The sequence below is a fragment of the Hymenobacter arcticus genome (assembly GCF_054779975.1).
Genome location: NZ_BAAGXF010000017.1, coordinates 1 through 53,443, shown reverse-complemented (window position 1 = coordinate 53,443; position 53,443 = coordinate 1). Strand labels below are relative to the sequence as shown.

62 protein-coding genes and 2 tRNA genes (1 of these 64 cut by a window edge) are annotated in these 53,443 nt (G+C 61.0%); 34 read left to right on the top strand and 30 right to left on the bottom strand.

Annotated elements, in window-relative coordinates; translation table 11 throughout:
- A protein-coding gene (locus tag ACYVGC_RS21530; protein ID WP_460585927.1) for a M48 family metalloprotease crosses the window boundary here: on the bottom strand, window positions 1–716 show its 5' portion. Its footprint begins 100 nt before the window's first position; only the first 716 of its 816 coding nucleotides appear in the window; the start codon lies at window positions 714–716; its stop codon lies beyond the left edge, outside the window.
- A gap of 214 nt (window positions 717–930) precedes the next feature.
- On the opposite strand from ACYVGC_RS21530, the gene ACYVGC_RS21525 reads away from it, so the two are divergent.
- The gene (locus tag ACYVGC_RS21525) at window positions 931–1,356 is read left to right on the top strand and encodes a hypothetical protein (protein ID WP_460585926.1); all 426 of its coding nucleotides are present in this window, start codon (window positions 931–933) and stop codon (window positions 1,354–1,356) included.
- Between the two features lie 69 nt (window positions 1,357–1,425).
- Here the strand turns inward: ACYVGC_RS21525 and ACYVGC_RS21520 are convergent, their stop codons facing one another.
- Entirely contained in the window at window positions 1,426–1,782 is a 357-nt protein-coding gene (locus ACYVGC_RS21520) for a hypothetical protein (RefSeq protein ID WP_460585925.1), read from the bottom strand.
- 145 nt (window positions 1,783–1,927) lie between these two features.
- On the opposite strand from ACYVGC_RS21520, the gene ACYVGC_RS21515 reads away from it, so the two are divergent.
- Entirely contained in the window at window positions 1,928–2,641 is a 714-nt protein-coding gene (locus ACYVGC_RS21515) for an RsmE family RNA methyltransferase (RefSeq protein WP_460585924.1), read from the top strand.
- A gap of 118 nt (window positions 2,642–2,759) precedes the next feature.
- Here ACYVGC_RS21515 and ACYVGC_RS21510 read toward each other — a convergent pair whose 3' ends face one another.
- The 4 genes from ACYVGC_RS21510 to ACYVGC_RS21495 form a co-directional block, all read right to left on the bottom strand.
- Window positions 2,760–3,722, bottom strand: a complete 963-nt coding sequence (locus tag ACYVGC_RS21510; RefSeq protein WP_460585923.1) for a DUF6843 domain-containing protein — start codon at window positions 3,720–3,722, stop codon at window positions 2,760–2,762.
- An 87-nt stretch (window positions 3,723–3,809) separates the two neighbouring features.
- Window positions 3,810–5,186 (bottom strand): RtcB family protein, encoded by a 1,377-nt coding sequence (locus tag ACYVGC_RS21505; protein WP_460585922.1) that lies wholly within the window; start codon window positions 5,184–5,186, stop codon window positions 3,810–3,812.
- 8 nt (window positions 5,187–5,194) lie between these two features.
- Window positions 5,195–5,905 carry a hypothetical protein gene (locus tag ACYVGC_RS21500; RefSeq protein WP_460585921.1) on the bottom strand — a complete coding sequence of 237 codons (711 nt, stop codon included), beginning with the start codon at window positions 5,903–5,905 and terminating at the stop codon, window positions 5,195–5,197.
- A 32-nt stretch (window positions 5,906–5,937) separates the two neighbouring features.
- Complete coding sequence (locus ACYVGC_RS21495) at window positions 5,938–6,489, bottom strand: hypothetical protein (protein ID WP_460585920.1); 552 nt, start codon at window positions 6,487–6,489, stop codon at window positions 5,938–5,940.
- Between the two features lie 245 nt (window positions 6,490–6,734).
- Here ACYVGC_RS21495 and ACYVGC_RS21490 point away from each other — a divergent pair, with 245 nt between their 5' ends.
- Window positions 6,735–7,403, top strand: coding sequence for a DUF4159 domain-containing protein (locus tag ACYVGC_RS21490; protein WP_460585919.1), 669 nt, complete (start codon window positions 6,735–6,737; stop codon window positions 7,401–7,403).
- A gap of 173 nt (window positions 7,404–7,576) precedes the next feature.
- Here the strand turns inward: ACYVGC_RS21490 and ACYVGC_RS21485 are convergent, their stop codons facing one another.
- The 4 genes from ACYVGC_RS21485 to ACYVGC_RS21470 all read right to left on the bottom strand — a co-directional run bounded on the left by ACYVGC_RS21485 (window position 7,577) and on the right by ACYVGC_RS21470 (window position 10,956).
- The gene (locus ACYVGC_RS21485; RefSeq protein ID WP_460585918.1) at window positions 7,577–8,149 is read right to left on the bottom strand and encodes a lysophospholipid acyltransferase family protein; all 573 of its coding nucleotides are present in this window, start codon (window positions 8,147–8,149) and stop codon (window positions 7,577–7,579) included.
- A 31-nt stretch (window positions 8,150–8,180) separates the two neighbouring features.
- Window positions 8,181–8,990, bottom strand: coding sequence for a patatin-like phospholipase family protein (locus ACYVGC_RS21480; protein WP_460585917.1), 810 nt, complete (start codon window positions 8,988–8,990; stop codon window positions 8,181–8,183).
- Between the two features lie 38 nt (window positions 8,991–9,028).
- Window positions 9,029–9,877, bottom strand: a complete 849-nt coding sequence (locus ACYVGC_RS21475; protein ID WP_460585916.1) for an MBL fold metallo-hydrolase — start codon at window positions 9,875–9,877, stop codon at window positions 9,029–9,031.
- 131 nt (window positions 9,878–10,008) lie between these two features.
- On the bottom strand, window positions 10,009–10,956 hold the full coding sequence (locus ACYVGC_RS21470) for an acetyl-CoA carboxylase carboxyltransferase subunit alpha (protein WP_460585915.1): 948 nt from the start codon (window positions 10,954–10,956) through the stop codon (window positions 10,009–10,011).
- Between the two features lie 274 nt (window positions 10,957–11,230).
- On the opposite strand from ACYVGC_RS21470, the gene ACYVGC_RS21465 reads away from it, so the two are divergent.
- The 10 genes from ACYVGC_RS21465 to ACYVGC_RS21420 all read left to right on the top strand — a co-directional run bounded on the left by ACYVGC_RS21465 (window position 11,231) and on the right by ACYVGC_RS21420 (window position 17,884).
- A tRNA-Asp gene (locus tag ACYVGC_RS21465) sits at window positions 11,231–11,304 on the top strand.
- 182 nt (window positions 11,305–11,486) lie between these two features.
- Window positions 11,487–11,560 (top strand) — tRNA-Asp (locus ACYVGC_RS21460).
- A gap of 385 nt (window positions 11,561–11,945) precedes the next feature.
- Window positions 11,946–13,013 (top strand): L-tyrosine/L-tryptophan isonitrile synthase family protein, encoded by a 1,068-nt coding sequence (locus tag ACYVGC_RS21455; protein ID WP_460585914.1) that lies wholly within the window; start codon window positions 11,946–11,948, stop codon window positions 13,011–13,013.
- A gap of 54 nt (window positions 13,014–13,067) precedes the next feature.
- On the top strand, window positions 13,068–13,232 hold the full coding sequence (locus ACYVGC_RS21450) for a hypothetical protein (protein ID WP_460585913.1): 165 nt from the start codon (window positions 13,068–13,070) through the stop codon (window positions 13,230–13,232).
- Between the two features lie 15 nt (window positions 13,233–13,247).
- The gene (locus ACYVGC_RS21445) at window positions 13,248–13,556 is read left to right on the top strand and encodes an L-tyrosine/L-tryptophan isonitrile synthase family protein (protein ID WP_460585912.1); all 309 of its coding nucleotides are present in this window, start codon (window positions 13,248–13,250) and stop codon (window positions 13,554–13,556) included.
- Between the two features lie 354 nt (window positions 13,557–13,910).
- Window positions 13,911–14,075, top strand: coding sequence for a hypothetical protein (locus tag ACYVGC_RS21440; RefSeq protein WP_460585911.1), 165 nt, complete (start codon window positions 13,911–13,913; stop codon window positions 14,073–14,075).
- Window positions 14,076–14,144: 69 nt separating this feature from the next.
- Complete coding sequence (locus tag ACYVGC_RS21435; protein ID WP_460585910.1) at window positions 14,145–15,674, top strand: TauD/TfdA family dioxygenase; 1,530 nt, start codon at window positions 14,145–14,147, stop codon at window positions 15,672–15,674.
- Between the two features lie 136 nt (window positions 15,675–15,810).
- Entirely contained in the window at window positions 15,811–16,956 is a 1,146-nt protein-coding gene (locus ACYVGC_RS21430; RefSeq protein WP_460585909.1) for an NAD(P)/FAD-dependent oxidoreductase, read from the top strand.
- A 259-nt stretch (window positions 16,957–17,215) separates the two neighbouring features.
- Window positions 17,216–17,455, top strand: coding sequence for a hypothetical protein (locus ACYVGC_RS21425; protein ID WP_460585908.1), 240 nt, complete (start codon window positions 17,216–17,218; stop codon window positions 17,453–17,455).
- A gap of 162 nt (window positions 17,456–17,617) precedes the next feature.
- Window positions 17,618–17,884, top strand: a complete 267-nt coding sequence (locus ACYVGC_RS21420) for a YidH family protein (protein WP_460585907.1) — start codon at window positions 17,618–17,620, stop codon at window positions 17,882–17,884.
- Between the two features lie 90 nt (window positions 17,885–17,974).
- Here ACYVGC_RS21420 and ACYVGC_RS21415 read toward each other — a convergent pair whose 3' ends face one another.
- Window positions 17,975–18,493: a DUF4112 domain-containing protein gene (locus ACYVGC_RS21415; RefSeq protein ID WP_460585906.1), complete on the bottom strand. Its 519-nt coding sequence runs from the start codon at window positions 18,491–18,493 to the stop codon at window positions 17,975–17,977.
- Window positions 18,494–18,638: 145 nt separating this feature from the next.
- Between ACYVGC_RS21415 and ACYVGC_RS21410 the strand changes: the two genes are divergently transcribed.
- The gene (locus ACYVGC_RS21410) at window positions 18,639–19,379 is read left to right on the top strand and encodes an HAD family hydrolase (protein ID WP_460585905.1); all 741 of its coding nucleotides are present in this window, start codon (window positions 18,639–18,641) and stop codon (window positions 19,377–19,379) included.
- A gap of 184 nt (window positions 19,380–19,563) precedes the next feature.
- On the opposite strand, the gene ACYVGC_RS21405 is transcribed toward ACYVGC_RS21410, so the two are convergent.
- Window positions 19,564–19,929: a hypothetical protein gene (locus tag ACYVGC_RS21405; protein ID WP_460585904.1), complete on the bottom strand. Its 366-nt coding sequence runs from the start codon at window positions 19,927–19,929 to the stop codon at window positions 19,564–19,566.
- A 32-nt stretch (window positions 19,930–19,961) separates the two neighbouring features.
- Window positions 19,962–21,239, bottom strand: a complete 1,278-nt coding sequence (locus tag ACYVGC_RS21400; protein WP_460585903.1) for a hypothetical protein — start codon at window positions 21,237–21,239, stop codon at window positions 19,962–19,964.
- A gap of 210 nt (window positions 21,240–21,449) precedes the next feature.
- Between ACYVGC_RS21400 and ACYVGC_RS21395 the strand changes: the two genes are divergently transcribed.
- From ACYVGC_RS21395 to ACYVGC_RS21380, 4 genes are all read left to right on the top strand, one after another.
- Window positions 21,450–21,686 (top strand): hypothetical protein, encoded by a 237-nt coding sequence (locus ACYVGC_RS21395; RefSeq protein WP_460585902.1) that lies wholly within the window; start codon window positions 21,450–21,452, stop codon window positions 21,684–21,686.
- Between the two features lie 273 nt (window positions 21,687–21,959).
- Entirely contained in the window at window positions 21,960–22,124 is a 165-nt protein-coding gene (locus tag ACYVGC_RS21390) for a DUF3606 domain-containing protein (protein ID WP_460585901.1), read from the top strand.
- Between the two features lie 166 nt (window positions 22,125–22,290).
- A complete protein-coding gene (locus ACYVGC_RS21385) occupies window positions 22,291–23,685 on the top strand; it encodes a mercuric reductase (protein ID WP_460585900.1) in 1,395 nt (464 codons plus the stop codon).
- A gap of 227 nt (window positions 23,686–23,912) precedes the next feature.
- Entirely contained in the window at window positions 23,913–26,126 is a 2,214-nt protein-coding gene (locus ACYVGC_RS21380) for a choice-of-anchor I family protein (RefSeq protein WP_460585899.1), read from the top strand.
- Between the two features lie 91 nt (window positions 26,127–26,217).
- Here the strand turns inward: ACYVGC_RS21380 and ACYVGC_RS21375 are convergent, their stop codons facing one another.
- Window positions 26,218–26,490 carry a ubiquitin carboxyl-terminal hydrolase family protein gene (locus ACYVGC_RS21375; RefSeq protein ID WP_460585898.1) on the bottom strand — a complete coding sequence of 91 codons (273 nt, stop codon included), beginning with the start codon at window positions 26,488–26,490 and terminating at the stop codon, window positions 26,218–26,220.
- Between the two features lie 346 nt (window positions 26,491–26,836).
- On the opposite strand from ACYVGC_RS21375, the gene ACYVGC_RS21370 reads away from it, so the two are divergent.
- Complete coding sequence (locus ACYVGC_RS21370; protein ID WP_460585897.1) at window positions 26,837–27,145, top strand: hypothetical protein; 309 nt, start codon at window positions 26,837–26,839, stop codon at window positions 27,143–27,145.
- Between the two features lie 12 nt (window positions 27,146–27,157).
- Here the strand turns inward: ACYVGC_RS21370 and ACYVGC_RS21365 are convergent, their stop codons facing one another.
- Window positions 27,158–27,796 carry a hypothetical protein gene (locus ACYVGC_RS21365; protein ID WP_460585896.1) on the bottom strand — a complete coding sequence of 213 codons (639 nt, stop codon included), beginning with the start codon at window positions 27,794–27,796 and terminating at the stop codon, window positions 27,158–27,160.
- Window positions 27,797–27,990: 194 nt separating this feature from the next.
- Between ACYVGC_RS21365 and ACYVGC_RS21360 the strand changes: the two genes are divergently transcribed.
- The 5 genes from ACYVGC_RS21360 to ACYVGC_RS21340 all read left to right on the top strand — a co-directional run bounded on the left by ACYVGC_RS21360 (window position 27,991) and on the right by ACYVGC_RS21340 (window position 33,875).
- On the top strand, window positions 27,991–28,800 hold the full coding sequence (locus ACYVGC_RS21360; RefSeq protein ID WP_460585895.1) for a DUF4468 domain-containing protein: 810 nt from the start codon (window positions 27,991–27,993) through the stop codon (window positions 28,798–28,800).
- A 332-nt stretch (window positions 28,801–29,132) separates the two neighbouring features.
- Window positions 29,133–30,647 carry a DUF4394 domain-containing protein gene (locus ACYVGC_RS21355; protein WP_460585894.1) on the top strand — a complete coding sequence of 505 codons (1,515 nt, stop codon included), beginning with the start codon at window positions 29,133–29,135 and terminating at the stop codon, window positions 30,645–30,647.
- 488 nt (window positions 30,648–31,135) lie between these two features.
- Window positions 31,136–31,468 carry a hypothetical protein gene (locus ACYVGC_RS21350; RefSeq protein WP_460585893.1) on the top strand — a complete coding sequence of 111 codons (333 nt, stop codon included), beginning with the start codon at window positions 31,136–31,138 and terminating at the stop codon, window positions 31,466–31,468.
- Between the two features lie 51 nt (window positions 31,469–31,519).
- Entirely contained in the window at window positions 31,520–32,500 is a 981-nt protein-coding gene (locus tag ACYVGC_RS21345) for an aspartate/ornithine carbamoyltransferase family protein (protein WP_460585892.1), read from the top strand.
- Between the two features lie 97 nt (window positions 32,501–32,597).
- Window positions 32,598–33,875: a dihydroorotase gene (locus ACYVGC_RS21340; protein ID WP_460585891.1), complete on the top strand. Its 1,278-nt coding sequence runs from the start codon at window positions 32,598–32,600 to the stop codon at window positions 33,873–33,875.
- Window positions 33,876–34,053: 178 nt separating this feature from the next.
- Here the strand turns inward: ACYVGC_RS21340 and ACYVGC_RS21335 are convergent, their stop codons facing one another.
- The 8 genes from ACYVGC_RS21335 to ACYVGC_RS21300 all read right to left on the bottom strand — a co-directional run bounded on the left by ACYVGC_RS21335 (window position 34,054) and on the right by ACYVGC_RS21300 (window position 43,443).
- Entirely contained in the window at window positions 34,054–35,103 is a 1,050-nt protein-coding gene (locus ACYVGC_RS21335; RefSeq protein WP_460585890.1) for an OmpA family protein, read from the bottom strand.
- Between the two features lie 188 nt (window positions 35,104–35,291).
- A complete protein-coding gene (locus tag ACYVGC_RS21330; protein WP_460585889.1) occupies window positions 35,292–36,017 on the bottom strand; it encodes a hypothetical protein in 726 nt (241 codons plus the stop codon).
- 69 nt (window positions 36,018–36,086) lie between these two features.
- Window positions 36,087–37,115: a hypothetical protein gene (locus ACYVGC_RS21325; RefSeq protein ID WP_460585888.1), complete on the bottom strand. Its 1,029-nt coding sequence runs from the start codon at window positions 37,113–37,115 to the stop codon at window positions 36,087–36,089.
- An 18-nt stretch (window positions 37,116–37,133) separates the two neighbouring features.
- Complete coding sequence (locus tag ACYVGC_RS21320) at window positions 37,134–37,958, bottom strand: fatty acid desaturase family protein (protein WP_460585887.1); 825 nt, start codon at window positions 37,956–37,958, stop codon at window positions 37,134–37,136.
- 83 nt (window positions 37,959–38,041) lie between these two features.
- Window positions 38,042–38,215 (bottom strand): hypothetical protein, encoded by a 174-nt coding sequence (locus tag ACYVGC_RS21315; RefSeq protein WP_460585886.1) that lies wholly within the window; start codon window positions 38,213–38,215, stop codon window positions 38,042–38,044.
- 86 nt (window positions 38,216–38,301) lie between these two features.
- Window positions 38,302–39,633: an alkaline phosphatase family protein gene (locus ACYVGC_RS21310; RefSeq protein WP_460585885.1), complete on the bottom strand. Its 1,332-nt coding sequence runs from the start codon at window positions 39,631–39,633 to the stop codon at window positions 38,302–38,304.
- 79 nt (window positions 39,634–39,712) lie between these two features.
- Window positions 39,713–42,874 (bottom strand): TonB-dependent receptor, encoded by a 3,162-nt coding sequence (locus ACYVGC_RS21305; RefSeq protein WP_460585884.1) that lies wholly within the window; start codon window positions 42,872–42,874, stop codon window positions 39,713–39,715.
- Between the two features lie 338 nt (window positions 42,875–43,212).
- Complete coding sequence (locus ACYVGC_RS21300) at window positions 43,213–43,443, bottom strand: transposase (protein ID WP_460585961.1); 231 nt, start codon at window positions 43,441–43,443, stop codon at window positions 43,213–43,215.
- Between the two features lie 195 nt (window positions 43,444–43,638).
- On the opposite strand from ACYVGC_RS21300, the gene ACYVGC_RS21295 reads away from it, so the two are divergent.
- Window positions 43,639–44,337, top strand: coding sequence for a hypothetical protein (locus ACYVGC_RS21295; RefSeq protein ID WP_460585883.1), 699 nt, complete (start codon window positions 43,639–43,641; stop codon window positions 44,335–44,337).
- On the opposite strand, the gene ACYVGC_RS21290 is transcribed toward ACYVGC_RS21295, so the two are convergent.
- Window positions 44,294–45,310, bottom strand: coding sequence for an AraC family transcriptional regulator (locus ACYVGC_RS21290; protein WP_460585882.1), 1,017 nt, complete (start codon window positions 45,308–45,310; stop codon window positions 44,294–44,296). The two genes, ACYVGC_RS21295 and ACYVGC_RS21290, sit on opposite strands and share 44 nt — an antisense overlap.
- Before the next feature lie 250 nt (window positions 45,311–45,560).
- On the opposite strand from ACYVGC_RS21290, the gene ACYVGC_RS21285 reads away from it, so the two are divergent.
- From ACYVGC_RS21285 to ACYVGC_RS21265, 5 genes are all read left to right on the top strand, one after another.
- A complete protein-coding gene (locus ACYVGC_RS21285) occupies window positions 45,561–46,142 on the top strand; it encodes a Crp/Fnr family transcriptional regulator (protein WP_460585881.1) in 582 nt (193 codons plus the stop codon).
- 86 nt (window positions 46,143–46,228) lie between these two features.
- Entirely contained in the window at window positions 46,229–47,023 is a 795-nt protein-coding gene (locus tag ACYVGC_RS21280) for an SDR family NAD(P)-dependent oxidoreductase (protein WP_460585880.1), read from the top strand.
- Window positions 47,024–47,078: 55 nt separating this feature from the next.
- Window positions 47,079–47,450, top strand: coding sequence for an EthD domain-containing protein (locus ACYVGC_RS21275; protein ID WP_460585879.1), 372 nt, complete (start codon window positions 47,079–47,081; stop codon window positions 47,448–47,450).
- 156 nt (window positions 47,451–47,606) lie between these two features.
- Window positions 47,607–47,891 (top strand): hypothetical protein, encoded by a 285-nt coding sequence (locus tag ACYVGC_RS21270; protein ID WP_460585878.1) that lies wholly within the window; start codon window positions 47,607–47,609, stop codon window positions 47,889–47,891.
- Between the two features lie 19 nt (window positions 47,892–47,910).
- Window positions 47,911–48,204, top strand: a complete 294-nt coding sequence (locus ACYVGC_RS21265) for a hypothetical protein (RefSeq protein ID WP_460585877.1) — start codon at window positions 47,911–47,913, stop codon at window positions 48,202–48,204.
- 17 nt (window positions 48,205–48,221) lie between these two features.
- On the opposite strand, the gene ACYVGC_RS21260 is transcribed toward ACYVGC_RS21265, so the two are convergent.
- Genes ACYVGC_RS21260 through ACYVGC_RS21245 form a run of 4 tightly spaced genes read right to left on the bottom strand, consistent with a single transcriptional unit; the run spans window position 48,222 to window position 49,425 of the window.
- The gene (locus tag ACYVGC_RS21260) at window positions 48,222–48,347 is read right to left on the bottom strand and encodes a hypothetical protein (RefSeq protein ID WP_460585876.1); all 126 of its coding nucleotides are present in this window, start codon (window positions 48,345–48,347) and stop codon (window positions 48,222–48,224) included.
- 31 nt (window positions 48,348–48,378) lie between these two features.
- A complete protein-coding gene (locus tag ACYVGC_RS21255; RefSeq protein WP_460585875.1) occupies window positions 48,379–48,759 on the bottom strand; it encodes a hypothetical protein in 381 nt (126 codons plus the stop codon).
- Entirely contained in the window at window positions 48,705–49,028 is a 324-nt protein-coding gene (locus ACYVGC_RS21250) for a hypothetical protein (RefSeq protein WP_460585874.1), read from the bottom strand. The genes ACYVGC_RS21255 and ACYVGC_RS21250 overlap by 55 nt, the downstream gene beginning before the upstream one ends.
- A gap of 4 nt (window positions 49,029–49,032) precedes the next feature.
- Window positions 49,033–49,425 carry a hypothetical protein gene (locus ACYVGC_RS21245; protein WP_460585873.1) on the bottom strand — a complete coding sequence of 131 codons (393 nt, stop codon included), beginning with the start codon at window positions 49,423–49,425 and terminating at the stop codon, window positions 49,033–49,035.
- Between the two features lie 157 nt (window positions 49,426–49,582).
- On the opposite strand from ACYVGC_RS21245, the gene ACYVGC_RS21240 reads away from it, so the two are divergent.
- Genes ACYVGC_RS21240 through ACYVGC_RS21225 form a run of 4 tightly spaced genes read left to right on the top strand, consistent with a single transcriptional unit; the run spans window position 49,583 to window position 51,576 of the window.
- Window positions 49,583–50,053 (top strand): hypothetical protein, encoded by a 471-nt coding sequence (locus ACYVGC_RS21240; RefSeq protein WP_460585872.1) that lies wholly within the window; start codon window positions 49,583–49,585, stop codon window positions 50,051–50,053.
- Window positions 50,054–50,091: 38 nt separating this feature from the next.
- Entirely contained in the window at window positions 50,092–50,538 is a 447-nt protein-coding gene (locus tag ACYVGC_RS21235) for a hypothetical protein (protein WP_460585871.1), read from the top strand.
- Entirely contained in the window at window positions 50,519–50,983 is a 465-nt protein-coding gene (locus tag ACYVGC_RS21230; RefSeq protein WP_460585870.1) for a helix-turn-helix domain-containing protein, read from the top strand. Before ACYVGC_RS21235 ends, ACYVGC_RS21230 begins: the two co-directional genes overlap by 20 nt.
- Before the next feature lie 2 nt (window positions 50,984–50,985).
- Window positions 50,986–51,576 (top strand): hypothetical protein, encoded by a 591-nt coding sequence (locus tag ACYVGC_RS21225; RefSeq protein WP_460585869.1) that lies wholly within the window; start codon window positions 50,986–50,988, stop codon window positions 51,574–51,576.
- A 67-nt stretch (window positions 51,577–51,643) separates the two neighbouring features.
- Here the strand turns inward: ACYVGC_RS21225 and ACYVGC_RS21220 are convergent, their stop codons facing one another.
- Both ACYVGC_RS21220 and ACYVGC_RS21215 read right to left on the bottom strand, forming a co-directional pair.
- A complete protein-coding gene (locus tag ACYVGC_RS21220) occupies window positions 51,644–52,975 on the bottom strand; it encodes a hypothetical protein (protein WP_460585868.1) in 1,332 nt (443 codons plus the stop codon).
- Between the two features lie 35 nt (window positions 52,976–53,010).
- A complete protein-coding gene (locus tag ACYVGC_RS21215; protein ID WP_460585867.1) occupies window positions 53,011–53,385 on the bottom strand; it encodes a DUF3732 domain-containing protein in 375 nt (124 codons plus the stop codon).
- Window positions 53,386–53,443 lie beyond the last annotated feature (58 nt).

Sequence of the window (53,443 nt, the reverse complement as noted above, 5' to 3'; positions counted from 1 at the left end):
AACTCGGGCTGCCGGCTGCCACCGCCCTGCTTGTCGAGCATGGCCATCACGTTCATCATCGACCGGGGGTCGTAACCCGCTACGGGTGTGAGCTTTACGGCAAAGTCATCGGCCTCCAGCTCGTCGTTGCGGCTGAAGCGCAGGGTTACCAGCTTGGCTATCATGGCGGCGGCGGCGGCGCGGGCCACGCTGCTGCCGGGGCTGTTGGGGTCGTAGGAGGCAATGGCGGCGGCCCCGGTGAGGCCCTGCGTCAGCTGGCTCTTGGCTACCTGCTCGGCCGAGTGGCGGCCCACCACGTGGCCTATCTCGTGGGCCAGCACGCCGGCCAGCTGGCCTTCGGTAGTCAGGTTTTTGAGCAAGCCCTGCGTAATGAATACCTGGCCGCCCGGCAGCGCAAACGCGTTGATGGTCTGGTCATCGGCCAGCAGGTGAAAGCGGTACTGGTACTTTGTCTTCTGGTCGAGGCCGTTGGCCTGCACAATGCGCTGCCCTACTTGCTGCACCGCCGCGGTGGCACGGGCATCAGAGCTTTCGCCGCCGTACTGCTGCGCCATTTCGGGCACGGCCTGCACACCCAGGGCTATTTCCTGGTCGGCCGTCATATTTACGTGCTGTTTCTCACCCGTAACAGGGTTGGTCGAGGTGTTAAAAAAATAGCCAAACAACGTAACCGCTGCGATGATGAGGCCAATGATGAGGCGAAAATTTAAGCGCATGGCGTGAAAAAAGGGATAAGGGGGGAGAAAAGAGTAGGTAGTCTTGCGCGGTTGGTTGGGGTCTTGGCCGCCCAACCCAACCGAATGGGGCTTGTAACGGGCCACGCCGGGCTAGGTTATGCTCGTGGTAGCCGCTAGCTGGGCCACAAGGCGCTTTCGGCCCTAGCTTCGTTGCCTCGCCCGGGCCGACCAACGGCCGGCGGCTCCGTTGCTCATGGCTTTTACTTTGTTTGCTGCTGCCCCTCCTGCTGCCAGCTGGCGGTGGCTCGCGCTGCTGGCTCTCCCCACTTTGCTGGCCGGCTGTGGCCACGCCCTGCCCGATATCCCGGGCTTTGCGGCCCCCGCCTGGCGGGCCGACCGCTACGCCTGCGCCAACCGCCGGGCGGCCCTGCTGCCGCCGCTGCTGGCCGCCCGCCCCCGCCTCTACGAAGCCCGCGCCAACGACGTGACGGCCGTGCTCGGGGCTCCCGACGAGGAAGAGCTGCTCGCTAACACCGAAAAAGTATACCATTACTACTTGGTGCCAGGCCCGCAGTGCGGCCCCCGCCGCCCCCACGCCACCGGCCCCCGCCTCAGCATCCACTTTGGGCCGCTGGGCACGGTGACCGAGGTGCAGGCCGACCCGCTGCCCCCGCGCTAAGTTCTGGATAGCCACAAAAAAGCCCGGCGGAATCTCCGTCGGGCTGCTTCTTTTAGCGGCGGGCTACGCTTAGCCGTTACCGCCCGAAGTCGTATTCTGGTTTTCGCTTTGCTGGAGCTGGCTGAGCTGCGAAGGCGACATAATGCGGCCGCACTCCTGCTCATATTGCGCTTGCAGCTCGCTAAGCTGGCTGTTGCGCACGGCCGGGTCTTTTTGGTTGCTGGTGCGCTGCTCAATTTCGCGCTGCCGGGTCTGGCGGGTGCGGTTGAGGGTCAGCAGCCGCACGTATTGCCCTTCATTGAGTTGCAGGCGCGCACTCATTTCGCGGGTCATATCGGTCGGGTTCTGGGTCTGGGTAGTCTGGGCTTTGCCCACTACGGCCAGTAGCAGGCAAAGCGGCAGTATCCGAAAGGAAGTTGTCGTCATAGTGGGTAGTGAAAGAATGTGCAGCTTGGTCTTGGAATTCTACTAGATTTTCGGCCTAACCCCGCCCTGCGAGTGGTTAGTTCCCCACCTACCCGCTTTTACTCCTTTCGGCGTAGCGGTATCTTCGCCGCCTACCCTCTGCCCCATGCTCACCTGCTTTGCCCCCGACCTGCGCCCCAGCCAGGCCACCTACACCCTCACCGAAGACGAAAGCAAGCACGCCGTGCGCGTGCTGCGCCTCGGCCCCGGCGCGCCCGTGCTGCTCATAGACGGGCGCGGCACGCTGGCCACCGCCGCCATTCAGGAGGCCAACCCCAAGCGCTGCGCCCTGGCCATTACCAGCCACGAGCTGGTGCCACCCCGCGCCACTTACACCCACGTGGCTGTGGCTCCCACCAAAAACCTCGACCGCATGGAGTGGCTCGTCGAAAAAGCCGTCGAAGTGGGCATCGAGCGCCTCAGCTTCCTGCGCTGCGCCCGCTCCGAGCGCCGCGACCTCAAGCTGGAGCGGCTGGAGAAAATCGCCGTCAGCGCCCTCAAGCAAAGCGGCCAGGCCTGGCTACCGCAGCTGGACGAACTACTTGATTTTGACACTTTTATAAAGAGCATCGACCCCGCCGCCACCTTCATTGCCCACCTCGAAGCCGGCGAGCGTACGGCCCTGGCCCAGGTCATTGCTGCTGCACCGCGCTGCTGCGTGCTCATCGGCCCCGAGGGCGACTTCTCGCCCGCCGAAATCGCGCTGGCGCTGGGCCGGGGCGTGCGCCCCGTTACGCTCGGCACCTCGCGCCTGCGCACCGAAACGGCGGCGCTGGCGGCCGTATTCACGGCGCAGATTGCGCGGGAAATTTTCGGCTAGCCGCTAAGTGGCCCCGCGGCGCCCGCGCATCCCACCAGCCTTCCGCCAAGCCGGGGGCGAAGGCAGCCAGGCTAAACTCGCCGTCCAGTACCAGTCTAGAGTATCTTTCAGCCATACCTTACTGTGGCCGTAAGAGTCGGCTGCGCTCAATGTGCCCCATCATAAGCGAGTCCTGCCGCTCTTGCTGGCGCAATAGCATGTCCTTTGATTCAACAGGCGCACCCGGGTCGTAGACGGTGTACGTAACGTAGGTTATTGCCAATGGCGAGTCAGTAGAAGCAGACCCGTCCGGCATGTATCCTGCTATGCCTTTTATGCTTTCGGTACGCACGTGGGGTCGCACTTTGCTGGGTTCACCCACCTGGGTATCATCAAAAAGCCGTTCTTCGCGGCCGGCCTCATCCACCAGGTAAAATTTAGTATCCTGCGCCCCAGACCTGAATTCGGGCTGAATGAGGAGAATACCGTCGGCTGGAATCTTGAGCACCAGCCGGCCATTTTCCAGGGGCGGGTTTACGCCGCCCTTCTCCTTGTATACTATCCGCATGGTACCCCGAAAATTGGCGGGAATCAAGTACGTTTCCGGCATCGGCTGATTGAAGTAGCTGCGCAGCCATGAGCCGCCCCCCAGCACCAGCAGCACCCCCGGCACCAGCAGCAAATTTGTCAGCAAGTAGCGCCAGCTCACTACTTTTTCAGGGTCGTGCAGGAGGAAGCGGTTCTGAAAAAAGAGCTGGGCGGCTACGCCAATCAACCACGGATACACCAACGGAAAGCTAAACGCGCCCCCCCACGGCCCCAACGCCCACAATACTACCCGCAGCCACCCGAAAGCGCCGAGCAGCACGGCCCCCAGCAGGAGCAACCAGCGCCCGCTGGCCGGCACCCGCTCTAGCAGGCGCAGCACCACCGGCCCGGCCGCCGCCACCCCCATCGCCAGGGGCAACGTCCAGAAGAAAAACGACCCGATGTCGCCACTACCAAACCCCCGTTGCCAGGCCAGTAGCAACCAGGCTACGACCAGGCTAGCGGCTGCATTAACCAGCGCACTGACTAAAGCAAGAAATATAAAACGCTTCAAAACAGCTAATTAAGTTAACCGACAACTGAGCTAAGCCACCAGCCAGGCGTGCGCCGGTGGCCACTTCCCGGGCTGGTAAGCAGCAACTTACTTCGCCTGCCGCTTCTTGACGCGCCACGGCGCGTCCTGCTCCCAGTCGCCGGCCATGATGCAGCCGTAGGGCCGCACCTCATCGAGCACGGTGGCTAGCCCGAATTGCGCAATCTGCTGCTGCACCTCGGCGGCGTCTTTGTAGGCGCTGGGCAGCTCCGAAATATCAATCTGGTTGAAGAAAAACCGGGCGTCGATGCCCTGCGTTTCTTCCGCAAACCACGCTTCCTTAGTCTTGTCAGTCCGGCTGGCTTTGTGGCGGGTGCGGCTGAGGTTGCGGCCCGCGCCGTGCGGCGCAAAGCCCAGGTTGTTGACAGTAGTAGCGCCCTCCACAATGAGAATGGGCTGCGCCATATTGAGCGGAATAATGCGCGGGCCGGTGATATCAGGCAGAAAGCGCGGGTCGAGCGGCGTGGCGCCCTTGGCGTGGTAATAGAGGTCGCCGGTTTTAAACACGAAGTTGTGCTCGTTCCAGTAACGCTGCTGCACAGGCGCAGCCAGGCGCTGGGCAATATCGTCGTGCAAGCACAAATGATTGAGCTTGGTCCACTTGCGTACGGTTTGCAAGGCCTGCCAGTAGGCCTCGCCCTCGGGCGAATCGGCGGGCAGCCAGGCATTGGCGGGCGCAGTTTCGGGCGACAGCTGCTGGCGAAAGCGCTCGGCCACCTTCATGCCCGCCGTGTAGAGCCGCGCGCCCACCCCGCGCGAGCCGTGGTGCGTCACGAGTATCGTGTCGCCGGTGTTGCGCGAAATGCCCACGTACAGAAAGTGGTTGCCGTCGCCCTGCGTACCCAGCTGCTCGTGGGCCAGGGCGAGGGTTTTATCGGTATCCAGAAAGGGGTTGGCCTGCATCTCGGCCCGGAGGTCGGCCGGCAGCTCGTAGCGCCGTTCCGGCGGCCGGCCGCCGGGGCCGAAGTGCGTCACCTGCTGCGCCGCGTCCAACACTTGTTTGGGGTCGGTTTTGCCTAAGTTACTCAGCATCACCGAGCAGCAAATGTCGGCCGAATGCATACCGGGGTGAATGGCGTTGCGCGTCACCACCACCCCACCCACCGGAATGGTGCCGGGCGGCCCCGCCGGGCAGGCATCGGGCATAATGGCGCCCGTAACCACGGTGGGCGTGCGCATGAGCAGGCGCATCGACGCCCGCACGTAGTCGATATTCTGCTGCTCCACCACCGAGCTGGCGCTGATGTTTTCGTAAAAAGGCAGCGGCTCGGGCAGCAGCGGAATGGCATCGGGCGGCTTCACGGTGGCGAGGTAGGCCAGCAACGGCTCACCACTCAGGCCGTGGGCGTTGATGTGCTCCAGGGCTTCTTTAAACCATTTGCCCGATTTGAAGCCGAGGTCGAGGAGGTCTTTGCCGTTGGTCATATTAAAACTTATTTTTGTTTGGATATCAAATGGCTTTTTGCATAAGTTGAATCAACAAACGCCGGTAATTTTTTCAGTTTGTAAACCTGTTTTTTCCTATCAATCTCTCTACTATCTTTAAAATCAAAGCTTCGCACTTTCATAGTGGCATCATACTCGCCAATTATATTATCCATTGTAATCAATCCGTATTTTATAACATCTTCTCTATTTTTATTTTTAATACTATCGGCATAAATAACCAAGTCAAGAGAATCATTTTCAATAAATGTTCGAAAACCCATTTCTGCAGAAGAAAATTGTAGGCTCCCATACTTTAAAGTGAAGTCTTCACTGGCCCTTTGTCGCAACGCTGTCACAGTCCAGCCCGATATTTTAGGTGCCCCTCTGACTATTGCTTCCACAATTGGAAATTTGTTCTTATCGCCATCGGCCGAGATGACAATGTCCCGAACACCATGAAATTCTTTAGAAACCTCAACTGCTAAATTTTCACTTACAGGAGATAAATGCTCCAGCATAATATTCAATATCTCATCGTGAGTACTATCTGTCATCGTTTCAAAAAGCACTCTTTCACGCCCAAACCAGCTCCAAAAATTCTTAATCTGGATAGCATCATATTGGCTCTGATTGAACAGTAGCTTCGTATTAGTTTGCTCACCGGAACAGCCAATAGAACAGAACGGCAGAATAAACAATAACTTTTTTAACATCATTTCTTAATTACAATACTTAGAATAAAACGCACTTAATCAGTAATTTTGACGGCCGGCAGCTTCGCGGCGGCCATCGCGGCGATGGCTTCAGTGCGCACCGGCTTCAAGGTTTTCAGGAAGCTATCGATGCCGCTACCGTAGCCTCTTTTGGAATAGGCGTACAGCAGCGTGCCCGTTTTGCCCGCGCCCAGCGCCACTTGCTTGTAGCGGTACACGTTGAATTCGGCAATGCCCTGGCTGCCCTCCATATTTTGGCTGAGCAGGAAATCGAGGATAATCTCCTTATTATCGGGGCTGGTCATTACCTGGTAATTACAAATGGCATCCGACTGCTTGCGCGCCTCTAACTCCTTCACTTTCAGGCCCGCCACGCTCTTAACGTCGGTGCCTTGGCTGATGAGGTGCAGCGCGAGCATTTGCTTGAAATCGGCCGATTTTTCGCCCTTGGGCAGGTACTCCTGCACATAGTAGGTGGCGCTCGGCTTGGTGGCCCAGGCCAGGCTGTAGGTAGTGCCGCCGAAAGTGAGGGGCCCCGCTACCCCCAGCCGGTCGATGGGGCCCGCGCTGTCGTTGGTAAAAGCCATGAGTAAGGTTGCCGTAAGAAGTAGGTACTTTTTCATTTTACGTTGGGTTACCCAAGTGCCACCAGCGGCACTGCGTTGGCTTTAAGCCGAGCGAATATACCGGCATAGCCGGTTAGTCGTGCCCACGGCGGCGGCCCAAGCCTGAACCCGGCCCCGCACGCTTGATGTCGCGCCACTGCCCGGGCCCCGAACTTTACGGCGGTGCCGTTTCTTTACCGGATTAGTTGCTTACCCCGCCCTCGCCCATGATTCGTCAACTTTTTCTCGCCGCCGCGCTGCTATTCACCACCACGGCCGCCGCGCCGCCCGCCGCGCCCAGCTACCAGCTGGCCAAGCTGCACTACGGCGGTGGGGGCGACTGGTACGCCAACAAAACGAGCCTGCCCAACCTCATCAGCTTCTGCAACCAGGCGCTGCACACCAACATCGCGCCCGAAGAGGCCACCGTGGAGCTCGACCAGCCCGAGCTGCTCACCTACCCTTTCGTGCACATGACGGGGCACGGCAACGTGAGCTTCAGCGCCGCCGAGGCCCAAAACCTGCGTAAGTACCTCATCGGCGGCGGCTTTCTGCACATCGACGACAACTACGGGCTCGACAAGTTTATCCGCCCCGAAATGAAGAAGGTGTTTCCCGAGCTGGAGTTTGTGGAGCTGCCCTTCTCCCACCCCATCTACCACGGCAAATACCAGTTTCCCAAGGGCTTACCCAAAGTGCACGAGCACGACGGCAAGCGCCCCCAAGGCTTCGGCCTACTTTATAAGGGCCGCCTGGTGTGCTTCTATTCCTTCGAGTGCGACCTCGGCAACGGCTGGGAAGACGTGGGCACCTACCCCGAAGACACCCCTGCCGTGCACGATGCCGCCCTGCGCATGGGCGCCAATTTGGTGGCGTATGCGCTCACGCAAGATTAAAACCGTTTGGCCTTGCGAGCGCAACATTCTGCGCATCAAGCAGAGATGGAGCGCGGCAATCTTTCCTTGGTCGTCCTCGGCATTAGAATTACTAACCCCAACGTGAAGGAAAGATTGCCGCGCTCCATCTCTGCTTGATGCGCAGAATGTTGCGCTCGCAATGACGAAAGGCTCTACAACACGCCGCGCTCGGGGAAGCGGCCGGCTTTGGTGCGGTAGAAGGTCTTGATTACTTCCAGGTCTTTATCATAATCGCCCGTGGGCCAGACGACTGGGCCCACGCCGGCCTCCCGGTTCTTATAATCGAGGAAGCCGAGTAGGATGGGCACGCCCGCCTCCACGGCGGCGTGGTAGAAGCCCTTGCGCCACTTGGGCTGGTAGGCGCGCGTGCCCTCGGGCGTGATGAGAATCACCAGCTCCTCGTGCTGCTTGAAGAGCTGCACCATGCCATCGACCAGGCTGTTGTTGCGGCTGCGGTTCACGGGCAGCGCGCCGATGGCCTTTACCAGCCAGCCCAGCACGGGGTTTTCGGTCCACTCGCTTTTTACGGTGAAGCGCACGTCCACATCCATGATGTAGAAGGCGGCGCGGGCCATGATGAGGTCCCAGTTGCTGGTGTGCGGGGCCGCAATCATCATGCACTTCTTGATGTCGGGCGGCACCTGGCCGGTTTGCTTCCAGCCGGCCACGCCAAAAATGGCTTTAGCGATGTAGTACCAAAAGGTGGAGGTTTTACGGGCAGCCATTCACTTATCAACTAAAAATTAACTTCCAAAGCTAGGCACCAACGGCCAGCAGGGCGCGCAGCTCGGCGGCCCGGCTCAAGGTATAGCGGTAGCCCACCTCAAACAGCTCGTCGGCCTTGCGGTAGTCGAGCGGGCGGTAGGTGCGCAGGGCGGGCGGCTCCAGCAGCAGGGCGCACTGGCCTTTGCGGGCCGCTACGTTGGTGCTGAGGGCCAGCTGCAGCGTACGCTCCACGAGGCGGCGCAGGTTCGATACGTTCACGTCGGTGTTGAGCGGGTTACAGTGCACGCCCACTACGCGCTCGGTGGGGTGGCCCAGCAGCGGCTCCACGGGCAGGTTGTTGAGCAGGCCGCCATCTACCAGTTGCCGGCCCTGGTACTGCACCGCCCGGTACACAATGGGCACCGCCGCCGAGGCCAGCAGCGGCGGCAGCAGCGGCCCGCTGGTAAAATACACCGACTCGCCGGCCACCAAATCAGTAGCTACCAGCGTGAGCGGCAGCCGCAAATCCTCAAACTGCACGTCGGCCCCCAGGTGCCGCGCCAGCAGCTGCTCCACCGCCTCCAGGCCCAGTAGCCCCAGCCGGCTGAATACCGGCCGCGTGAGCCCCCGGAAATTGGTACTCAGTAGCAATCGCAAAATCTCGCGCGGGGCAAACTCCGCCGCGTAAAACGCGGCCGCAATGCCCCCCGAGCTCACGCCCGCCAGCCGCCCCACGGGCAGGGCCAGCTCATCGAGCGCCGCCAGCACCCCCAGGTGCGCAATGCCCCGTGCACCCCCACCAGACAAGGCCAGGGCAAGCGTAGCAGCGGGCACCGCGCTAACTGTCTCTTCGCTTTCCATCAAATTTAAATTACTATTAATCAGTAATTTATACCAAATTACAAGTCACTGATACGCAGTGTTTCGCCTAGGCGCACGCCTTTGTCGGTGAGCTGCACGGTGCAGGCTTCGTGTTGCGCATCGTGCTCCAGAATCAATACCCAGTTTTCCTCGGCGGCGCGGCGCAGTACGGCTTCCTTTTCGCCCAGCGTTACGAGCGGGCGCACATCGTAGCTCATCACATAGGGCAGCGGAATATGGGCCACACTAGGCAACAGGTCAGCCATGTAGGCCAGCGTGCGGCCTTTATACTTCAGCACCGGCACCATCATTTTCTCGGTATGGCCGTCGGCAAACAGCAGCTCGCTGAACTGCGGCAGCTCATCGGGCACGCCCCGACTGGGGTCGATAAACTTGAGCTGCCCGCTTTCCTGAATGGGCAGAATGTTCTCGCGCAAAAAGCTAGCTTTCTCGCGGGCGTTGGGCTGGGTAGCCCAGTCCCAGTGCGCCGCATTGCTCCAGTAGGTAGCGTGGGCGAAGGCCGTTTGCAGAGCCCCGTCGGGCCGCCGTACCACCGAGCCGCCGCAGTGGTCGAAGTGCAGGTGCGTCAGGAAAACGTCGGTTACGTCGCTGCTCGTGAAGCCCAGCTTTTGCAGCGACTTTTCCAGCGAGTCTTCGCCGTGCAGGTAAAAGTGGCCCCGAAATTTCTCGTCCTGCTTCTCGCCAATACCGTTGTCGATGAGCACCAGGCGGTTATCATCCTCAATCAGCAGGCAGCGCATGGCCCAGGTGCACATGTTGTTGGCGTCGGGCGGCACTAGCTTCTGCCACATCGCCTTGGGCACCACGCCAAACATGGCCCCGCCGTCAAGCTTGAACAGGCCGGTATCTATTGAATGGATGGTCATTTTTTGGGGTATGAGGGTGGGAGGGTAAGGGGGTAGGAGGTAAAAAGGGTATGGGAGCAGGTTTGGGAAGGATAACGAGCAGCGCTAACAACTCCTGCCCTCCTACCCGCATACCCTCTCACCCTAAATGGCTACTCCACCACCACGCCCATGGCCGAAAACTTGTCGATGCGCTGCGAAATGCGCTCGTCGGCCGGCACGGCGGCCAGCTCGCGCAGCGTTTCGAGCAGCTTGCTTTTCAGGGTGGCAATCATGGCGGCGGTGTTGGTGTGCGCCCCGCCCAGCGGCTCCTGAATAATGCCATCGACCAGGCCCGCGCCCTTCATGTCAATGGCCGTGAGCTTGAGGGCCTCGGCGGCCTGCTCCTTATAGTCCCACGAGCGCCACAGAATGCTGCTGCACGACTCGGGCGAAATAACGGAGTACCAGGTGTTTTCCAGCATCAGCACGCGGTCGCCGATGCCAATGCCCAACGCCCCACCGCTGGCGCCTTCGCCAATGATGATGCAGATAACGGGCACCTTCAGCATAAACATCTCCTTGAGGTTGCGGGCAATGGCCTCGCCCTGGCCCCGCTCCTCGGCCTCGAGGCCCGGAAACGCGCCCGGCGTGTCGATGAGCGTTACCACGGGCACGTTGAATTTTTCGGCCAGCTTCATCAGGCGCAGCGCCTTGCGGTAGCCCTCGGGGTTGGGCATGCCGAAGTTGCGAAACTGCCGCTGCTTGGTGTTGTGGCCCTTTTGCTGGCCAATGAACAGCACCGGCTGGCCATCGAGCTCCCCGAAGCCGCCCACCATGGCCTTGTCGTCGCCCACGGTGCGGTCGCCGTGCAGCTCCACAAACTTATCGGCCATGCCCGCGATGTAATCCAGGGTATAAGGCCGCTCGGGGTGGCGCGAGAGCTGCACGCGCTGCCAGCGGGTGAGGTTGGCGTAAGTTTCTTCTTTGAGGGTTTTTATCTTGGCTTCGAGGGCCGCCACGGCCTCGGTTACTTCAACGTCGCTGTCGAGCGCGAGCTGTTGCATTTGGCGCAGCTTGTCTTCAAGGGCCGCGATGGGTTGTTCAAAATCGAGCAGCATGGGGTGGGTTGCTGGGTGCTGGATAAAAAGGCGGGCCGCTGCCGGGGCTAATTATGCCCGCGGAAGTGGCCCAAAAGCCGGTTGGCAAAGGTAAAGCCAAACCAAGCCCGCCGCCCCGCCCAAAAACAATGAGCCTGAAAAACAACCAACAACGTTTACCAACGGCCCAAATACCCGCTTTTTTGGCCGGCTGGCTTGTATGCGGGGTTTTGCTGGCTCTACCTTTGTAACACCAAAACGGAAAAGCCTCCTGGTTTTCCCGACTGCGGTAAACGGTTTGGTAGTTCAGCTGGTTAGAATGCCGCCCTGTCACGGCGGAGGTCGCGGGTTCGAGTCCCGTCCAGACCGCAATCGTTTTTAAAGGCCCTTCCTGTTAGCAGGAAGGGCCTTTTGCGTTACCGCTGCTGCCAAACAAGGAGTCAGGTAATTATGAACTTTTTTCCAATTTGGCTTGGGAATGCCGATTTTATTTCCTTACCTTTGCAGCACCAAAACGGAAAAGCCTCCTGGTTTTCCCGATTGCGGTAAACGGTTTGGTAGTTCAGCTGGTTAGAATGCCGCCCTGTCACGGCGGAGGTCGCGGGTTCGAGTCCCGTCCAGACCGCAATCGTTTTTAAAAGAAAAAGCCCTGTAAGTCAAGCCCTTACAGGGCTTTTTCTTTTAGCGGCTTCGAATGATAATTCAGGAATTCTAATCCAGCCAAGAATGGCTGCAAACGGCTGGCTAGTGCTGCCTGGTAAGTGGCTAGTATCCACGGCTACTACACCCATTGAGCTGCGTTCGGCGGGCCGCGCTACTGGAGAACAAGCTTTTTCTGCCTTAGGAGCTATCCGGATGGGAGCTGGCAAATTGGTGCCGCCACAGAGCAGGCACATAATAGTTGGCGGAATGAGGCACCAGCATGCCCCGCGGCACTTCGCACTTGGCGCGCTGGATTACCTTTAGCGGGCCGGCCGGTACTACTGCCAACGGCTTTTTGCTCGTTATTAATGGCAGTCCCTGCTGCTCCTCCGCGCTTCCTGGCTGCCACGCGCCGCAGCCTGCTCGATACTGGCCTGGCCCTTCTCACGGAGCAGGGCTTCCAGGCCGTTTCGGTGGCTGATATTGCCGCCGCCGGGCAGCCGCTGGCCGAGGCCTACCGGCATTTTGGCTCTAAAAACAACTTCATCCTGGGTTTGTACCAGCGCGTGCACGACGAGCTGGAAGCGCGTGCGCCCAACCTGCCGGATGGGCCGCTGGCCCTGCGCTTTCAGGCGCTGGTGCGCTGCAAACTGGCTTTATTGGTGCCTTACCACCGCCTGCTGCGCTCGCAGCTGGCCGCGCTGCTCGATGCCGACGCACCCACCGGCGTGCTCAGCCCCGAAACGGAGGACATCCGGCTACGCGGCCTGGCTTTGTTTGAAATTGCAGTGCGGGGCGCTACCGATGCGCCCGCCGAAACCCAGGCGCGGGCGCTGGCGCAGGCGCTTTATGCGGCGCACTGGGGCGTGCTGGGCTTGCGCCTGCTCGACCGCTCGGCCGAAGGGCAGGCTACCGATGAGCTGCTGGAGCTGCTGTGCGCCGGGCTGGCCCTGGCCACGCCGCAGCTGGCCACTGCGCTGGGGCCGCTGCTGCTGGGCCAGGTGGGCGCGGCGGTGGGGCAGTTTTTGCACGTGTCAGCAGAGGTGGATTTTGAGGTGGCGCGGCGCGTGGCGAAGCTCATTCTGTTGCACCGCAAGGTGCTGCGCACCGGCCCCGACGACCCGGCCGCGCCCGATGAGCAAAGCATTGCCATTCAGCTGCCTAAGCTGCACTATTACATCAGCCAGGGCCAGCCGATACACCTCATTTTGCCGGCCTTCCCGGCCAAGTCGCCCAACCCGCACAAGGTGCTGGGCAAGCTGCCCGACCTGGGCGAGGAAATTGCCCTGACTTTTTTGCAAAGCCTCTGCAACGACATCCGGCAGGTGTATGCGCCGGGCGCGCGCATCAGTATTTGCGCCGACGGGCGCGTATTTGCCGACTTGGTGCAGGTGAGCGATGCGGAGGTATCGGCTTATAATGAAGTACTTAAGTAGCTGCTGGCTCAGCTGGGCACGGCTGACCTGGACGTTATCAACCTAGAGGATATTTTGGCCACCGACTCGTTTGACGCGGCCCGCGCCTGGATAGTGGCGCAGTACGGCGAGCCGCTGGACGAGCTGCGGGCCCGCGTGCGCAACACCGACCACGCCCGGGCCATGTTCAACGGCATTCACCGCTTCGTGTCGGAAGATGGGCTGGCGCTGGCCCCCTAGAAAAGCAAGAGCCGGGTGAAGGAGGAGAGCAAGGAAGTGGCCTATGAGGTGATTCAGCGCAGCAATGCCTGGACGCGGCTACTAGCCCAGGAGTTTCCGCACGCCCTGCGCCTGAGCATTCACCCGCAGCACCCGCACTCCGACAAAATCGGCCTGCGCATTACCCGCGCCATCGATGACTGGCTTACGCCCTGGCACGGCGTGGTGCTGCTGCGCGCCAACGATTACGTGCTTATGAAGCGCCACCAAGCCGAAGAGCTGGGCGCGCAGCTCATTGAAAAGGATGGCCGCCCCAGCCACTTCGTGGCGGGGCCGAATTCTTAACCAAACAGTTGTAATTATCAACGAATAATGACGCGATGGCTACCCAAATTTGCCCTGTTTGCAAGCAGGACTGTTGCACCTGGTACATGACCGAAGATGAGGCTGGCCGGGAGGTCACCGGCTGGGGCTGTAGCTGCGGATTTTACGCCTATGAAAATGAGCAGTACAACCCGGATGGTACCTATCGTTTCGAGCAGTTTGCCCGCGGCTGTAGTAGCTGCGGTTCTTCTACCGCCTTAAAGCTACACCAAGACGACCAGGAGTATCTCTGGTGCAACCGTTGCCATTTGCTCACCGAACAACCAACAAATACGGCTGGCTAGCTATCGCTCCACCCGTTACTTTTTTGCTTTCATGCCTGCCTATACCCTTGAGCTCCAGGCTCCCTTTGGCCTGCTCGTGCGCGCCGACTACCCCGGCCAAACCATTGCCGGCATTGCGGCCGACCAGCTGATGGGCTGGGTGCGCGCGCATCGCATCCTCATTTTTAGAGGGTTCGCCTTGTTTGACAAGCAATAGTTTGCGCTCTATGCCCAGCAGCTGGGCGAGCCGCTGCAATGGCCCTTCGGGGCTATTAACGAGCTGCTGGTGAAGCCGGGGGCCAAAAACTACCTCTATACGCCCAGCGCCGTGCCGCTGCACTGGGACGGCGCGTTTATCGGCCGCATTCCCTACCTCATCTTTTTTCAGTGCGTGAAAGCGCCCCGCGCCGAGGACCGGGGCGGCACCACCTTTGCCGATACCGGCCGGGCGCTGGCCCGCGCCACCGAGGACCAGCGCACCCGCTGGGCGCAGGCCACGCTGCGCTACCGCACCGAAAAAGTGGTGCACTACGGCGGCACCATCACCCAGCGCCTGCGGCAGGCCCACCCCGTTACGGGTGAGGATACCCTGCGCTTTGCCGAGCCCGTGCACGACCTCAACCCGGTGAGCGTGGAAGTACTCGATGCCACGCCCGAGGCCCAGGCGGCGCTCCTTGCGGAGCTGCAAGCGGCGCTCTACGCGCCGGAGGTGATGTACGTGCACAGCTGGCAGGACAATGATATTGTGCTAGCTGACAATCACTTACTGCTGCACGGCCGCGACGCGTTTCTGAACCCCAATGAGCGCCATATTCAGCGCATCAACCTGCTGGCGCGGCCGGCGCACGGCGGGCTGCGGCGGTTTTTGAAGAATAGCAGCATCCTGCGCCGACCCGAGTTTTTGCCGGCCGAGATTCCGATTTTTCTCATCCCCATTCTACTCAGCGCCGAGGACGGCCGCTTCCTGCGCCGGCCCGAGCTCTACGTGGGGCTGGCCGGCATTTACCTGCTCTTTAACTTCGGCGACATGGTGAACACTTACGCCGACCGCGGCGTAGATGCCGTGTACAAGAGCCACTTATCCAACGCCATCTTTGAGCTGGGCGACCAGGGCGTGCGCTGGCAAATGCGGACCTCGGTGGCCGGCACGGTGGGCATCAGCCTCTGGCTCACGCGCCACACCGGGCGCTGGCAGTTTGTGCCGCTCACCGTGATTGGCTGGGCGCTGGGCTTTCAGTATTCGTGGCAGCCGCTGCACCTCAAGTCGCGGGGCGTGTGGCAGTTGGCGGCGCTGTGGGCCGTTATTTTCTTCGGGCCGATGGCCTACACGGGTAGCCTCGTCACGCGGTTTCCGCGGCCGGCGGTGCTCACGCTGGCCGCCGCCTACGGCCTGCTGCAAGTGGGCGTGCTGATGCTCAACAACGCCGAGGACTATACCGAAGACCGCGCCGCGGGCCTCTACACCGCCATTGTGGCGCTGGGCCTGCACCGCAGCATGCGCGTGGCGCAGGCCCTCACAGGCGGCGCGGGCCTGCTGGTGCTGGGCAGCTTCGGCTACTTATTCAAGTCTGAAAAGCTGCCCAAAGCCGCCTACCTGGCCCTGCTGCCGCTGGCTGGGGCCGTGGCCTACATCGCGCAGGGCTACGAAAAAGCCAACCAGCAGATTGCGGGCAAAGACGAAGTAGCGGCCACGGCCATCATCAAGGAAAGCGGCCGCCTGATACCCAAGTGGCTAATGGCCACTGCCTACACCAGCCTGCTGGCGGCCGGGGTGCTGTTTGCGGCGCGGGTACAGCGCAAAAAACAGGTAGCCTAAACTGCCGGTCATTGCGAGCGCAGCGAAGCAATCGCACCCGCACGACAGGCGCGCCGCTCGTTCGTGCATCGTGCCAGTGCGATTGCTTTGCTGCGCTCGCAATGACGAGTATTTCACAACCATTCCCTCCTACCTTATGCCTACTTCCAATGAACTCTACGATTGCGCCATTATTGGCGGGGGCGTGGCGGGGCTCACGCTTGCGGTGCAGCTGGCGCGGGGCGGGCGGCGCGTGGTGCTGTTTGAGAAGGAAACCTACCCCTTTCACCGGGTGTGCGGCGAGTACATTTCGATGGAAAACCACGATTTTCTGTGCCGCATCGGGGTGCCGCTGGCCGAGCTGAATTTGCCGGTGATGACGCGCTTCACGGTATCATCGCCCACAGGCGTGGCGCTGCACCACCCGCTCGATATCGGCGGCCTGGGCATCACGCGCTACGAGCTCGACCAGCGGCTGGCCCGGCTGGCACGCTCGTACGGCGCTGTTGTGCAGGAAGGCACCAGGGTGACGGACGTAGTATTTGCCGACGAGCAGTTTACCCTTACCCTGGCGGGCGGGGCCACAGTGCGCGCCCGCACCGCCTGCGGGGCCTGGGGCAAGCACGCCAACCTCGACAACAAGCTGCAACGGCCCTTTGTGGAGCCCAGCCGCCGGGGACGGCAGTTTGTGGCCGTGAAGCACCACTTGCAACTACCTGATTTTCCGCGCGATATTGTGGAGATGCACAACTTCACCGATGGCTACTGCGGCCTCTCGCCGGTGGCCGGCGGCTTCACCAATTGCAGCTACATCAGCGACGTGCGCAACCTGCGTGCCCACGGCAACAGCGTGCCCGAGATGGAGCGCCACGTACTGATGCAAAACCCGCTGCTGCGCCCCTACCTGCAAGAGGCTCAGCACGAAGGCAATGCGCCCATCGTCATCTCCCAAATCACCTTTCGGGAGCGCTCCACCGTGGATGCCCACGTGCTGATGCTTGGCGACGCGGCCGGCACCATTGCCCCGCTCGCCGGCAACGGCATGAGCATGGGCATGAACGCCAGCTTCCTGCTGCACAACCTGCTGGAGGAGTTTTTGGCCGGCCGCATTGCGCGCGCCGAGCTGGAGCAGCGCTACACCCAGGCCTGGCGGCGCCTGCTGCACCTGCGCATTGCGGCGGGCCGGCTCATTCACCAGTTTTTTGGGCACGCGGGGCTCACCACGCTGGCCATCCAGGCCCTCAAGCGCTTGCCGGGTCTGACGACGCAGGTGCTCAAGCTCACGCATGGCAGAAGCTACTGATTACCAAATTTTTAGCTAGTGAGCCGGCAAATTATAGCTAGGGCACGAGATAGGATAAAGCCATCCTGACCAGGGAGTATAGGGCTAAGTGCCAGCGTTTAAGCAACCTTTATACACAGCCCGCGCCTTTCAGGCATCAATAGCCTATGTAGTGCTTCTGCGTTAGGGCGTTTAGCTGCGTGCTTGCCAACGAGGCGCGCATTAGGACTCGCCAAGCAGCCACTACTCTGCCCACAGCAGCTTTCAACCAACCCAGCCCATGAAAAAGCTCCTCACAGTTGCCAGCACTCTCGCGCTTACTGCGGGCTTGCTCACTGCCCACAGCCAGGCACCGGCTACCGCCCCCGCCAAGCCCACCAAAACGCCCGAACAGCGCGCCGCCACCTACCAAGGGCCCAAAGTGGTGACGGACAGCAAAGCCCTGGGAAAGAAAATGGTGCAGAAAAGCAAGCCCACCGATATGCGGATGCCCCCGCCCGCCCCGGTGCAGGTAAAGTAACTGACACGCTGTTTGTTGCGGTGCATCAGCTGGGTGTAGCGGTTGCCTCTGCCGGCGGGGCGGGCAGCGGGAGCGGGCCATCCCAAACGCCCCGCGCTACGTTAGGCTGCCCGCAGGGTGGCCGGCGGCGCAGTGCCTCCGGCTTTCCCTTGCTTTTGCCTTATGCCTGCCCTCCTCCCCCTCAACTTATCGGACCAGCTGGCCTTGCAGCGCACCCGCCTGGCCAACGAGCGCACCCTGCTCACCTACGTGCGCACCAGCTTGGCGCTGCTGGGCTTTGGGCTGACGCTGCTACAATTCCATCCCGAGCGGGGCGGCCGGCTGGGCTACTCAGCCCTGGCCGGGGCGGGCCTGGTGCTGGCGATGGGCTTGCTGCGCTTTCGCACCCATCGGCGCCAGCTCGTGGCCTGCCAGTTTGCCGGCCAGTAGCTACTGGCCGAGTCGAATACTAGCAACTAGTTGTCTATCAGTTTTTTATATAATTAATATAAGCTGACATGTAACGCTGTTCGCCCGGCATTAGGCTACCAGGCTGGTGTGCCCTTCCATGGCCAGCCACAGCCAATGCAGCAGGGCCACGCTGCCCCAGCCCACCAGGCCTGCTACCACTACAAATAGCACTAGTATCAAGATTATCAGGCCTTTGCCGCTGCCGCTGTGGCGGCCTTCGGCGTAGTGGCGGCGCAGCAGGGCCACGTTGCGCTCGTTGCTTTTATACGTGAAGTCGAACACGCTGCCCAGTATCGGGATGGCTCCTACCACGGTGTCGAGGAGGATATTGAGGGCCATGCGCACGGCCAGGGCCCCGCTGGCCCCGTGGCGCAGCATAGTGAGCAGCAGCGCCACCGATACCACCGTGGTGGAGAGGTCGCCCACGATGGGTATCAGGCCCAGCAGCGGGTCGAGGCCGAAGCGAAAACGGGTGCCCGGCAGCCGAAACTGGCTATCGAGCAGGCGGGCCACGCGCTCGACCCAGCGCAGGCGCTCGTCGGCATCGAAGCCAGTAATTTCGGGGCGGCGGGTGGTGGTAGCGGGCATGGTCGGGCGATGATAATTGCCAGCTATACGCGGGCCGGCCCCAGAAGGGTCGCGGGCCGCGTACAGCCGCCCGCAACCCTTCTGGGGCCAGCCGGCCAAACCTACCGGCCGCTGGCTTGTCTGCCTGGGTAGCAACCCGTTTTTTATGTCTTTGCCCTCGCCTGCTACCGCCCCCCGCCCCACCACGGTCCTGTTCGACCTGGACGATACCTTGTTTGACCACACCGCCACCTCGCGAGCCACGCTGCGGGTGGCCGCCGCCGGGCTGCCCTTCTTCCCAACGGTAGACTTCGAGGCTTTCTATCAGTTTTACAGCGACTTGCTGGAGGAGTTGCACCTGCACGTGCTGCACGGCCGCCTCACCCCCGCCGAGGCCTGCGACCAGCGGTTTGGGGGCTTGCTGGCCCGCTACCAGCCCCGCGCCACCCCCGCCGACGCCGAACGCCTGGCCGATACCTACTACGCGCACTACGCCCGCCTGCGCCAGCCGGTGCCGGGGGCGCTGGCCCTGCTGCAAGCCCTGCGGCCGCACTACCGCGTGGGCATCATCACCAACAACCGCACGGCCGAACAAACTGACAAGCTGCACTTTATGGGCATGGCCGGCCTGGTCGATGCCCTCATCACCTCCGAAGACGTGGGCGTACCCAAGCCCAACCCGCGCATTTTTGCGGCCGCCCTGCACCAGCTGAATGCCCAACCCGCCCACACCGTGCTGGTGGGCGACAACTGGACCGCCGACGTGCTCGGGGCGCGGGCCGTGGGCATTCGCCCGCTGTGGCTCAACCGCACCGGCGCGGCGCAGCCGCTGCCCGGCGTGGCCACTATCACCAGCCTCGAACCGCTGCAAGAAGTGCTGGCCCACATTGCTGGCGAGCCGACGTAGCGCGCCAGCTTGCGCAAACCGTTTGTCATTGCGAGTGGAACGCAGTGGAGCGCGGCAATCGCATCAGAACGTGGTCGTGCGGGTAACGTTCGGATGCGATTGCCACGCTTCACTGCGTTCCGCTCGCAATGACAACGATTTGCGTAAGGTCTAAATCAAGCATTTCGCCGCCCACTCAAGAACCCTACGGCTTGCCCGGCGCGGCTACCCATTCCCAGGCTTCGGCCTGGCCGGTGCGGGGCTGGTAGGTGATGGGCTCCACCGCCGCGCCACGCCGCACGGGCAGCGTAATAGCTTGGGTGAAGCTGCCGTAGACAGGAATCAGGTTCACGGCCTCGGCCAGCTCGTCGCCCTCGCGCAGGCCGGCCAGGGCCGCCGCCGAGCCCGTCACCAGGCCCTTGATGCGCTTACCTTTTTGCAACGCCACCGGCTCGGCAAAGCCCAGGTCGAAGAAGCCCACTGGCACCGGCCGGCTGGCTACGCCCGGCCCAAAGGCGCCCGGCACCGGGCGCAGCAGCTGGCCCGCTACCATGGCTTGCCAGTCGGCCACGGCTTCCTCACCGGCCTCGCGGCGCAGCAGGGCTACCCAGTCCTGGGCGGTGGGCGCGTGGCCGGCGCGCTCTGGATAAATAGCTCATTAGCAAAGCTTAGCACCATGTACGGGCTGCCCGCCTGGCGCAGCCTGGCATCGAGGTTGGCGAAGTAGAGCAGGCCGCGGGCGTAGGAGAGCGTCCAGGCGTTGCGGCCAGCCCACATGGTGGTGGGCACGTCGTGGTCGGGGGTGAGCCGCCGGGCGTTGGTGTAGTAAAAGCTGGCGTCGCGGTTGATGAGCGCCAGGTATTCGGCGGGCGTGTAGAGGCCGGCCGCGTAGGGCAGCGTGAGGGCAAAGTAGTCGGCAATGCCTTCGGTGTACCAGTCATCGAGTGAGGGCGCGGCATTCAGGTACAAGCCCCAGGCGTGCACCGTTTCGTGGGCAATGGTAGCGCGCTCCTGCACATCGGTGAGCGACACGCTGGGCGGCAGGTACATCATAAAAGCGCCCGGCGAGGCCACCCCGCTCGAAAAGGGGCTACCCTCGTACGAGCGAAAAAAGAACTTAAACGACTGCGTGGCCGAGCCTCCAAAGGCCTGACGCTCCAACTCATACACGCGCTCGGCGGCGGCCATGGGCGCGTCCATCTCGGCGGCCGTTTTGCCCAGCCCATACACGCTAAAGCCCTGGCCCGTGGGGTGAGCTGGGTACTGGTACAGTGGCCCGGCCAAAAACTGGGCATTGGCCAGCTGGTCGGCGGTGGTGCGGGCTGCCTGGCCACCAGGGCCGTAGGAGCTGGCCGCCGAGGCCCCGGCCGGCAGCTGCCAACTCAGGCGCAGCGTAAGGCTGTCGGCCAGGTCGGGCAGCAGCAAAAAGCCGATGCCCGCGCCCGCTACCCCGCCACCGGCCGCCTGCAAGTCGAGGTGCGGCCCGCGCTTGGGGGCCACGGCGCTGGCCACCGGTACCCGGTAGGTGACGTGCACGGTGCCCACCACCGGGCGGCGGGCCAGCCAGTGCTGCCTTGTTACGCCCTCAGCTTCGCGCACCGTGGGCGGGGCCATGGCCACCGTCCCCTTCGCATCCGTCACCACCAAGCCCGTTACCTGGTCGGCGTTGCGCACCAAAAACAGCACCAGCAGGTCGAATTGCAGGTTGAGCGGCCGGGCCTGCGCGCTACCCGCGGCCGGCGCGAGGCTGTACGCCACGGCCAAGCCATTGGCCCGGCTGGGCTGCGCATACGTGGGCCGCAGCTGCATGGTGAGCACGGGCCCCGGAACCGACGCAGCCAGCAGCCAGCGCAGCGGCAGGCAAAAAAAGGGAGCGGCCATTGAGCAATCAGCGGGTTGAAAAGCGGGCGTAAAAGTAGATTGGCAGCGGAAGCGGCAGCGTTACAAGGCGCTATTTTTTGCGGGAGTGGCGGGGTACCCCCTGGCTCTGGCCGCTTCCTTCATTGAGCGGCTAAAACTTTTTAGCCAGGTTTTCAGGCAATTGAACGAAAGCAATACGGTCGTTTGGATTGCGGGGCCTAGCTTTAAGACATGAACTATCCCACCCCTACGCTTCAACCCTTGCAGGTTTCTACGCTTGCTACCGAGCAAAGCCGCCAGCGCCTGGCAGCCGCCGTTATTTCGTTTACGCAGGGCACCCGCTTTTCGCTGGAGCCCTACCAGCAGCAGATACTCGACCTCTTCCTGCGGGGCCGCCTCACCATCGACGAAGTTGTATATTCCCTGGAATCCGCGGCCCGCTTCCGGGCCAACACCGGGATAGCCTAGGGCGGGGTGCCGGCGGGGTGCAAGCCCCCACCCCCGCAGGCCCGGCGGGGCCCACCCTTAGTCTAAGCAAAAGCTAACCAGTAATTTATAGTATTTCCTCTTTTAAAAACTCGGCTAACCTGCGTTTTTGCTAGCTGCTGGGCCTACTTTTATAGGTAGCTACGCCGCGCAGGCCGCCCTACCTTACCAGGGCAGCCGCCGCAACCAGCCCCTTTATTGCGACAACTCCTTGCATAGCAATTAGTTACTTATAAATTATCATTTTCCAGCGCTATGCTTGCCTCCGTTCCCGCCGATAATACCCGCGTCAACGTTTTGTCTACCAACGAGATAAACTACTGGTGCCACGTGCTCAACTGCACTGAAACCCGCCTGCGCAATGCCGTAATCGCGGTGGGCGTACTGGCCACCGACGTGCGCGCCTACCTCAACCGCTAGCTTTCGGCCGCTACCTCAGGGCCAGCCGCTTACCTTTCAAAAGCTCACGCACCAACCATTCAGGTTGGCCCGTGAGCTTTTGAAGCTTCCGGGCCCAGTGCCCGGCAACAGTGCGCGGTGGTGCCGGTTAGCTACGTACCGGCTGCTCTTCTAAAGGCTTCTCCCCATGACTCACTCTTTCGATGCGCTCATTATTGGGGCGGGCCAGGCGGGCCCGTCGCTCGCCAGCCGGCTCACGGCGGCCGGCTACACGGTAGCCCTGGTTGAGCGCCAGGACTTTGGCGGCACCTGCGTGAATACCGGCTGCACGCCCACCAAAGCGCTCATTGCCAGCGCCAAAGCCGCGTACACCCTGCGCCAGGCCACCCACTACGGCCTGCCGGCGGTGGGCGAGCTTACCGTAGACCTGGCCCAGGTGCAGGCCCGCAAAGACGCCATTGTGGCGGCCTCGCGCAACGGCCTCGAAAACTGGCTGATGCACATGGCGGGCTGCACGGTGTTTCGGGGCACCGCCCGGTTTTTATCGGCCACCACCATGCAGGTGGGCGACGACGTGCTCGCCGCCCCGCGCATTTTTCTGAACGTGGGCGGCCGCCCGGCCAGCCCGCCGCTGCCGGGCATTGCGCAGGTGCCCTACCTCACCAGCAGCACCATTTTGGCGCTGCGCGAGCTGCCGACGCACCTGCTTATTGTGGGCGCGGGGGCCGTGGGCCTGGAGTTTGGGCAGCTGTTTCGGCGGCTGGGCGCGCAGGTTACCATCGTGGAGCGCAGCCCGCGCCTGCTACCGCACGACGATGCCGACGTAGCCGCCGCCGTGCACGAAATCCTTACTAGTGAAGGCATTACGCTACGGCTCGGGGCCGAGTGCATCAGCCTGAGCCTGGAAGACGGGCAGCCGGTGGTGCAGGTAAACTGCGAAAAAGACTCCTCGCCCAGCCGCGGTTCGCACCTGCTGCTAGCCATGGGCCGCCAGCCCAACACCGACGACCTGGACCTAGCCAACGCCGGCCTGCAAGCCGATGCCCACGGCTTCATAGCGGTGGATGAGCAGCTGCAAACGGCCGTGCCGGGCATTTGGGCGCTGGGCGATTGCAACGGGCGCGGCGCATTCACCCACACCGCCTACAACGACTTCGAAATAGTGGCCGCCAACCTGCTCAACCACGACCCGCGCCGCGTGGGCGACCGGCTGCCCGCGTCGGCCATTTACGTGGACCCGCCCTTCGCCAAAGTGGGCCTCACCGAAGACGAGTTGCGCGCTGCCGGCACGCCCGCCCTAGTGGGCAAGCGCCCCATGACCAAGGTAGGCCGCGCCGTGGAAAAGGGTGAAACGCAGGGCTTTATCAAAGTGCTGGTGCACGCCGAAACCGACCAGATTTTGGGGGCCAGCATCGTGGGCGTGGGCGGCGACGAAGCCATTCACTGCATCATCACGGCTATGTACGCCAAGCAAACGGCCGCCTTTATGCGCCGCAACGTGTTCATCCACCCCACCGTGGCCGAGCTGATTCCAACGGTATTCGGCGAGCTGAAACCGCTGGAAGCCACGCCGGCTGCGTGAAATTAAGGTAGCCTGGACTCTGCGAGTCCGGGCGTGGCGCGATGGGCGAACGGGCCTTTACGCAGAGTTCACGGTAGGTTGCCGTGGCTGGCTGGTTGTGCTAACGGCCCTCACGCGCGGACTCAGGCAGAGTCCACGCTACCCCCCCCATTTATTTCATAATATCTTCATCATATTGCCACAAAGTGCCGCCGGTAGTTTTGGTTTTTCCAACCAATTCGTACTGTATGCACCCGTATTTTTCCTCTTTGCTACCCGCGGCTTTGCTGCTGGGTTTTACATTGCCAGCGGCTCAGGCCCAGACGATTAACCGGCCCAGCGCTACCCTGGTGGTGGCCGAAAGCGTGGGCAGCGTCAGCATTCCGCTTACCATTGCCAGCCCCGGGGCGGCGGCCAGCACCGTGCAGGTGGTGGTGCAGGCATTTGGCACGGCCACGGCCGGCCAGGATTTCACCTACGCCACCACCCAAACCATCACGTTTCCAGCCGGGGCCACGGGGCCGCAAACGCTGACCATTCCCATCCTCGACGACGCGGCGGCCGAGGAAACGGAGTACTTCGTGGTGCGCCTGCAAAATGCTACCAACGCCACCATTACGGCGGGGGCCACCGACATCCTGGTGTATATCCGGGACAACGACACGGCTACGCCGGCTCGGGCCAATAACGTCAGCCTCGGCCTGTTGCAGAGCTACCAGAACGGCACGCCTTTCAGCGGCACTACGCAGATAAACTCGGCTGAAATCGTGAGCTATGATGCCAGTACCAAACGCCTCTACGTGGCCAACTCGGTGGGCGGCAAGCTCGACATTCTAAACCTGGCCAATCCGGCCGCCATCACGGCCATTGCCTCTATCGACATTAAAGCCTACGGGGGCCTGAATTCGGTGTATGCCCGCAATGGTCTGGTAGCCTGCGCATTAGAGAATACCAACCCGCAGGCCAATGGCAGCGTGGTGTTCTTTGACCAGAATGGCGTATTTCAAAAGCAGGTGACCGTGGGCGCTATGCCCGACATGATTACCTTCTCGCCCGATGGCCGCTACGTGCTCACCGCCAACGAGGGCGAGCCCAACGCCGCCTACACCACCGACCCCGAGGGGAGCGTGTCGGTCATTGATATGTCGGGCGGCATCGCGGGCCTCACCCAGGCCAACGTGACTACGGCCGGCTTCGCCGCCTACAACAGCCAGGCGGCCACGCTGCGGGCGCAGGGCATCCGCATTTACGGCGGGCTGGCGGCCACACCTTCGACGGTGGCGCAGGACCTGGAGCCCGAGTACGTGGCCGTGAGCGCCGACTCGCGCACGGCCTACATCACGCTGCAAGAAAACAACGGCATCGCGGTGCTCGACCTGGGCAGCAAGCAGATAACCGCCATTCGGCCAGTGGGTTACAGCGAATTGAGCCAGCCCGGCCGCGGCATCGACGCCTCCGACCAAACCACGGAGGTGCTCATCGCCAACTGGCCCATCAAGGGCATGCGCCAGCCCGATGCCATTGCCGCCTTTGAGGTAGGCGGCACGCCTTACTTGCTGACGGCCAACGAGGGCGATGCCCGCGACTACACCGCTTTTAGCGAGCAGGTGCGCCTGGGCACCACCAGCGCCAGCGCGCCCTACGTGCTGGACCCCACGGTGTTTCCGAACGCGGCGCTGCTCAAAAACAACGCCGTGCTGGGCCGCCTCAACGTGACCAACCGCCTCGGCGACACCGATGGCGACGGGGACTTCGACGAGATTTACGCCTACGGCGGGCGCTCGTTCAGCATCTATAACGCCACCACCGGGGCCGAGGTGCACGACAGCGGCAACCTACTGGAGCGCGTAACCTCGGCCGATGCCACGTACGGGGCCATTTTCAACGCCAGCAACGGCTTTGGTGAAGCGCCCACCCGCAAAAACCGCTCGGACGACAAGGGCCCCGAGCCCGAGGGCGTGACCACCGGCCGCATCGGCAGCAACCTCTACGCCTTCGTGTCGATGGAGCGCGTGGGCGGCGTGCTGGTGTTTAATATTAACAACCCCGCCAGCCCGGTGCTCGAAACCTACGTCAACAACCGCAGCCTCACCGCTGGCACCGGCGACCTGGGCCCCGAGGGCATCGTGTTTATCGCGGCCGCCGACAGCCCCACCGGCCAGCCCCTGCTGCTGCTGGCCAACGAAGTGAGCAGCACGGTGGCCGTGTACAACATCCAGACGCCCACCGTAACGGCCACGCGGGCCGGGCAAGCTGCCGCGCCGCTGCTGCTCTACCCCAACCCCAGCCAGGGCGGGGCCGTGCAGCTGAGCCGCTCCATCTCGGGCACGCTGCACGACCTCACGGGCCGCCCCGTACGCCAGATTTCTACTACCAACCACCTCGAAACCAGCGGCTTGGCAGCCGGCATCTACGTGCTGCGCGCCACCGACGGGGCCACCAGCAAGCTGGTAGTGCGCTAAGGTTTAGGTCGATTATCCCCTACCTCAACCAATCACAACGGGCCTGCCTCGCACTTGCGGGGCAGGCCCGTTGTGCTTGATGCCAGGGGCGCTAATAGTCCAGAAATGCCTCGTCGGGGTAGCACCAGGCCCAGCGCTCGCCGGGCTGGGCCGAGGTGATAACGGGGTGCTGCGTGGCGCGGAAGTGCTTGGTAGCGTGCTTGTTTTGAGAATCGTCGCAGCAGCCTACGTGGCCACACTGCTGGCAAATACGCAGGTGCACCCAGGTATCGCCCAGGGCCACGCAGGCGGGGCACACGTGCCGGGTATCATGCTTCAGGTGGGCGAGGTCGAGCGCCGCGAGGTGTTGGCAGGGAGTTTCCATAACAAAAGACAATAAAGGTCAGCAAATTAGTGACCAGCTTATTACCAAAAAATTATTACTTGCGAACACGTTATTCCGTGGTGAAGCCACGCTGGCAACCACTTCACTGGCCAGCAAACCGGCTAACCGACTCGACTAGAAGGCAATTAACCGAAACACTTCTGGCTGAAAATCAGCAGTTTATTATTAGGTCAACTTGCGGTACCTACCCAAACTACGGCCGGCTGGCCGGGCGCGGCCGCCACCCAGTTGCTGAGTGCTGATTTGCTAAAATTAAGCTGAGCAGAGAGAAATAAAATTTCCCACATTAGTCCTATTGCTTCTTAGTATCCTACCTTTGCATTGTATGGAGAACGATTACCACCCGCCCCTGAGCTTGCTGGCCCGCACGGCCAGCTCATCGTGGCAGCAGCAGCTGCGCCACAGTGTACGCTTGTACCTGGCTCTGGGTGCCAACCCCCTCGTGGAGCTGGAACTAGAGACCATTCTGCAAAAAACTGAAGAAGAGTTAGTTGACTTTCTATTAGCGGATGGGCCGCCCACGGCTGCCGCGCGTCAGCAAGCCCAGACGTTTCTGGACATGGCACAGAACGAGCTACTTTCTTCCGAAACCGACGTGCAGCAACTGCTGCGCGAAGCCGTGCCCACCAGCTAGGGCCGGCGCGGGCTACTGCTGGGTCAGGTAGGCCATTAGCCGCGTGGCCACCGCAATGACGGGGCCGCCCATGGGGTCGGCCTGCAACACCTCAAACGGGCCCTCGCCAAAGTACAGGCCATCGGACACCAGGAAGGTCAGGCGCACCATGCCGTTGGGCGGGAAGGGCCGCCGCGGTTGCTCCCACTTGCCAATCTGGTTGACCACGGTGAGGCTGGCATCAAACAGCTCGTCGATGAGCCGGCGCGACTCCGGGGTTTGGGTTTCCCACACCAGCAGCTTTTCGGCCTGGTTGAGGTAGCGCGCCCCACCCTCGCTGAAGGCGGCCAGCACATCGAGCCCGCCGGGCAAGCCCACTTCCACTACCACACCCAAAATCTCGCGGTGGTCGATGGGCGCGCCGCTGGCCGTGAGCAAGCGGTAGGCCAGCAGGCGCTGGCGCGCCTCTAGGGTTTTGTCGGTTGCCACGGCTTGCAGCTGCGCGGTGCTGGGCGCGGCGGCCAGCAGCACCGTCCACGGGTAGGCGGTGGGCTCGGTGGTTTGCCGGTACAGCGCAATATCGTCGCAGAACAGGAGCTCGTACACGTGGTTTAGCCCGTCGTTTTGATAGGGCTTAGCGGGCTTTTTGGAGAAGATATTAAAGATTCCCATGCGTTTTTGACTGAGGAGCCCCGCCCGGGGCGGGGCGGCGGAGCGGGCGCGGGCTCCTGCGCGGAGCTACGCCACTACCCCCATGTACGGGCAAATGCGCGGTAGCAACGTGCGGTGGGGGGCCGCCAACCAATTATTAGGGGCGAACTTGCACCGTGGGGGCCTTGCCAGCCCACCCTAGCTCTTCCTGCCCCATGAAATTAATTTGCCTCTGCGGAGCCCTGGCCCTGCCGCTGCTCGGCGCCGCCCAGCAGCTGGCGGCCACTGCGCCGCCCATCACCTACCACGTGGGCCTCACCAAGGCCCCCCTTTACCGCAGCGCCGCCGACACGGCGGGTAAGCCCAGCCGCTACCTGTTCAGCCAGGCCGAGGCCGTGGTGGTGGGCCAGTTTTTACCCCGCTGGGTGGTGGTCCGCCACGACGGCTTTCTCTACCTCACGCCCGTGGATAAGCTGCGCGACTACGACCCCGCCGATACCGAGAAGCTACCCATTGACCCCCGCACCCAACTCATTACCTACCAGGCAGTGGTGCCGGTGCCGGGCATCAGCCAGGCCGACCTCTACGCCCGCGCCACTGCCTGGGTCGCCAAGACCTATACCTCCGGCAATGCCGTGCTTGAGCAGCAAGACTCTGCCGCGGGCCAGCTGGTGGTGCAGGGCGAGCTGCCCGCCTTGGTCTACAACATGTACGCGGGCGTGCTGCGCAGCAGCTACGCCGGGGTAGTGCGCCACACGCTCACCATCTACGTGAAGGATGGGCGCTATAAGTACATTCTCAGCAACTTAGCTCACAGTGCCAAGGCCACGCCCAACATGAAATCGGGCGGCGCGCTGGAGCAGGACAACGCCAGCCTGTATGGATACGCCGGCCTCGGCAGCCACAAGCCCTGGACTGACCTGAAAACCGCCGCCACCCGCGACGTGCGCCACCTGCTGGCCGGCCTGGAAGAAGCCATGACCCTGCAAAAACCCCGGGCGGCGAAAAAAACCAACGATTTTTAGCCTGCTGCTGTTCGGCGCTGCCCTTCCCAGGCTTCGTCACCAGCGCCTGGCAGGCGCTGGTGACGAAGCCTGGGAAGGGCAGCGCTACGTGTTTTACCCCCGCCATGCGCGTAGACAATGCCCCGAGCTACCGGGCCCCGTAGTGGCCTTGTTGCGTGCAGAAGCACCCCAGCGCGGCACTAGAATACCCTGGGCGCGGGGCACGCAGCACAACGGGCTGTGCTCTTTTTGTGCCCTAACAACCAATAAGTTCGCTCGCTCGCGCCACTTTATTTAATCTGAACAGCAACGGAAACCGTAAGGCAATGGAATTCATTCAAAACTCATCTTACATGAAATTTCTGTTGCCTAACCATCTTAGCGCGGCGCTGCTGCTGGGAATGGGCCTTGTGTTCACCGCCTGCGATAAGAACGACGACACGGCGCCAATCAGCAAGGTTGACCTGACTTTCCAGGCGCTGTCCAGCACCAATCAGCTACTTCAGTTCAACGCCAACAACGTGACCACGGCACCTACCGCCGTTACCATTACCGGCCTGCAAACCGGGGAGCGCATCCTGAGTGTGGACTACCGCCCCGCCACGGGCCAGCTCTACGGCCTGGGCAGCACCAGCCGCCTCTACATCATCAACCCCACTACCGGGGTGGCCCGCCCGGTAGGCACTGCCCCCTTCACCCCGGCCCTGAGCGGCACCACCGCCACCATCGACTTCAACCCCACCGTTGACCGGCTGCGCCTGGTGAGCAACACGGGCCAAAACCTGCGCCTCAACCCGGAAACCGGGGCCGTTATGACCACCGATGGCCCTATTAATGGCGTAACGGGGGCCGCTATTTCGGCCGTGGCCTATACCAATTCCATATCGGGGGCCAGCACCACGGTGCTCTACGACATCGACCCCACCACCGACAAGCTGTATCGCCAGGACCCGCCCAATGACGGCACCCTGGTGGCCGTGGGCGACCTGGGCGTGAACGTAACGGGCCTCGCGGGCTTCGATATTGCCGCCGCCGGCAACGATGCCTTTGCCGCCCTGACGGTGGACAACCAGACGGGGCTCTACAAGATTGACCTGGGCTCGGGCCGCGCCACGCGCTACGATAATTTCCCGGCCAACACCACCATCATTGGCGTGGCCATTCCGACGCAGGCCGTGGCCTACGGTGTTGATACGGACAACAACTTCGTGACCTTCAACCCGAGCACTCCCCAAACCCAGGTAACGAAGCCCGTTACCGGCTTGCAGACCGGCGAGCGCCTCGTGGGCCTCGACATGCGGCCGCTCAACGGGCAGCTGTATGGCCTGGGCAGCACCAACCGGCTCTACACGGTGAACCTCGCTTCGGGGGCCGCTACGGTGGTGGGCACCGGCACACCCCTCGTGCTGACGGGCACCAACTTCGGCTTCGACTTCAACCCCACGGTAGACCGCATCCGCATCATCAGTGATACCGGTGTGAACCTGCGCGTGAACCCCGCCGACGGCGTAGCCATCGTGGATGGCCTGCTGAACCCCGGCACCCCCAGCGTAACGGCCGCCGCCTACACCAACAACTTTGCGGGCGCCACCACCACGGTGCTCTACGACCTGGACTCCAACACCGATATGCTGTATCGGCAAGACCCGCCCAATGTGGGCACGCTCGTTTCGGTGGGCGCGCTGGGCGTGAATACGACCGGGGTGAATGGATTTGACATCGGGGGCACCAGCGGCACGGGCTTCGCCGTGCTCACGGTGGGCACCGCCGCTAGCGTGTACACCATCAACCTGGCCACCGGCGCCGCGACCAAAGGAGCCGACCTGCCGCGCCCCTTGCAGGCCATGGCTGTCGGCCTAGGCTTCTAATCTGCCGGAGAGTACCCTTGCCCGCTGCGGTGCGGCAAGCAGGGGCCTGCTGCGAAAGCGCACTGCTACTTCTATTGGCTTTTACCCAAAGCCCAAAAAGCGCTGGCCTCGTAGCCAGCGCTTTTTTTGTGAGATGGCGGCCGTTTGTGGGCCGGCGCATGGCAGCTCGTTTTGGCGAGGCACCGCCGGGGGCTGGGCAACGTCCGCTAGCGGATAGTGCGGCAACCGGGGGCAAATATCCCGCGCCTGACCGACCGACAGCTAACAATTGGCCTTTCAAGTAGGAGCCCTAACCCAAGCCGCCTACTTTACTTTAAGCCCCAATTTTTAACCAACGTAATAGAGCGCCAGCCGGCCCGAAACGCTTCTGCCTAGCGCATTAAACCGCAGGTTTTTTGCTCGTTTGTGCGCAACACGTCCGTCCGGCTCCACGGAAATTCTTGCCTAACATGCTCAATGGATACGTAACAATGCCGTAGCTTTGCAGCATGCTTCAGCCGAAAAACTTGTTGACGAAGCGCGGAACCCTGCTCGGCAAGGAACCGCGAGGGAACCGGAAGGTCCTCGTCACCATCGGTTTTTCCGATTTTGCCTTTGGCATTTCCGTTATTTTTTCTGAGTGTTGCCCCGCTACCGTTTCGGATTTCGAAACGGTTTTTTTATGTCCGTTGAGTTCGTCGGCTTCCCCCGCAGCCGATTCATACTTCATAACTCAACCGCTACTCAGCCCTCCCAGGAACGCCAACAGCCTCTCCCCCGCCGTGGCGGCGGCCACCAGCGCCTCGGCCTGCATCGGTAGCCCGTTGCTCCGTCAGGGGTAGCCTTCACCTTGTCTGTTTTAGCTAGCAAACCTCATTTTCCTCCCCTTCGGTATGGCACGTAAAGACCTGCTCGACATCGCATCCCTTCACCGTGAGGAAATCGAGTTCCTGCTCGACCAATCCACGTCCTTTAAAAAACTATTCAGCCACTCGGTGAAGAAAATCCCCGCCCTTGAGGGGAAGTCTGTGCTCATGCTGTTTTATGAGGCTAGCACCCGGACGCACTCCTCCTTCGAGGTCGCGGCCAAACGCCTCTCGGCGGAAGTAACGAATTTCGACGTTGCCCACTCCTCCATCACCAAGGGCGAGTCGGTGCGCGAGACCATTGAGACGCTTCAGGCCATGCGCACCGACTACATCGTGGTGCGCCATAGCCACCCCGGCCTGCCCGGCATGATTGCCCGCCAAACCACAGCCTCGGTCATCAATGCTGGCGACGGGGCGCACGAGCACCCCACCCAGGCCCTGCTGGACGCCTTCACCATCAAGGAAAAATTCCCCGACCCGCGGGGTAAAAGAGTCCTCATCATCGGCGATATCCTCCACTCCCGCGTCGCGCGCTCTACCAGCACGCTGCTGCAAAAGCTGGGTGTTGAGGTCGCTTACCTCGGGCCGGGCTCGCTGGTGCCCAAGTACGTGCCGGCCAGCATCCGCCGCTTCACCGACTATGAGGCGGCCCTGGCCTGGGCGCCCGATGTGGTGTACCTGCTCCGCGTGCAGATGGAGCGCCAGGACGTGCAGTTTTTTCCCAGCGTGCGTGAATACCACCGGGTCTACGGCATCACCAACACCCGGCTGGCGGAAATCCGCGACCGGGGCCTCTACATTATGCACCCCGGCCCCGTGAACCGGGGGGTCGAGCTGTGCGACGCCGTCATGGACTACGAGCGCAGCCTTATCACCAACCAGGTCGAAAACGGTATTTCCGTTCGCATGGCCGTACTCGACTGGCTCACGCCGGGCGGGGATTTTCCGCGGCAGGAAGCGTATGCCGCACCGCAGCGAGCCAGCGCCACGGGGGTTAGGCTCTAACCGCCGGACGCAGCGGCTGGTTTCGCCCGCGTATTTTCATCTCCAATAGTATCAGAATATCCCCATCCCCTTGCCGGTTTACAGCACTCCTTCCTCCATGCTTCTCCTTCAAAACGCCCGCATCGCCGCCGAAAATTCACCCGTACTTATCGAGGGCGATGTCCTGATTGTCGAAGGAATAATTCAGGACATCGGTCCCAACCTAGCCATTCCCGAGGGGGCCCGCGTCATCGACGCGCGCGGCCGCGTGCTGATGCCGGGCATGTTTGATGCCCACGTCCATTTCCGCGCGCCAGGCTTTGAGAACAAGGAAACCATCACCACGGGGAGCGAAGCGGCCATTAATGGTGGCATCACCGGCGTGGTGATGATGCCGAATACCCGCCCGGCCCTCGACTCGGCCACCGCGGTGGCCACCGTGCTGGACAATGCCAAAGACCGCTCGCGCATTCCGGTGTACACCTCCGGCTGCGTCACCAAGAACCGCGAGGGCAAGGAGCTGGCCGAAATCGAGGGCATGCGCGGACTCGGGGTGAAGATGCTCACCGACGACGGGGACACTACCAACGACCCGGCGGTGCTGCTGCGGGCGATGCAGTACGCCACCGAGTTTGGGATGTTTTTTGCCAGCCACTGCGAGGTGCCGGAGCTGGCCGGGCCGCGCGCCCTCAACGAAGGGGTAATGAGCTACCGGCTCGGCATCAAGGGCTCGCCGGCTTGCGCGGAGGAAATCATCATTGACCGCGACATCCGCCTGGCCCGGGCGGCGGGCGCGCACGTGCATATCCAGCACGTTTCCAGCAAGTTAGGCATGGAAACCATTCGCTGGTGGAAATCGCGCGGCGATGTAAAGGTGACGGCGGAAGTGATGCCGCACCACCTGCTGTTCACCGACGAGCACATTGGCGACTACGACACGAACTATAAGATGAATCCGCCGCTTCGCACGCAGGTCGATTGCGACGCGCTGCTGGAAGGGCTCATCGAGGGCGTCTTTGACATCATTGCTACCGACCACGCGCCCCACACGCCCTTCGAAAAAGCCCAGGATTTCATCAGCGCGCCCAACGGTATCACCGGCCTAGACACGGCCCTGGTTTCGCTTCACCACTTCTTTGTGGAGCCCAAGAAATTTGGCTGGGACCTGGTGGTGAAGCGCTACTCGGCCGAGCCCCGCCGCCTGATGGGCCTGCCGGTAGCCGCCATCGAAGTCGGCCAGGAAGCCAATTGCGTCCTATTCGATACCGAAGCGGAAACAACCTTCACGCGGGAATTCATGAAATCTAAATCCCAGAACACGCCCTTTATCGACCAGACGCTGAAAGGCCGGGTGGACCTGGTGATTTTAGGCACGGAAATTTTGCTGGAGCGCTAACCGCTCGGTGCGCGGGGACCCGAATTATCCGGCAACGGCCCGCTGAGCCAGGCCATCCATCAGCTCGTGGCCGGCCTACTGCTTTCTTGAGGGAGCGTAAGAGGCTCTTGGCTCACCGGGCCAGCAGCGGCCAGCGAGCCAAGAGCCCGGGTTTACTCCTTGATAATGAGCCGGATACCTAGCGGCGCACCAGCTCGACGCGGCGGTTCTGGGCGCGGCCCGCTTCGGTGGCGTTGTCGGCCAGCGGCTTGCTTTGGCCAAAGCCGGCGGCTTGCAGGCGGTCGGCGGCAATGCCCTGGGCGGTGAGGGCGGCGGCCACGGCCCGGGCGCGGGCCTCGCTCAGCTGCTGGTTGTGGGCGGGGGTGCTGGTGTTGTCGGTGTGGCCCTGCACGGCCAGGCGCAGGTCGGGGCTTTGCACCAGTAGCTTCTGCACTTCGGCCAGCACGGGCTGGGCATCGGGGCGCAGGGTGGCCTTGTCGGTATCAAAATTGAGGTGCAGGGCCACGTGCCCATCGGCGGCCAGCTTCTCCTTCAGCTCATCGGCTTTCAGTACGGTCGTGAGGTCGGCCATTACGGCTTTTTCCACCACGTCAATTCCGTAATCGCCACCTGACTGACTATTGATTTGCACCCATATCTCCTTGTCTTTCTGACGAATGAGGTACGTATCGCTGGCGTCGTTGTCATTGGTGCCGAACCCGTGGTGCTTGTAATACTCGTCATTTCCGATTTTATCGACCGCTTCTTTCGGCACGAGGCCCGTCCACACCTTCACGGCTCCCAGTGCCTTGAGCTGGTTCTCGTAGTTGCGGTCAATCGCCAGCTCCGTCACTTTTGGGGCCTTTTCATCCGACCGGTTCGCATCAAAGAGGCGGCGCGATACCTTGCCTTCGATAGCCAGCAAGGTTTTGCCATCGTACACGTAGGCCCGCTCAAAATCAATGTCTTTGCTATTGGTGGTGTTGAGCTCAAAGCCTTTTAGCCCGGCAACGTAGGGAAACGGCCCCAGCGCAGCCGTTGAAATGGGCACCGTGCTGACATCAAAGGCCGCCGCTGGTGCAGCGGCGGGGGCCGGCGAAGTTTCGGCGGTGGGCGTTTCAGTTGCAGCGGGCGCGGCGGCAGTGGTGGGCGGGCTGGCTTGCTCGGCAGCCTGGTCTTTGTGGCCGCAGGCGCTGAGGCCGCCGGCCAGGGCTAGCGCCGCGAAAAGAAAACGAGGAGTTTGGGGCATAAAAGGAGAGTAAAAGCATTTGTGGCACCAAAGTAAAGGCACTGCCCAGTAGTCGAGGTTAAAAGAGTAGTTATTTCGTACTTGCCCCGCCGTTAGTGCTGTTGGCAACTCACCCTGGTGAGGCCGCCGCCCCGCATCGTGGGGGCGAGCAAGGGCTGGTAAGCATTGCGCGAGCTCTCCAGGCTGTTTTAGCTTGGCGGCGCGGTAATCAGGGCCGCACTTCGGCCCAGGTAGTAGCTGGCCCCGTAGCCCACCGCCGGAAACAGCAGCAGCATACCCGCCGGGTGGCCCCACCACATAAGTAGCAGGGCGCTGGCACTGGCCACCCAGCTCATCCTCAGCAGGATGCGAGCCGCCTGGGTCAGGTAAAACAGCGGGCGCATGGGCACGCCGGCCTTCAGCCAGCGGGGTAGCTTTTGGGCCACCGCATCGAGGCACACCGTACCAGTGGGGTCGGCGGGGCGCACGCCGGGGCGGTCGGCCAGGTGCAGCACCCGGCCCCCGGCCAGCTCGAGACGCAGGTGGTATTGGGCGAAAACCCCGTACCGGAAAACTCTGACCCAATAGGTGTAGGCCTGCACGCTCGCCAGCGGGATGGTTTCGGCCGCAAGGCCTTTGGCAATGCTGGAGCCCAAGGGCTCCAGGTGCAGGGCGGCGCGGGTACTGGTCAGCAGCATGGGCTGGTTGCTGCGGGCCACCTCGCGCCAAGCCAGGGCTAGCAGCCCCAGGCCCAGCACGCCGGCCGACGCAGTAGCCAGCGGCCAGCGGCCCACCGTGGCCCACAAGCCAGCCAGCAGCAGCAGCACTAAGCCACCCAGCAACAAGCTGACTACCAGCATACCACGAGGCCGAACAACGACCAGGCTCCGCAGCGTGGGCCGGGCAGCCAGGGTAGCAAGCGAAGGAGGAGGCATGGCAACGGAGCAGGGCCAGCGGCTTACCGCAGAAATTGGCCAGTGGCAAAAGGATACAGACGCAGCGGGCTACACCGGCACGGAGCGCGCGAGCTGGTCTGGGTGGTATAGACTTTCCCGACGCTGCGGGCCGTGCATAGCCGGATAACCAAGCCAGAGGCCCGCCACGAACAGCCCCAGCCCCGCGAAGGCCGGGGCGAGGTGGCTAAAATCGGTGTACCCGATGAGCGGATGCACCCCGATGGCCGTAGCAAAGCCCACGCCCCCCGCCAGGGCCAGCACTTGCCAGAGGCTCGGGCTGGGGGCCCCGCACCACACGCAGCAAAACAGGGCTACCCCGCAGCTGGCCAGCGCCCCACCGAAGCCCGCCCGGTCGTGCGCGATGAGCGGTATCAGGTGCGGGCTAAGCACCGTTAACTCTTTGGCAGTCAGATTGAGGTAGTGCAGGTCTTGCGGCACGAATACGCTGGTCATGCCCACCCCAACGATGGTGAAGCCCGCCAGCACCATGCCCAAACCCATCACGAGCAGGCAGGCCCGCCCCACGCCCGCCCGCGACCGCCACACCCCGGCAAACGCGGGCCGCCCCACGCTGCGCAGGTGCCGCGCGCCGGGGGGCAGCCGCCCAAACGAGCGCGCCAGCCCCAGCCCAAACACCGGCAGCAACAGGGCCGTGGCCGTGCCGTGCCACACATCAAAATACCCGTAGCCCAGGTAAGCCAGAAAACTGCTAAAGCCCAGCAGGCCACTGCCTAGCAGCACCCACCACGCCCAGGGCTGGCCCTGCCGCAGCGGGAACTCGGCCAGCCAGCTATACAGCAGCCCGGTGGCCACCACGGCCCCGCCAAACGCGGCCCGGTCGTGGAACATAAAGTGCAGAATTCGGCCGTCGCTGGCCCCGCAGATTTGGCTGGCCACCACGCCCAGGTAGGCTACATCGTGGGGCAGCAGCTGGCGCGTGGCCGCCAAAAACAGGGCAAACCCGCCGCTCAGCACCAAGCTCAACCCCACCAGCGTCAGCAAGCGCCGGCCGTCGCCGGCCAAGGCGGATAAAAATCCGGTTTGGGGGATGGGGTGGGGCGACTCGGGGGCGGGCATAGCGAAAACAGCAGCGGGTTAAAAGCCCAGCGTGGTGGGCTCCACGCCCTGCTGCGCAAAGTATGGGTCGAGGCGCTTGGCCAGCTCGGGCCAGTGGTGGTGCGGAATGGCCGGGTACAGGTGGTGCTCCAGGTGGTAGAGGTGCTCCAGGGCAATCACCGAGGCCACGCGCCCTCGAAATAACCGCGTCTGCAACAACACGTTGTGCTCGCGGGGCCGGTGCGGCAAGTAGGACGTCATCAGCGGCAGTAGCCAGCTACCCAGCGTCATCAGGGCCGCGTAAATGAGCAGCACCGGATGGCCCGCCAGGGCTAGGGCCCCCGCCCCCACTACCAGCAGCAGGCAGGCCAGGCCCTCGCCGCGCACCCAGCGCTTGTCGCCCCGCTCCTGGCGCAGCGCCCAGAAATAGAGCTTAAAATTATACGTAAGACCCTCGCGCAGCGCGCCGAACAGCGACATACCGGCCGCGGCCCCCTCAATATCGTCGGGCGCGGGGTAGCGGGCGTGGTGGTGCAGGTGGGCCAGCCGGTAGGCGTGGCCGCTGCGCAGCGCCAGCAGTTCAATCACGCTCAGGAAGAAGTCGTTGACGGGTCTACTGAGCCCCAAATTGGCATGCACTAGGTCGTGCGAGGTCGAGCCGTAGGTAAGAAAGCTCAGGGCCATGAGCATCCCCACGGCCGGCACCCACCAACCCAGCGCGGCAAACCCAAAATAAAGTGCCGCGCACCCAAAGGGTAGCACCAGCGTGAGCACCCGCTGCCCGTTCGTAATCGGCACTAAGTCGGCAAATTGCCGGGCGGGCGGCAGGCCGGCACTGCCGGCAGTGGGGTGATTGTGGGCCATACTGCTACTACGCTTTGTATCGGAACAAGGATTAAAAGCCGCCCCCGGCAGGACAGTCAATTAATAGGACTTTACCAGCATTGTTACCACGGGCGGTAGGCTCGGGCCTCCCGCTCTGCCCGCAGGCCGTGCCGCCGCAACTCGCAGAAATTGGGGTTGATGTTGATAGGCTGCCCGGCGGCGGCCTGCTGCTGCACCTGCGCCAGGCCCTCGGACGTGAAGACAAGGGCAACCAGCCTGAAAAGGTATCGCCTCAACCAACACTGCGCGGAGCAGTTTGGTTGAGGCGATACTACTTGATTAACTGATTGACTGTACGGCTGCCTGGCTATCTCCCCTCACCTTAAGGAAGCACTACCTGCGCAGGCAACGTGCTCTTACTGGGATTAAATGGCAGGCCCAGCAGTTGGGCGGTGATGGGGGCCACATCCTGCAAGGCCATCTGGGGCACTACTTTGCCGGCGCTAAAGCCCGGCCCGTAACCCACAAAACCGGTCTGAATCTGCGTGTTGTCGGGAAAGAAGCCGTGGGTGCCGCCTTTGCCGGGCCGCACTACGGCCCCTTCGCGGGCGGCGCTCATCGATACCCCTAGGGCCGGGGCCAGGGCTAGCGCGGCGTGCGGGTCGGCCCCAATCTGGTCGAGCTCGGCGCGCTCCACTACCCGGAACAGCTTGCGCTGCTCGGCGGGCGCGGCGGCCAGCAGCTGGCGCACCTGCGCCAGCGTTTTCTTATCCTTGGAGTCTTTCAGTATTAAGAAAGCAGCCGCGCCAGAGGTGTGGAACTGGGCCTTCCAACTGCCCTTTTCGGCAGCATAGAGGCCATTTTCAGCCAGCCACACGTTGGGCGCCAAGGTCGTAGTGATGTCCACGAAGCCGTGGTCGCCGGTCACAATCACGGCGGTCTCTTTGTCGATGCCGGCTTTGGCCAGGGCTTCTACCAGGTTGCCCACTACCCAGTCGGCGGTGGCCAGGGCGCGGCGCACGTGCTCGCCGTCGCGGCCGTCCTGGTGCTCGGCGTGGTCTACCCCGAATACGTGCAGCGTGAGCAGGGTAGGCTTGTAGGTTTCGAGCAGGTAGGCGGCGATGCGGCTGCCGTTCTCGTCGCCGCTCACGTAGTCGCTGCTCATGTCGCGAGCCGTGAGCGGGCCGGTAGCGTTGCGCTCAATTTCCTCAAACAGGCCCTTGGGCGTGGTTTGCTCGCGCACCGGTGTGAGGCGGTCCTTATTGGTCAGCGACCACACCTCGGGCACGTTGTAGTCGATGGGCGCGCCCGCCGTCACGGGCCACGACACGGAGGCCGTTTTGCCGCCCGCCTGGCGCACGGCGTCCCAGAGGGTCGGGGTTTTAATCAGGCTTTCCTCCCAGTACCAGCGGCCGGTAGCTCCGTCGGGCTCGAAGGGCGAGTTGTAGTAGATGCCGTGCTGGGCCGGGGCCACGCCCGTAATAAGGGTGGTGTGCGAAGGGTAGGTCACGCTCGGGAACACGCCCCGCACGCCATCGGCTGAGGTGCCCTGGGCGGCCATGCGCTGCAAATTAGGGGTAGGCCACTTCGCTTCGCGGTAAAAATCGGGGCGAAACCCGTCGATGCTGATGAGCACGACGTGCTTGGCGGGCTGGGCCAGGGCGCTGGTAGTCAGGCCAAAACTTAGGCCGAGGGCAGCAAACAGAAATTTCATAAGCAACTGTTTAGTAGCGAGATAGAGGTAAACGGCCGGTATCCCGAAGAAAAATCCGGCGGCCCAATCCGTCGTTTTATTAGAAAGAATAGCGGGCACCCAGCTGAATCTGGTAGGGCGTGCCGTTCTGGTTGGTGGTGCCCACGTTCTCGTTCACGCGGTAGGTGTAGCGCCGGGTGTTTTGGTTGAAGCCGGTGGCCGTGAGCAGGTTTTGCTGGCCCAGGTTGTAGTTCACGCCCCACCCTTTATTGAGCAGGTTGGCGAAGTTGAACACGTCGGCGCTGAGCGTGAAGCCCTGGTTTTTGTAGGTTTTGAAGGTCTTTTGCAGGCGCACGTCGAAGGTGCCCGAGAAGGGGTTCACGCCCCCGTTGCGCTCGGCGATGCTGCCCAGGCTGCGGCGGATGTAGTCGACAGCGCGGTTGTCGGGGTTGGCCAGCAGCTTTTGCATGGAGGCCGCCACTGCGGGGGCCGTATTCGGGTTGTTGGGGTCAAACACGAACGCCAAGTCGTTGTCGGTGCCGGGCCCGCCCACGAAGTCGCCGTTGATGTCGGAGTCCACGGTGAGCGAGTAGCGCGTGCCGCCCAGGCCGGTGAAGCGGCCGCTCAGCACGAAGCCCTTCACGCTGGGCGAGGCACCGTAAAACACTACTTTGTGCCGAAACTGGTTGTCGGAATAGTTGAGCTCACTCAGGTCGCGCGGGTCCGATTTGATGGGCCGGAACGTGGATGTGTTGGCCACGTTGCCGTTGTAGGAAGTGTTGTCGCGGGTCGAGTTCCAGGTGTAGCTGGCGTTGAAAAAGCCGTCCTTGGCGTAGCGCAGCTCGGCGTCGGCCACCATGGCAAACTGCTGCACTTTGGCGCCGTTGGTAAATTCCAGGGTGCGGCCCACGGCCTGCGTCTTGCGCCCCAACACGCTATTGGTGATGCCACCCGCCGTGATGCTGGCGGCTGGTACAAACACGCCCCGGCCGGCCTCATTGTCCAGCGTGAAGTAGGGCTGGTCCACCAGGTTGCGGTCCAGGTACACGTAGTTATTGTTGGTGTACGAGTACAGGAAGTTGGCCCCCACCCGCAGCCAGCTGTTCACGATGCGGTTCAAGCTCAGGTTGGCCTTGTAGATACTGGGCACCTGCAAGTTCCTGTCGTTCAGGTTGATGGTGGACACGTAGGGCACGCCCGGCAGCAGGCCAGGCGCGGTGCTGGGGTCGGCGCGGTAGGCCGGAAAGTTGGGCCGGGGTACGGGGTTGGTGCCCGTCGAGGGCCGCGTCACGTCAATGGAGCCCACCAGCGTGCCGCTGTTCTGGATGTTGTTGACCTGGGCGTAGTTCACGGGGTTGGCCGAGAAAATACCGCCGCCCAGCCGGATGATGCTCTTGCGCTCGCCCTTCACGTCCCAGGTCAGCTGCAAGCGGGGCTGAAAGTTGTTCCAGTCGGTGGGGTTGTTGTCGGTGCGCAGGCCCAGGGCTTCCTCCACCACGGGGTTGTAGGCGCCCGGCGTGCGGTAGCTGGTCAGGTCCCAGCGCAGGCCCACAATGGCCTCCACGTTGGGCAGCGGGTTGTACTGCACTTGGCCAAAAAGCGAGGCATTCAGCACGTACTGCTGCACCGACGGCACGCCTTGCAATGGCACCTCGCGGGCGTAGCGCGAAGGATTTAGGTCGTTGAATTCCTTGAGGCTGTTGAATACAAAACGCCCGTTCTGCTCACTCGAAATGTAGGTATCGAGGTAGGTCAGCGTGTTGTCGGTGCCGAAAGTGAAGTTGTAGCGCCCCTTGGTCCAGTAGCTGGTGTTCACGAGCTGCACCTGGTTTTCCAGGTTGCTCTCCGGCGTGAAGCGCTGGCCGCCGAGCTGCACCGAGGTACTGCCCAGGTTGCCGTTGGGCAGGCGCGAGCGCACCGTCACGATGGCCCGCGGGATGTTGGCGTCGGGCAGCGCCTCGTTGGTGGTGTAGTTGCGGCGCACCGACTGGTACTGCACCTTCAACTCGTTGACGAAGGTGGGGCTGAGCTGCGTGCGCAGCGAAGCCAAAGTGCTGTTCTCGCGGGACTTAAAGTTGCCGTACACCTCGTAGAGGTTGATAGCCGAGTTGTCATCGGTGCTGTTTGGGTTGTTCCAGTCGCTGTAGTTGTTGCGCAGCGTCAGGCGGTTACGGGCGTTAATCTGCCAGTCGAGGCGGGCAAAAAACGTGTTGGCCAGCGTCTTGCGGCCAAACTCGCCGGTTTGGGCCCCGGCGCCCAGGCCATACTTAGTGCGTCCGATGGTCAGCACCGAGTCGAGCACTGCCCGGCTAATACCCAGCGCGTTGGCGTCGGCGTCCGACTTGATATCGGCAATAAAGAACGGTGCCGACTGGTCCTGCCGGTCCAGGGCGGTGAAGAAGTGCAGCTTATCCTTGATGATGGGGCCGCCGAGGCTGAAGCCGTACTGGTTGGTCGTAAAATTCTGGGTGCGCTTATTACCCCGAATGTCATAAGGGCTGGCCAGAAAATCGGCCCGGTAGTAGTCGAAAATCGACCCCGTAAACGTGTTGGTGCCCGACTTGGTCACCGCGCTGATGGTGCCGCCGCCCTGCCGCCCTTGGGTCACGTCGTACACGTTGGTGGCTACCTCAAACTCGCGGATGGCTTCCAGCGACAGCGAGAATGGGCCGTTGCCCACCGCGCCCGACGTAAGGTTGTTGCGGGCGCTTACCCCATCAATGAGGTAGTTGGTGGAGGAGGCCAGTTGCCCGCTCACGCTACCCCCGTTGGAGGTAGGGGCCAGCGAGGCGAGGTTGGTAAAGCTGCGGTTGAGCACCGGAATCTCCCGGATAGTCTGGTCCGTGATGGCCGTGCTACTACCCAGCCGGTCGATGCGGCTATTGAGGGCGTTGCCCCGCACCACCACTTCTGCCAGGCCCACGCTGGCGGGGGCCAGCGTAAAGTCTACCGCCAGCTGGTCGCCCAGGTTCAGTGCCAACTCATTTTTCACCTGCGTGCCCGAACCTACGAAGCTCGCCCGCACGCTGTAGGGCTTGCCCAGCGGCAACTGCCGTAGCAGGTAGCGCCCATCCACTCCGGTCACGGTAGTAGTCTGGAAGCCCGTGGCCTCGTTGCGCACCAGTACCACGACGCCCGGCAGCGTCTCGCCCTTGTCATCCACCACCCGCCCGGCAATGGAAGCATCTGTAGATTGGCCGAAGCTCAGCTGGCTACCTAGCAGCAGCCATAAGAAGAGGAAGGGGATTAGACGTTGAGCCATATTCATGAAGACTGAATGAGGCCGCAAAGGTGCCGAAAGCTGGTCAAGGCAATATGACGCTCAGAAGGTCATATTGTGTCCTTTTTTGCTATTGGATTGTATTCTTTCAATGAAGCTATTTAGGAAGCGGTCGGACAGGGCGAAGACAGAAGGACTCCCACGGCAGAGCGAAATTTGAGGCGCGCCCCATCCCCTTTCCTCCTTCATGGAAGTCTAAGGTGGTCTAGTTACGCTAGACAGTTTAAGAACTTCATCGGCGTCAGAAAGACGCGCCTTAGCTAGACCCGGTGTTCAGCACCTGGCAGAGTATCTACCCCGGGTAGTGAAGGCGCTGTTGGTCAACAAACTGCAACTGACTTACGGCGGCGGGATGGTCGAGAAGATAGCGCTGGCTTTTTTAAAGTTTCCAGTTCCTGCGCCAGCCGTTTGTTGGCCTGCCGCAGGGCCCGCACCTCGGCGGGGTCAGCGGGCAAGGGTTGCCGGGCCGCTTTCTGCCATGCGTAGAGCCGCTTGGGGTCGATATTCAAGGCGCGGGCAGCGGCCAGGGTAGAGCGGTTTTCGCTGGCCAGGCCCAGGTACGGAGTAGCTAGAACGACATGAGCCAGTGCAGGGCGGCTGGCCCTGGTTCCAACTACTTTTTCCTGATGAATAGGTCAGGTAGAATTTCGCTTTTGGTCAATTCAATTTACGGAAATGGCCAGCAACGCCGCTGGGACAGCGCCGGACCTTTGTAGGGCACTCTCACCACATTCTCCGCTACCACTATGTTTCTCGGCCATTTCGGCGTCGGCTTCGGCGCCAAGACCCTTCAACCCCGGGTGTCGCTGGGCACCCTATTTCTCGCCGCCCAGCTAGCCGATTTGGTGTGGCCCACTCTGCTGCTGCTGGGCGTGGAGCGGGTCCGCATCGTACCGCACTTCACGGCCACCAACGCCTTTGATTTTGTCTACTACCCCTTCACCCACAGCCTGGTGGGCGAGTTGGTGGCCGGCCTGCTGCTGGGCCTGGTCTACTGGCTGCTGCGCCGCAACCTGCGGAGCGCGGTGCTGGTGGGGCTGCTGGTACCCAGCCATTGGTTGCTCGATTTGGTCGTGCATATCCCCGATTTGCCGCTCTACCCCGGCCCTTCGCCCCGGTTCGGGTTCGGGCTGTGGAACCACTTCGCCCTGACGCAGGTGGTTGAATTTGCGCTGCTGGGCGCGGGCCTGTGGCTTTATGGGCGGCGCACCACGGCCCGCAATAAAGTGGGGCGCTATGGCTTGGTGGGGCTGGTTGCTTTTCTGGGGCTGGTGCACGTGGGCGGCCTGCTGAGCCCGCCACCCGCTTCGGTAGGGGCGCTGGGATGGTCGGGGCAGTTGTTCTGGCTGACGGTACTGCTGGCCTATTGGGTGGACCGCAACCGAGACGCTGGCGGCCTGCCTAGCGGCGAAACGCCCCGGGCGTCTGCCCCGTCCATTTCTTAAAAGCGCGCACAAACACGCTCGCTTCGGCGTAGCCCAGCAAGAAAGCAATATCGGTGGTGCTGAGGTAGGGCTCGCGCAAATGGCGCTGGGCGAGTTCGCAGCGCACCGCATCCAGCAAGTGCTGGTACGTCTGATTGGCTTCTTTGAGTTTGAGCTGCAACGTTCGCACGCCCAGATGCAGGCGGTCGGCGACGGCCGCTAAGGTAGGCGCTTCCCCTTTTAATTGGCGCACGATTTCGCCGCGCACCTGCTCGACGAGGGGAGGCGGCTGGTTGGCCGGCAGCTGGGCCAGCAGCACTGCCGCGTGCTGCTCAAACAACGGAAACAGCCCGGGGTGGGCATGCAGCACGGGTTGGGCCAGCGTGGCAGCAGCAAAGGCTATTTGGGTGACTGGCGCCTCAAACACCAGCGCCGCCGTGCCGAACGCCTGCTCGTGCGCCTGCGTATCGGGCGGGCGGGGGTAGGCCAGGTGCACGGCTAGCGGCGTCACGGGTTGGCCAATGAGCGTGGCGAAGGCCGCGCAATAAATCGACAGCTCCGAGTTGAGGACGTAACGCGGATGGATGATGGCCGCGCTTGTCACCTCCAGCCGCAGCCAGCTGCCGCCGGGCCACTCGGGCGCAGGCGTTTGCAGCGTGCGCACGCCCTGGCACGCTAGGTCTTGGTAGCGACACAGTTGGGTAATGGCCGCCCCGAGCGTGGGTGCGTGCAGCAGCACATACGCCAGCGTGCCCGCGGTGGTAAAATCAAGCAAGCGCCCGAGGTGCAGGTCGAAATGCGGGTCGTGGGTGGCCGCTATCACCAGCGGCCACAGGCGCTGGATGGTGGCAATGGGCACGCGGGCATCGGGGCTGCTGGTCGGGACAAAGTCGTAGTCGATGGCCCGGCAAAGCGTCGGCACATCGGCTCCGTGCTGGCCAGCGGCCCACAGCAACATGTGGAGGGTAGAAGCGGCAAGGGTATCAGGTGGCATCAGCAGTAGAAGGGAAATTACAAAGTACTGAGCCCGCGTTGAACTAAGAGACTCCGACGCGGGCCGGCTGCTCAACCTGCGGAAAGCGCCTTATACGCTGGCCGCTTGCCGGCAGCGGTTACGAGCTCACCTGCCTTGCCAACGTAACGCGGCGACCCGTGCTGACCGTAAAATACGGGGCTCACACAAGGCCCTGCTTTCGCGCTTGTCGAACCGGCCGGCCGGCCAGAAAACCGCTACCTTGCTGGCCATGCACCCGCTTCACTCTTTTTTTGCCGCGCTCTTTCCAGTCACGGAGCAGGACATGGCCCTGGTGCTGCCGCACGTAGTGCCTCGCACCATCGCCAAGGGCGAGCATCTTTTGGAAGCCGGTCAGGTGTGCGGGGCGGTCTTTTTTGTGACGGCCGGCTTCTTTCGCATGTACTACCTGCGCAGTGGGGGGCACGAAGTGAACTGCCGCTTTGCCAGGGCGAACGGCTTTCTAACGGATTACCAGAGCTTTCTGACCCAGCAGCCGTCGCGCTACAACTGGCAGGCGGTGCAGGAGGCCGAGGTGCTGGCCCTGCCCTACGAACTGGTGCAACGGCTCTACCGGGAGTCGCCCCGGTGGGACCATATTGGCCGCCTGATAGCCGAGCAGGTCTACCAGCAGCTCAACGAGCGGGTAGAGTTGCTGCAATTCTACACCCCAACGCAGCGCTACGAGTACGTGCAGCGGCACCAGCCAGACTTACTGGCCCAGGTGTCCCAAGCGCAGCTGGCTTCGTACCTCGGCGTGCAGCCCGAGTCGCTGAGCCGCATTCGCCACCGGCTCGGCCAGCAAAATAAATAGGCCGTCCCCGGGCGTTCTTAACCAACGTCAACGTTTGGCGGGGCGGGGTAGACGGAATTTTGTGGCCGTCACCAAAGTCCCCCTTCATGCAACAAAATCCTGCCCCCCGGGCCCTCATTACGGGTGCCTCCGGCGGCATTGGCTACGAATTGGCCAAATGCTTTGCCCGCGACGGCATCAGCCTGGTGCTGGTGGCGCGCCGCGAAGAGTCCCTGCGCGCCGTGCAGCACGAGTTGGAGCACACCTACGGCATTGAGGTCGCTTACCAGGCCCTCGACCTGTCCGGGGCCGGCCAGGCCACGGCCCTCTACGCGTGGTGCCAGCAGCAGCCCTTCCCCATCCAGTACCTGGTTAATAACGCCGGGTATGGCGACTACGGCCCCGTGGCCCAGGCCGACCCGGCCGTGTACGAGAACATGGTGGCGCTCAACGTCACGGCTCTGACTACGCTCACCACGCACTTTGCCCCGCACATGGTGGCACGGCGGCAGGGCCGCATTCTCAATGTGGGGTCGCTGGCGGCGTTTCAGCCGGTGCCGCAGCTGGCGGCCTACGCGGCCTCCAAGAGCTACGTCATGCACTTCACCGAAGCCCTGCATGCTGAGTTGCGGGGCACCGGCGTTACGGCCACGGTGCTCAATCCCAACGTGACCAAAACGGGCTTCGTGGCCCGCGCCGGCATGGAAAAGGCGGCCAATACCCAGGGCCGGCAGGCCGATGCGGCGGCCGTGGCGGCGGCGGGCTACCGGGGCATGCAGCGGGGGCAGCTCAACGTGGTGCCCGGCTGGCGCAACCAGCTGCTGGCCCTGAGCACCGGCCTGATGCCTTCGCGGCGGCTGTTGCTGGCCATTGCCACGCGGGTGTCGCGGGCCATCCAATAGGTGCCGCGGCTCCGGCGGCGCATTCTTTTTACCTCCTTTTTTTCTTTTTTCAGCGATGGTAAAGTTCACCATTCTCCTGCGTAAGCGGCCGGACATGACGCACGAAGAATTCGTGCAGTATCACCGGACCAAGCACGCCCCGCTCTTTATGTCGGTGCCCGCCGTGCGGCAGTACGTGCGCCGCTATGTGCAGGGCCATACCATCCCCCTTGTGCTGCCCGGCCTGCCGCCCTTCGCCTACGACGGCACCACGGAACTGTGGTTTGACACCCCCGAGGACATCGCCAACGTCTTCGACGACGAGGAGTATCTGCGCCTCATCCGCCCCGACGAAATGAAGTTTCTGGACCTGCACGGGTGCGGATTTCTGTTGCTAGCCGAGCACGTAGTGTTGTCAGGGGAAACGGCTGAAGAGCCGCCACGTTGAGGTAGGCACGTTGCTTTCCTCAGCCTGGCAGCTGCCCTGACACTCGCCGACTGCGAGGATGAGTGGACCTGAGCGCGCCCCGCACCACGCCCCTACTGGTCGCAACGGCGTGCTGCGCAACCAGCCCGAAGACCTGTAAGTGGCTCGGACGCGTTAGTGGACGGCACCTACTGCCGGGGGCTGCTCCTGCCCCCCAACCCGAACCGGGGGGTACTCTTCGCCCAGGGCGACCGGGTGCGGGTCGAGTTGGAGGCCCTAACGGCGGACAACTACTATTGTCTCAACGAGGTGCGCATCCAACTCAACAACAGTGGCTTGTTTGCCCCGCCGCTGGCCAGGTTGCGCACCAACGTGCGCAACCTGGCTGCCAGTTCGCCTAAAAAAGCCGTCGGCTACTTCGCCAGCCATACCGTGCGTGCCAAATCTCTGATAATCCGGTAAAACCCCTAAACGAGCTACCATGTATTCACCCGTAGAACCCGACAAATTGGCCCGCCATGCCACCGAAGTGGCCCCGCTCCTGCTGGCTGCCGGTCTGGCCCCCGCGGGCGTTCCGCGCCGTTGCCCCCCGCTGGCCCTCTTCGACTTTGCCCGCATAAGCTTGCATACCAAGGCGTACTGCTACCAGCATTTTCACCGGCTAGGGCTATTGGTGCAGGATATTTACGAGGGAGGCTTATGCAGCCACTTGCTTCACACGGCGTGGTTGCTCGCTTTTGGCTACCTCTACCAAGACCCCGAAGGCTTGCACTGAGTGGCCCCCCGGCAGCCTTACGACAGCTCCTCCAGGGGCGAGAGCATCACCAGCTGCGGGCTCAGCACCACGTGCTGCAGCTCGTGCAGGTCGCGGATGCAGGGCTTGGCGGGCGGCAGGGCGGGGGTATTATTGACAAGCATTTGACAAAAAGCAGGTTAGGAGAAAGGAGAATTAGGAAGTAGCGGGGGTAGCAGCCGGCCGGGCCAACAGCCGGGCGTTGTGGTAGCGCACGTTGCCCAGCAGCAGCAGGCGCACTTCTTTGAGCCGGCGCACGCGCTGGGACGTGAAGAGCACCTCTACTTGGGGGCCTAGCTGGTGGCTGAGCACGCGCAGCTGGCAGTTGGCATCGGGATTAGGCCCGACCTTCCAGGAATAAGTCAATTCAAAGCGCTCGAAGCGTGGGCTTGTCCAGTGCGCAGTGAGCAGGCAAAAAGTGGGCTGGCGCTGCTCACTGGCGCTAAAGCCCTGGGCGCGCAGCCACTCCCCTAGCCCCTGGGTCAGGTTGCGGGGGCCTTTGGGCGCGGCTGATTGGTAAGGAGCGCGCGCTTCCATAACCCTAGCGGAAAAGCGGCGCGGGCTGTGCTTCGGGCGCTTCCTCGGGTAGCAGGGAGGCCGGTATCGTAATTGGGCATAGAGAAGCGCACCAGAGCCAGCAGGTCCGTGAGCGAGGCTACTTTGCCCTGCTTGACGTGGTGCAGCCGCGTGCTGGCCGACTTGTTCTCCTGGCCGTAGCCGGCCCGAATCGCGCTATCCACGGCCGACGAGGGCATGGCTTCGCAGACCTCCCCGAGAAGGTGGTAGTACTTCTGCTTGTCCGTCATGGCATTACAGGGTAGAAGGTGAGAAAGCGTAGGAAGGCACCCCGGCCAGGTGGGCGGCCCGCTGCTGGGCATCTGCCAGCGAGGTGCTGTGGCTGAGCAGCCAAGTGAGGTCGACCGGCGCATCGAGCTGCACGCCCGAGAAAAGCCACTCTACCCGTTCGGTCGTAATACAGCTGAGGCTAGCCAGCATAGGGCGGCGCTCACCCGCTACCGAGAGGCTGACGCGGTAGCTCCAGCGCTCGGGCGACTCCCACTCGCCCAGCACGCCAGGGTACTGGTAGGGACGCGCCGGCGCGTCGAGCTGGAAGCCAGCAGTGACGAGCACGGCGGCAAAGGGGGCCGGCCGGGCGTCATAGTCGGGCTGCGGCAAAGCGAAAGCGGGGTGGGGTGCGGCCATCGTGTTTGACAGAGTTTGCGAGCGGATGCGTTACTTTCCGCTGTCGTCTGTACAAACACACGATAATGAACTACAAATAGCCCAAACATTTTGGGCTAAATAAAGACCATAAGGGCTTAATAAAGTGCAAGAGACTATAAATCAGGGCCTAAAATTTTTGATTGAATCTCTTGGCCTGAGCGTGCGTGCGTTCAGCTTTACTCTCGGTGCTCCAGCTAGTACCACTAGAAACTACTTAGACAAGGATACCAAGCCCAGTTCGGATTATATCGAACGCATTGTAGCGCACTTTGAAGATATGAACTTAAACTGGCTCGTGGCTGGCAAAGGCGAACCTTTCATGTCCAGCAAGTCAGATTCTGGAACTACCCAGACCGGGAATTTCAATCAAGCTGGCACGAGCAATAAGCAGACGATAAAAGGTAACAAGGGCACCGTTCAGAACAACACTAGAAGTGGTAACACCATCACGAATAATGTCAAGCTCGAAGGCTGCCAGCGCGACCTTAGAGCTGCTCAAAGAGAGATTGAGCACCTGCAAGCCCAGCTACGCATGCAGGAAACGGTGTTAGCGGCCAAGGAGGAAACGATAACGCTACTCCGCGCCAGCTTCAACCGGCCGAACTAGCTGTATATTGGCAACTAATTAAGCCCTAGCTTAACTTTGTGAGACGCGACGCTGTTATTTACCGTACATCGGCTGATGGCCGCATCTGTGTCGCCCTCGATTTGGCTTTCGCTCCTGAGCTACTTGACTACATCAGTCAAGACACTCGCCATCAGAAGAAATTCGACTACATTGTAGAGCTACTTATAAATAAGCTGCGCAACACTGACCTGTACGATAAAGAGGATATCAACGAGCGGTGCAAGGATGTAACCGCCATGAAATTCTTTAAGGGCCAGGAAAATGACCGTATCTACTGTAAGCAGGGTAGCTTATCCGACGAAACAGGCAAGCCAGTGTTCGTTGTTATCGCCGCTCGGCTGCATTTGAAGAAAAAGTCGGAAACAAACTCAAAAGCTGAAATCAACCTTATTGAGACCGTCGCGTCCTACCAATACGATTACACCACCTTCTCCAACCTTGACGATGACGATGACCCTGCCTGAAATCAAAGCTGCACTGCGGAAGCTTCGCGACGAAAAAATCCAAGAACAGCAAGACGAACAGGCCGCTCACGTACTGTCGTTTCGTTTTCTGAGCGAAGTGGAGCGCCTTTCGGAAGCCAAAGGTCTCACACGCAAAGCCTTGGCCGAGGCTGTGGGTACGTCGGCTAGCTACATCACCCAACTCTTTCGAGGCGACCGCACCCTGAACCTGCTCATGGCCGCCCGTCTACAGCGGGCACTAGGAGCTGAATTTCATATTAAAGCAGTTACGCCAATTACTCATTCGACTACTCCAGAAATGCATCCAATTATGCTGCGCAAGATGCCTGCTTCATTACGAAGCCAGCGGTTTATTGAGCAGCAAGCACAATCTGGTGGACAGTATGATGTTTACCTCGCTCCAACTAATTCTTCAGTCAAAACGCTTATTGATGATTTTTCTTGATTATGGCAGAAGATACAGCGCCCGATTTGAATCAAATTTATCTTAAGCAAAGCATTTTTTTAGAATGCCATATCAACAATGCGGAGACGCCACATGATATTTGGCCACATCAAGTAGATGGCTTTAGACAAAAGGAGTGTAAATTTATTCCATTTGTTAAAAGTGAATCAAATACTATAGGCTTTGAATTACAATACCATTCAGTTGCATTAGATGAGGAAAAAAATATTTTACCAGCTGAGGGAAAGTTTCGAATATTTATATCATTTGCAGTTGAAAATCTATCAGATTTGCTTTACTATGATGAACGTTTTGAGCGTGAAATTCCTAATGAATTAGTTACTACATCTTTAATTGGAGTAGCTTATTCTACGGCACGTGGTATGATATTAGGCAAAGTAGCTGACACAGTAATGGCAGGCTTATCTCTTCCTTTACGCTCTGCCCGCGAGCTTTTGTCGGAAACACAGCCCACAGATGATGAAGTAAAAGCAATACACGCTGCTATTTTAGCCGAAGAAGAGAAAGATAGCATTGAGAAAGTAGAGAAGGTATTGCCTAAGAAGCGTAAGCGTGCCTCCCCTAAGAAGTAATATATCACCTAATATATATTTTTAAAGACAAAGTGCCCCTACCGGTATTGGTAGGGGCACTTTGCTTTTATACCACTGGCTCTTCAATTGGGCCTAAATCAGGTGCGTCATCAGATGCACCCGGCTTAACTAATGGCAAATCAAACTCTTCTCTAATGGCTTTATCAAGGTCATGCACCTCATGTATAAATTCGAAAATTGGCCACGCTTCATAATTTTCTGCCTTTATTTCTCCTAGCATTTTAACTTGCTTAATTAAAGACATAATCTCACTATGCTGTTCAGCAAGAATAGCGTAAGCTAACTTGAAAACTGGTGACATAGTACCAACCCTAATATCTTTAAGCTCTTTATCTAAGACGGATTTTTTCTCGGTTTTCTTGATACATATAAGCCTATTAAAATTAATTCTAGCTAAGTAGTCCTCTTGCGTAGAAGTTCTACCCTCAATATTGTCAATCGCGTATTTAGTTATTTTATGACTAATGCCGTATTCTTTAGCTTCTAATAAAGCAAAAGATTCATTGAGTATATTTTTAATGCATCCAGTAGTTTCCTTTCCATCCCATTGACCCCAACTATTATAAGATAGTAATAAGCCAGCAAGATAATACTCATTACAAGCATTTAAAAAATAATCTTTTGTGATATGCACAACGTCACCTACTTTAAGCCTAAAAGGATTACCTGTTCGAAGTAAATATTTCTTGTTCACTACAGAAGCATTATGAACAATTAAATGGCGCCTTTCTCGGTATTCAGTTATAAGCCTCCAATCTATTAATAATTTTTCGTTACTTATTTTAAGCTCTTTTTCAAAATGCTTTAAGAGGTCTTCAAAAGTAAGACTAGCCATCAGAGATTCAACTTCTTGCGTTATAAAAGCTTGTACGGCCTCAGCAATTGTTTCATACTCATTAATCTCTTTCAGAGTAAGATTAAACTTCTTCTCTTTGAGATTGCCTTGGTATTTATTGTAATAATAAGCAAGCAAATCTGATAGCAAGTACTCAAAATAATTGCTTAACATTATGAACGAGCTCCTAGAAAATATTTCAAAGTTTTTAGTAGGAACTTTTGACTTGTTAACTAAGCCTTTAAGTATAGAAGTCATTTTTTGAGGCGACTTCTCCACAAGCTCATTCATGCTGTTTTTAAAAGCCTTTAAACCATCTTTATCGTCTTTATTCGCAGGAACAATAAGACCTAGACTAGAAAACGCCTCTCTGAATCGAGTACCGTTTTCATCTGCTTCACTTTTATCAGCATCCTGCGTTACTACTTCAAATGTATTAAAATAATACAAGAGCGATTTTATATTATTCTTAAATCCTTTAAGAATTTTGTTTACAGAATTAATAGAAGCAGGCGTGCTTGTTTTAGGTTTTTCCTCTTTCATGACTTATTTTTACTTATAATGAGAATAGAAATAATTTAGGAGATTAACCATTCCTGCGGAATCAATGCGCGCCCATTAGTCCAAGGCTCTTCTACCAGCGCAGCCTTAAACTCCGGTGTATCTAGGTTGGCGTGTTCGGTCACAATGATTTGCATGTTAGGACTCAACAACTTCACCACCTTAAAAAACAACGCGAACAGGCGTCGCACGGCAGCTTCGTCCGCCCCCACAGCTGCTAAATCCTGCACTGTGCCATCAAGGGCTTGGTAACCGCTCAGCTGTGGAAAATACACTTGGGTAGGCTGGTCGAACACGATAAAGTGCGGCACTGGCCTGTTCTTTTCAACAAAGAACTTGTGCAGTGCCAGCAGGCAAATTAAGTGGCAGCCCAGTGAGGTGGTCGGGTGCAAATGGACACCGAGCTAAGGTAGGTTGAAAAGGTAGTGAAGTTCGATTTCGAGCGGGGTG

Excerpts from the sequence above, each read along its gene's own strand:
- ACYVGC_RS21525 (WP_460585926.1), top strand. The coding sequence starts at position 931 with ATGGCTTTTACTTTGTTTGCTGCTGCCCCTCCTGCTGCCAGCTGGCGG.
- ACYVGC_RS21305 (WP_460585884.1), bottom strand. The coding sequence starts at position 42,874 with ATGGCTCAACGTCTAATCCCCTTCCTCTTCTTATGGCTGCTGCTAGGT.
- ACYVGC_RS21505 (WP_460585922.1), bottom strand. The coding sequence starts at position 5,186 with ATGACCAACGGCAAAGACCTCCTCGACCTCGGCTTCAAATCGGGCAAA.
- ACYVGC_RS21420 (WP_460585907.1), top strand. The coding sequence starts at position 17,618 with ATGCCTGCCCTCCTCCCCCTCAACTTATCGGACCAGCTGGCCTTGCAG.
- ACYVGC_RS21515 (WP_460585924.1), top strand. The coding sequence starts at position 1,928 with ATGCTCACCTGCTTTGCCCCCGACCTGCGCCCCAGCCAGGCCACCTAC.
- ACYVGC_RS21470 (WP_460585915.1), bottom strand. The coding sequence starts at position 10,956 with ATGCTGCTCGATTTTGAACAACCCATCGCGGCCCTTGAAGACAAGCTG.
- ACYVGC_RS21260 (WP_460585876.1), bottom strand. The coding sequence starts at position 48,347 with ATGCTTGTCAATAATACCCCCGCCCTGCCGCCCGCCAAGCCCTGCATC.
- ACYVGC_RS21220 (WP_460585868.1), bottom strand. The coding sequence starts at position 52,975 with ATGAAAGAGGAAAAACCTAAAACAAGCACGCCTGCTTCTATTAATTCT.
- ACYVGC_RS21225 (WP_460585869.1), top strand. The coding sequence starts at position 50,986 with ATGGCAGAAGATACAGCGCCCGATTTGAATCAAATTTATCTTAAGCAA.
- ACYVGC_RS21340 (WP_460585891.1), top strand. The coding sequence starts at position 32,598 with ATGCTTCTCCTTCAAAACGCCCGCATCGCCGCCGAAAATTCACCCGTA.
- ACYVGC_RS21440 (WP_460585911.1), top strand. The coding sequence starts at position 13,911 with ATGCCTGCCTATACCCTTGAGCTCCAGGCTCCCTTTGGCCTGCTCGTG.
- ACYVGC_RS21430 (WP_460585909.1), top strand. The coding sequence starts at position 15,811 with ATGCCTACTTCCAATGAACTCTACGATTGCGCCATTATTGGCGGGGGC.
- ACYVGC_RS21370 (WP_460585897.1), top strand. The coding sequence starts at position 26,837 with ATGGAGAACGATTACCACCCGCCCCTGAGCTTGCTGGCCCGCACGGCC.
- ACYVGC_RS21455 (WP_460585914.1), top strand. The coding sequence starts at position 11,946 with ATGGCAGTCCCTGCTGCTCCTCCGCGCTTCCTGGCTGCCACGCGCCGC.
- ACYVGC_RS21360 (WP_460585895.1), top strand. The coding sequence starts at position 27,991 with ATGAAATTAATTTGCCTCTGCGGAGCCCTGGCCCTGCCGCTGCTCGGC.
- ACYVGC_RS21355 (WP_460585894.1), top strand. The coding sequence starts at position 29,133 with ATGAAATTTCTGTTGCCTAACCATCTTAGCGCGGCGCTGCTGCTGGGA.
- ACYVGC_RS21310 (WP_460585885.1), bottom strand. The coding sequence starts at position 39,633 with ATGAAATTTCTGTTTGCTGCCCTCGGCCTAAGTTTTGGCCTGACTACC.
- ACYVGC_RS21325 (WP_460585888.1), bottom strand. The coding sequence starts at position 37,115 with ATGCCCGCCCCCGAGTCGCCCCACCCCATCCCCCAAACCGGATTTTTA.
- ACYVGC_RS21320 (WP_460585887.1), bottom strand. The coding sequence starts at position 37,958 with ATGGCCCACAATCACCCCACTGCCGGCAGTGCCGGCCTGCCGCCCGCC.
- ACYVGC_RS21480 (WP_460585917.1), bottom strand. The coding sequence starts at position 8,990 with ATGGAAAGCGAAGAGACAGTTAGCGCGGTGCCCGCTGCTACGCTTGCC.
- ACYVGC_RS21390 (WP_460585901.1), top strand. The coding sequence starts at position 21,960 with ATGCTTGCCTCCGTTCCCGCCGATAATACCCGCGTCAACGTTTTGTCT.
- ACYVGC_RS21490 (WP_460585919.1), top strand. The coding sequence starts at position 6,735 with ATGATTCGTCAACTTTTTCTCGCCGCCGCGCTGCTATTCACCACCACG.
- ACYVGC_RS21350 (WP_460585893.1), top strand. The coding sequence starts at position 31,136 with ATGCTTCAGCCGAAAAACTTGTTGACGAAGCGCGGAACCCTGCTCGGC.
- ACYVGC_RS21335 (WP_460585890.1), bottom strand. The coding sequence starts at position 35,103 with ATGCCCCAAACTCCTCGTTTTCTTTTCGCGGCGCTAGCCCTGGCCGGC.
- ACYVGC_RS21365 (WP_460585896.1), bottom strand. The coding sequence starts at position 27,796 with ATGGGAATCTTTAATATCTTCTCCAAAAAGCCCGCTAAGCCCTATCAA.
- ACYVGC_RS21295 (WP_460585883.1), top strand. The coding sequence starts at position 43,639 with ATGTTTCTCGGCCATTTCGGCGTCGGCTTCGGCGCCAAGACCCTTCAA.
- ACYVGC_RS21475 (WP_460585916.1), bottom strand. The coding sequence starts at position 9,877 with ATGACCATCCATTCAATAGATACCGGCCTGTTCAAGCTTGACGGCGGG.
- ACYVGC_RS21395 (WP_460585902.1), top strand. The coding sequence starts at position 21,450 with ATGAACTATCCCACCCCTACGCTTCAACCCTTGCAGGTTTCTACGCTT.
- ACYVGC_RS21290 (WP_460585882.1), bottom strand. The coding sequence starts at position 45,310 with ATGCCACCTGATACCCTTGCCGCTTCTACCCTCCACATGTTGCTGTGG.
- ACYVGC_RS21485 (WP_460585918.1), bottom strand. The coding sequence starts at position 8,149 with ATGGCTGCCCGTAAAACCTCCACCTTTTGGTACTACATCGCTAAAGCC.
- ACYVGC_RS21250 (WP_460585874.1), bottom strand. The coding sequence starts at position 49,028 with ATGACGGACAAGCAGAAGTACTACCACCTTCTCGGGGAGGTCTGCGAA.
- ACYVGC_RS21400 (WP_460585903.1), bottom strand. The coding sequence starts at position 21,239 with ATGGCCGCTCCCTTTTTTTGCCTGCCGCTGCGCTGGCTGCTGGCTGCG.
- ACYVGC_RS21425 (WP_460585908.1), top strand. The coding sequence starts at position 17,216 with ATGAAAAAGCTCCTCACAGTTGCCAGCACTCTCGCGCTTACTGCGGGC.
- ACYVGC_RS21415 (WP_460585906.1), bottom strand. The coding sequence starts at position 18,493 with ATGCCCGCTACCACCACCCGCCGCCCCGAAATTACTGGCTTCGATGCC.
- ACYVGC_RS21255 (WP_460585875.1), bottom strand. The coding sequence starts at position 48,759 with ATGGAAGCGCGCGCTCCTTACCAATCAGCCGCGCCCAAAGGCCCCCGC.
- ACYVGC_RS21380 (WP_460585899.1), top strand. The coding sequence starts at position 23,913 with ATGCACCCGTATTTTTCCTCTTTGCTACCCGCGGCTTTGCTGCTGGGT.
- ACYVGC_RS21230 (WP_460585870.1), top strand. The coding sequence starts at position 50,519 with ATGACGATGACCCTGCCTGAAATCAAAGCTGCACTGCGGAAGCTTCGC.
- ACYVGC_RS21495 (WP_460585920.1), bottom strand. The coding sequence starts at position 6,489 with ATGGCTTTTACCAACGACAGCGCGGGCCCCATCGACCGGCTGGGGGTA.
- ACYVGC_RS21410 (WP_460585905.1), top strand. The coding sequence starts at position 18,639 with ATGTCTTTGCCCTCGCCTGCTACCGCCCCCCGCCCCACCACGGTCCTG.
- ACYVGC_RS21245 (WP_460585873.1), bottom strand. The coding sequence starts at position 49,425 with ATGGCCGCACCCCACCCCGCTTTCGCTTTGCCGCAGCCCGACTATGAC.
- ACYVGC_RS21285 (WP_460585881.1), top strand. The coding sequence starts at position 45,561 with ATGCACCCGCTTCACTCTTTTTTTGCCGCGCTCTTTCCAGTCACGGAG.
- ACYVGC_RS21385 (WP_460585900.1), top strand. The coding sequence starts at position 22,291 with ATGACTCACTCTTTCGATGCGCTCATTATTGGGGCGGGCCAGGCGGGC.
- ACYVGC_RS21375 (WP_460585898.1), bottom strand. The coding sequence starts at position 26,490 with ATGGAAACTCCCTGCCAACACCTCGCGGCGCTCGACCTCGCCCACCTG.
- ACYVGC_RS21500 (WP_460585921.1), bottom strand. The coding sequence starts at position 5,905 with ATGATGTTAAAAAAGTTATTGTTTATTCTGCCGTTCTGTTCTATTGGC.
- ACYVGC_RS21275 (WP_460585879.1), top strand. The coding sequence starts at position 47,079 with ATGGTAAAGTTCACCATTCTCCTGCGTAAGCGGCCGGACATGACGCAC.
- ACYVGC_RS21265 (WP_460585877.1), top strand. The coding sequence starts at position 47,911 with ATGTATTCACCCGTAGAACCCGACAAATTGGCCCGCCATGCCACCGAA.
- ACYVGC_RS21520 (WP_460585925.1), bottom strand. The coding sequence starts at position 1,782 with ATGACGACAACTTCCTTTCGGATACTGCCGCTTTGCCTGCTACTGGCC.
- ACYVGC_RS21345 (WP_460585892.1), top strand. The coding sequence starts at position 31,520 with ATGGCACGTAAAGACCTGCTCGACATCGCATCCCTTCACCGTGAGGAA.
- ACYVGC_RS21330 (WP_460585889.1), bottom strand. The coding sequence starts at position 36,017 with ATGCCTCCTCCTTCGCTTGCTACCCTGGCTGCCCGGCCCACGCTGCGG.
- ACYVGC_RS21280 (WP_460585880.1), top strand. The coding sequence starts at position 46,229 with ATGCAACAAAATCCTGCCCCCCGGGCCCTCATTACGGGTGCCTCCGGC.